Raw genomic sequence first — 57,671 nt, 5'->3', positions numbered from 1 at the left:
CAGGTAGGCTATGGCCAATAAAGAGGAACTCATTGAGTTCGAAGGCGTTGTCACCGAAACGCTTCCTAATACGATGTTCCGTGTACGTTTAGAAAACGGTCACGAAGTTATTGCACACATTTCTGGTAAAATGCGTAAACACTACATCCGTATTTTGACAGGTGACAGTGTTAAAGTTGAAATGACACCTTATGACTTAACTAAGGGTCGTATCACTTATCGTGCGCGCTAAGTCAGATTAGTGAATGCAAAAAAGCCACATGATTGTGGCTTTTTTTACGCTTATTCTTAAATTATTCGCTCAGACGTGTGGTTTTACACCCTACAGTTTGGCACTCGCGTAGGCGCTCTAATAGCCAATGGTTGCGTTCCTGAGTAGTGCTCAACCGACATTCCACATCAACGCTGTTTTGCTGCGAATCGGTACAACTTGCATCCCGATGACGTATCCAAGCCAGCTGCGACTTTTTTAGAATCTTTTGTTGCGTTTCATTGAGATGTTTGCGTAACTGCTGATAATTCTTATTTAAGTCAGCATCAGCACTGGCATAAATCTTATTAGTGCAGTAAATATCATCATAAGTATTACGCGCTTTATCACAATTATCTGCATAGCTTAATGTCGCAACGACATAACACAAAAGACCAAGCACTATCTTATGCATCAAATTTTCTCGATAACTTAATTATGCGACATATCTAATCACATTTTGTTATGCTTGAACATTACTCAGAAATAGACAAGTTTGTATATTTTTGTTTCCCGATTAGAATAGTGATCGATTATAATAAATTCAAAGATTTATTTTAGAAATAAAGGAATATTCATGCGGAATTATAAGTTTTATATATTATCTATAGCGCTCATTTTACAAGGCTGTGCAACCCCTGGCTGGCGCTCGGTTCAACTACAAGACTACTTACAACCTTATATCGGTCAATCAGCAGATAACATTCAGCAAAATCTTAATCTCAAGAGCCTAGGCTTCCAAACTCTAAAACAACCAACCCAAACTGACCAGCAGTTAGTTTTTACCGTACTTCGCCCAATTAATATTCCTATTCCAATGAATATGGGAACTTCAGATGGTTCTCGCCTTTCAACAGTTACGACATATAGCCAATCTTACGATGTCAATTTTTACTGCCATATTATTTTTGAGCTTGATCAGCAAAAAATTGCACGTTCTATTCGTTATGAAGGAAAAGCCTGCTAACAACAAATAAAAAATGCAGCACACGCTGCATTTTTTATAGATCAGATTTTTAGCCTAACACAGCAACAACAGCATCGCCCATTGCATCTGTACCGACTTTGCTCATTCCTTCTGACATAATATCTGCTGTACGCAAACCTTGGTCTAAAACTTGACCTACTGCATCTTCAATCGCTTTTGCCGCAGCTTCTTCACGGAAGGTATAACGCAACATCATCGCAACAGATAAAATCGTTGCAAGTGGGTTTGCAACATTTTTTCCAGCGATATCTGGTGCTGACCCATGGCAAGGTTCATACATACCTTTACCATTTTCATCTAAAGATGCTGAAGGCAACATGCCAATTGAACCCGTCAACATTGCTGCTTCGTCAGACAAGATATCACCAAATAAGTTACCTGTTACGATGACATCAAATTGTTTTGGTGCACGAACAAGTTGCATTGCTGCATTATCGACATACATATGTGAAAGCTGAATATTTGAATACTGTGCTTGTTGTAAGTCAGTCACTGTTTGCTTCCAAAGCTCAGTAACCTCCAATACATTTGCTTTATCAACAGAACAAACTTTTCCACCACGCAAGCCAGCTAATTCAAAAGCAACTTTGGCGATACGTTTAATTTCACTTTCTGAATAAACGTCAGTGTTATAACCTTGTTTTTCACCGTTTTCTAATTCTCGGATACCACGTGGTTGACCAAAGTAAATACCACCTGTTAATTCACGAACAATCAGAATATCTAAACCAGCAACAACTTCTGGTTTTAAGCTCGAAGCATCTGCCAATTGAGGATAAAGAATTGCTGGACGTAAATTTGCGAATAAATTTAATTCACTACGGATTTTCAACAATCCACGTTCTGGACGAATTGAACGTTCAATCGTGTCCCATTTAGGTCCGCCTACAGCACCCAATAAAATCGCATCTGCTTTTTGAGCTTGTGCACTTGTCACTGCTGGATATGGTTCACCATGGGCATCAATTGCTGAGCCACCCAGTAAACCATGTTCCCATGTCAAACCTAAATTAAATTTATCATTGACCTTTGTCAGTACTTTCTCAGCAGCACCAACAATTTCAGGACCAATCCCATCACCCGCTAAAATTAAAATATGTTTTGACATCTACTTTTCCAATTTCATCCACACAGCATTCAAGCTGCTATTTGATTAAATCTTTTTTTCAACAAATTCGCCCAAACCTGTCTTTACATCATACGGACGGCAGAATCGACGAATCATGCGCTCTTCTTGCAATAGATCAACACACAAAGGATCTGGAGCTGATGCATTAAGCAAGTTTTCTACACGATTTGCTCTATCTCGGTACATTTTAAAGGTATAGCGCGTATGCGGTTTAAACGCATGGATGATATGAAAAGTTTCAGCACGATCTGGGGAAATTGGATAATAGCGAATAACCACTTCATATTGCTTAGCAGGTACACTCAAGTAAACCTGTTGATTTCGGCTTAAAATCGAACCATGTAACCGAACAATGCCTTTTTCTATGGCCTGTTGGCTTACACGATGCGATTTAGCATCAATCACACCAATATCATTAATTCTTTCGAATTCACAATTATCCACGCCTGAACAATATAAAGTCGCATTGTTCGCTTTGTCTTCTAATGTATTTTGTGCAATACGAACTTGGTCAACCACAGTCGTTGTGTTTTGACACGCAGTTAACGTTGTACCCACACTTAAACACAGCAAAATACTGCGAGCGAATTTTGTTTTCATTATTCAAGCCCAGTCCTCATATCATGCAAACATGCAAGCAAATCTTCTTCGCTAGCATGTTAACAAGAGTTCAATCTCTGCGCTACGGCTATGTTTAAAATGTCCCTCGACATTTAGTCATGTTTACATTTAAAAAATGTAAGTGAGACTTAAGCTTTGATATCCTTAAATACCCAAGGACGTGCTTGTTTTGCTTTTTCCTCAAAAGCACGGATGTCATCCGCAGCTTGCAATGTCAAACCAATATCATCCAAACCATTGAGTAAACAATGTTTACGGAATGGATCAATTTCAAATTTAAATGCTTCGCCTTTCGGTGTACGTACTTCTTGTGCATCTAAATCAATCGTAAGCTGATAACCTTCTTGTTCACACTCTTTAAATAACTGATCAACGATCTCCTCTGACAAGATCACAGGTAACATGCCATTCTTAAAGCAGTTATTAAAGAAAATATCAGCAAAGCTAGGTGCGATCACGGTACGGAAACCGTATTCATTGAGTGCCCAAGGTGCATGTTCACGACTTGAGCCACAACCGAAATTGGTACGAGCCAATAAAATAGTTGAGCCTTGAAAACGCGGTTTATTCAAAACAAAGTCAGGATTCTTTGGACGCTTACTAATATCTTGTCCTAAATAACCCTCATCTAAATAACGTAACTCATCAAATAAGTTATCGCCAAATCCCGTACGTTTGATCGATTTCAAAAACTGCTTCGGAATAATTAAATCCGTATCTACATTGGCACGGTCTAAAGGCGCAACAATACCTTGTTCTACAGTATATTTTTCCATGACTTTGCTCCCTTAGAATGAACGAACATCAACAAAATGACCTGCAATCGCCGCCGCTGCCGCCATCGCTGGACTTACTAAATGTGTACGCCCACCATTACCCTGACGACCTTCAAAGTTACGATTTGAAGTCGATGCACAATGCTCACCTGGTTGTAATTTATCTGCATTCATCGCCAAACACATTGAACAACCTGGTTCACGCCATTCAAAACCTGCCTCTAAGAAGATTTGGTCTAAACCTTCATTCTCAGCTTGTTGTTTCACTAAACCTGAACCCGGCACGATCATCGCTTGTTTAATACTTGACGCGACTTTACGACCTTTCACAACTTCAGCCGCAGCACGAATGTCTTCAATACGAGAATTGGTACATGAACCAATAAACACGCGGTCTAATTGGATATCTGCCAATGCCTGACCTGCAGTTAAGCCCATGTATTGGTAAGCACGCGTCCAATCATTACGCTGCACATCATCTTTTGCTTGTTCTAAGGTCGGAACAGCTTGAGAAACAGGAATCACCATTTCTGGAGACGTTCCCCAAGACACTTGAGGTTCGATCTCTGCACCATTCAACACAACAACTGCATCAAATACGGCATCTTCGTCTGAATGCAACGTGTTCCAATACTCGACTGCTTGATTCCACTCTTCGCCTTGTGGCGCATAGTTGCGGTCTTTGACATAAGCAATCGTTTTATCATCTACAGCTACCATGCCCACACGTGCACCCGCTTCGATTGCCATGTTACATACTGTCATACGCCCTTCAATCGACATATCACGGAAAACTTGACCACCGAACTCAATCGCATAACCAGTACCCCCCGCTGTACCAATCTTGCCAATGATTGCCAAAACAACATCTTTTGACGTGACGCCTGTACCCAATACACCATCAACACGCACTAACATGTTCTTAGATTTCTTTTGTACTAAGCATTGTGTTGCCAATACATGCTCAACTTCAGATGTACCGATACCATGTGCTAAACAACCAAAAGCGCCATGTGTTGCTGTATGTGAATCACCACAAACAACGGTCATACCAGGTAAGGTCAAACCTTGCTCTGGCCCAACTACATGCGCAATCCCTTGACGAATATCGTTGATACCAAACTCAGTGATATTAAAAGTTTTACAGTTATCATCTAAGGTTTGAACTTGGATACGTGAGGTATCATCTTCAATCCCTGCAATACCTTGTTCACGTTCCTTTTTAGAGGTCGGTACATTGTGGTCAGGTGTTGCGACATTGGCACTTAAACGCCATGGTTTACGTCCTGCAAGCTGTAAACCTTCAAATGCTTGTGGACTAGTCACTTCATGTAATAAATGACGATCAATGTAAATTAAACACGATCCATCATCACGCTCAGTGACTAAATGATCATCCCATAATTTGTCATATAATGTTTTGCCTGCCATGTCTTCGCTCTCCGTAGTGCTTGCCATAGGACTAGGTATTTGTAATCTTAGCTTGATTATAACAACTGTTTCACATAAATCTAATTTATCATTTTTATTAATTAAAAAACTTTTAGGAATGATTTAATTCCATCACTATCTTAATATCTGATGATGCTCTAAAACTTAAATTATTACTTGCCTCGAAGTTCAAGTTTAAATAAGTCTACAACCCCAATAGCATTTCTGTACCGCCATTTTTTATTAAAAATCTTAGATTCTAGGTTTTCAGGCAAGTCGTAAAACTTTAAAATTTTTCGACGCATCTCTTTTCTCCATTTAATCTCCTTATTCAACTTTTGATATCCAGAGAAACAACAGCTAAAAGTCAATACTGTAAAACCAAGAATAGAAACTCCAACAAAAGTGCTATCCTCACGCATAGAGTGAGACAAAACAAAAAATAAAGTTAGTAAAATGTGCCAAAATTCGATGGTGAAAGCATGGTTAGGATTCGCTGCACGGTCATGTAAGTATGGATTTAAATATATAAGTTGATTTTGTTTAACTGCTACAACCAAGTGTTTTCCGCAATCAAGCTCTTTAAAAGCAATGACATCCACATTTCCAACAGAATTTAACAATGCTTGGCTGATCACAAATCGAATTGGCTTATTATCCAAATTTGCTTGATAATCTATGACCTGAATACGTTTAATAATTCTTAGTTTGTTATCAAACCAATTAATTGTCCCCTCTTCCGTTTTTCTAATTGAATTTATTTTTCCAGATATAAGTTCTAGCTGCTTTGACATACGAATTTCTTTTTATAAACTTTTATAATCTATCAAAATGATACAGCAAACATCATAATTTTTTAAATAAAATTATAGATATAAAAACATCCACCAAAATTCATGAATAACCAAACAGATGAAATTAGATACCGACAAATACTAAAATCTGCAAATCCAATCATCATCAATTGAAATTTCTTTTTTACTTCTTAAATGATAATGATTATTATTTATATAAATAAGATTTAAGATGGTGACAGCAATGGCAAATATTCAGCAATTCGTGATTAACAATCAACGAACTTTAAAAAAAACGTTAAGTTACTACTTCATGCATATCACAGTAGCAATGCTGGTTGCCTATGTTGTAACAGGAAATCTGATCATGGCAGTGACTTTGAGCTTGCTTGAGCCCACAGTACAAGCCTTTGCATTCTTCTTCCATGAAAAAATTTGGAATAGAACTGAGCAAAAAGTCTAACTTTTAATTATACATATACAGCTTAAACTATATTTGTTCAGCGCTTTTACCTAAAATAGTCAGCTATATATGTCTCAGAACAAACATCTAAATTTTAATGATTTTCGAGTCTAAACTATGAATCTTGCCGCTTTTGAAGCATTTGTTAAAGTGATGGAAACGGGTTCAATTTCGATTGCTGCCGAACAACTATTCATTACTCAGCCAGCGGTAACGAAACGGATTCATAGCCTAGAAGATTATTTTGGTGTGAAATTATTTGAATCCGCAGGCCGCGGTATTCAACCAACTCATGCAGCGCATTCTTTACTTCCAAAAGTAAAAACTTGGCTCAATGAGCTCGGTGAAATCCACCACACACTAAGTCATGAACAAGCACAGGTACAAGGTCGTTTAAAGATTGGTACAAGTCATCATATCGGTTTGCACCATCTCGCAGAGCCACTAAAAGCTTTCGTACAGCTCTTTCCTCAAGTCACTTTAGATGTACATTTTGTTGATTCAGAACAAGCACATGAACAGGTACTTGCAGGTGAATTAGAACTCGCTTTCCTGACGCTTCCACCGACGGGAGATGATCGACTTAATTATTTAACTATTTGGAATGATCCTTTAGTTTTTGTTGCATCACCATTTCATCCACTCTCGCAACAAAGCAACCTTACATTAGAAGACTTAATTGCTTATCCGAGTTTATTGCCATCAGCGCACACCTATACCAGTCAAATCACCTTAGCTGAGTTTGAAAAAAAAGGGCTAAAGCCTAAAATCACGATGAGTAACAATCCCTTAGAATCAATTCGCATGTTGGTTTCGATTGGTCTGGGATGGTCAGTTCTACCAAAGACGTTACTCAATCAGGATTTGAAACAGCTCGATTTACAATTAAATATGAATCGCCAACTGGGTATGGTTTGGCATCCTGCACGTATTCAATCTAAAGCAGCAGAAGAACTCATTCAAATGATGCAAAAAGATTAATCGCCTCCGCAACTGCTGCAACTACTTCCACAACTTGAAGAAGACTGAGCTTGCTGGTATTTAGAATAGTCTTTGCTCATTTCATCCAAGTCAAAGTATTGACCATCAACCCAACCTAAGGCTTGATCTATCACGAACAAACGAGGTATGACAGCACTATGCTTGGGTTCGAATCCATGTAATTTACAGCTTATTTTCCATGATTCGAATAACTGTTTTTGTTGTTCAGATTCAGTGATGGAATGATATGGTTTGTGATTGAGGACTCGGCCAAGTGTTACGCGACATAATTGCTGATACTGCTGAGGAAACTCCAACATCACATGCCAAAGTGCATCAACCGCATTTGATGGCATTGCATAAGCTTGCTTTTGCATAACATGCAGCGCCAAATAATCCTTAAAACCCACTTCTATTAATTGTCGTTGTTTCAAAGTCAGCTCAGGATGAGACTGGCGAAGTTTATTCCAAAAAATCGGCTCTATTTTTAGTTGTTCAATCGTCTGTAATCGAGCGCGTTGAGATCGGGTAAGCAATGAAATATTGATAACAAGCACACACCAAAGTATTGGAATAATCACCCAAGCTGTCCAAAATTGCTGCTGCCACGCATACATCAATCCGAATATGATAAAAGGTAAAATGATCCAACGTGTTTTTATAATCGGCTGTTGTCTTTTTAATCTCAGCAATTCGCTGAGTTGATTGGAAGTTTGTGCTTCTTGATTTATTTTTATTTTCATACTGACATCTTAAAATTTAAAAGTGACATTTATATGACAAAAAAACCTCCCTGACGAAAGGGAGGTTTTAATAATTCATTCAAATTATGCTGACTCAGTTAGATTGACCAATCTTGAATTTCCCAGCCCTGTTCTTGCGCGAGTTTTTCCAAACGGTCATCTGGGTTCACCGCAATCGCATGGGTCGCGTATTCAAGTAAAAAGCGATCATTGATTGAATCTGAATAAGCCCAAGACTCCTCAACGGTACGACCAGCTAGCCATTGATCTAAGCGCGTCAATTTACCTTGTTGATAGCAAGGAACACCTGTGACTTTCCCCGTGTATTGTCCATCAATGACTTCTGCACTGGTCGCAATAATTTCAGTAATCCCAAACTCACGGAAAATAGGTGCGGTAATAAAATCACTCGTCGCAGTAATCCCGACAATCGCATGGCCTAAGTCTTGATGTTTTTTAATTGCATCAAAACCTTTAGGTCTCATTTTCGGGCGGATGACTTTCTGCATAAACAATTGATGTAACTCAGTTAAATACTGATTATCGTGTTTAGTTAAAAACTCAAAAACAAATTCATTATACGCAATCGGGTCAAGCTGACCCGCTTTATAATCTTCATAAAACTTGTCATTCATTTGACGATGATGAACTGGATCAACCAAACCCTCATTGACCAAAAATTCACCCCATGAATGGTCAGAGTCAGTATTTAACAGCGTATGATCTAAATCAAACAAAGCCAATTGCATAGAATTTCTCGTTTAAACTGAAAATTAAGAAAAAAAATGTAAATCTATCTCCGCTAGTCGATAGAAATTCGTTAAGATCATAGCAATTTTAAACATTTTACTTTGACCTTTTTCGAGTTGGACGTGAAGAGTGACTGTCCCCGAGATCAAAGTCAACGATATAGACAAAATTTAGGTAGCCAAATGATCGACTCAGAAGGTTTCCGACCCAACGTCGGGATCATTTTGGCAAACGATGACGGACAAGTCTTATGGGCAAAGCGCATTGGTCACAATGCTTGGCAATTTCCACAAGGAGGTATCCAGTTTGGAGAAACCCCTGAACAGGCACTTTATCGTGAACTGAGAGAAGAAGTCGGCTTATTGCCCGAACACGTCCAAATTATAGCGCAAACAAAAGGTTGGCTGCGTTATCGTTTGCCACATCGGTACATTCGGTCAGATTCAGATCCGGTATGTATTGGACAAAAGCAAAAGTGGTTTTTACTGAAGTTAACGGCATCGCCTCATCATATTCAGTTAAACTTATCAGACCCACCCGAATTCGATGAATGGCAATGGGTGAGTTATTGGTACCCATTGGGTCAAGTGGTCAACTTCAAACGAGATGTTTACCGCAAAGCCATGATGGAGTTGTGTTTACAATTACCTCAGCGTTAATTGTCGTAGAATCATCATTTTAAGCAATGATTTTTGACATTAGAGCTGTTATAACTAGGCCTATAACGATTCAATAAATTGGAGTAAACATCCATGTCAAACATGCAACTCGACACGCTTAGACGCATCGTACAAGAAATTAATGCGTCCGTCAGTTTGCATGAATCTTTGGACATTATGGTCAATCATGTGGCTGAAGCAATGCATGTTGATGTCTGCTCTATTTATTTATTGGATGAACGAAATCGCCGCTATGTGCTTATGGCTTCGAAAGGTTTAAAACCAGAAGCGGTCGGCAATGTCTCCTTAAATGTTGGTGAAGGTCTGGTTGGTTTAGTCGGTCAACGAGAAGAAATTGTCAACTTAGACAATGCGCCAAAGCATGAACGCTTTGCTTATTTACCCGAGACAGGTGAAGAACTATATAACTCATTCCTTGGCGTTCCTGTGATGTATCGCCGTAAAGTAATGGGCGTTTTAGTCGTTCAAAATAAAGAGTCACAAGACTTTAGCGAAGCCGCGGAATCATTTCTTGTTACCCTTTGCGCACAACTATCTGGTGTGATCGCACATGCTCATGCAGTCGGGAATATTGATGTATTTCGTAAACCGAGTAATGGATCAACCTATAAAACATTCCAAGGGGTTTCGGGTGCTGGCGGTATCGCGCTAGGTCGAGCAATTGTGCTATATCCCCCAGCCGATCTAACTGCAATTCCTGATCGTGAAGCTGAAGATATCAGCGATGAATTAGAACTTTTGGATCAAGCGATCGCTTCTGTTCGTCTTGAAATTCAATCTTTAGATGAAAAAATGCAAGACTCTCTCATGTCAGAAGAACGTGCATTGTTTAGCGTGTTCTTACGAATGTTAGATGAAAATGTCTTGCCGAGTGAAATCAAGGAACATATTCGAGCAGGAAGCTGGGCGCAAGGTGCTGTACGTAAAGTCATCGATAAACATATTGCGCTATTTGCGCAAATGGAAGATGACTATTTACGTGAGCGTGTTTCCGACTTAAAAGACCTTGGTCGTCGCATTCTCGCATGTTTGCAAGAAGCCGATTCTAGTCACCGAGAACTGAGTCCAGATAGTATCCTGATCGGCGAAGAAATCAGTACTGCTGCGTTGGTCGAGCTTCCTGTCGATAATATTGCTGCAATTGTAACTTCTGAAGGTGCTGCCAATTCACATATGGTGATCGTGGCGCGCGCTCTCGGTATTCCAACGGTTGTTGGTGTGACTGAGCTCCCAATCACGACGCTTGATGATATTGAAATGATTGTGGATGCGTATCAAGGACGTGTCTTTGTCAATCCACCACGTCGTTTACGTCAACGTTATAAAGAAGTTCAAAAAGAAGAAGAACAAATTGCAAAAGATTTAAAGCAGTACGAAACTAAAGATGCTGTAACGCCTGATGGTGTTGCTATTCCGTTATTCGTCAATACGGGTTTAATGATCGATGTTGTGCGCGGCGTACAACGTGGTGCAAAAGGTGTTGGTTTATATCGTAGTGAAATTCCATTTATGCTACGTGAACGCTTCCCTGGTGAAGAAGAACAACGCGCCATTTACCGCCAACAGCTCAGCCATTTTGCCAATAAACCTGTGATTATGCGTACACTGGATATTGGTGCGGACAAAGACCTTCCTTATTTCAGCATTGAAGAGGAAAACTCTGCTTTAGGTTGGCGTGGTTTGCGTTTTACTTTAGATCACCCTGAGATTTTTTCTGCACAGATTCGCGCGATGCTCAAAGCCAGTATTGGATTAAATAATTTACATATTCTTCTTCCGATGGTGACTAGTGTCAGCGAAGTAGAAGAAGTGTTGTATTTACTTGAGCGTGACTGGATTGCGGTCCAAGAAGAAGAGCAAGTCAAAATCACACGTCCTAAAATCGGGATTATGGTTGAAGTACCAAGCGTACTATTACAAGTTGGTGAGTTTGCCGAACTGGTTGATTTCTTCTCGGTGGGTTCAAATGATTTGACACAATATTTACTTGCCGTAGATCGTAATAATCCGCATGTTGCTAACGTATATTCGCACTTCCACCCTTCGGTATTACGTGCCTTAAAACGTTTAGTTGAAGAATGTCATATTCATGAAAAGCCTGTAAGCGTCTGCGGTGAAATGGCTGGTGATCCATTATCAGCAATTTTATTAATGGCGATGGGCTTTAATACACTCTCTATGAGTTCGAGTAATATTCTGCGTGTGCGCAAAGCAATTTGTCATGTGCCTATGACAGATGCTCAAAGATTATTAGATGATGTTCTACAAATGAATAACCCTCTGGTCGTGAAAAGTTGGTTAGAGCATTACTTTAAGACACATGGGCTTGGCGATATGGTTAAATCCAATCGTTTAGTCGGTGCCTAACGCATTTTTAAAAATAAAGAAAAAGAGCGATTATTCTTAGAATATCGCTCTTTTTTATATAAGTATTTAAATTTTACTTAGTTTCACGTAAGTAAATTTGCTGCGTATTCCCATTCAATGTCACTCGTGGAAACTTACGATCATAATCAATCACAATTGCATCTTTACCTGAGAGATTCTTCATATCAGACTCCCATGTCACGTAATAAGTAACTTCCGCATCACTTCTTACTGGTGGTCGAATCAACTTCAGATGATCCGTAGGTAAGCTCAATTCAACACGAAAAGGGACTTGTGATACTTGAACTTTCTTTTGTTGAATCAGGGTTGCTGGGACATCCGCCATACGGCTTTCGACAGCATATAGACTTACTGTGCCCTGTTGTGGTTGAACGCTGTAATTTCCTTGCCCAACAAATTCTACCGTTACGGCGCTAGAGTGATTTGCTTTGATATGATCTGTTTGTGGCATAGAGCTACAACCCGTTAAAGCTGTCAAAGATAGACCAAGACTCAGTGCTATTTTTTTCATTTTTGAAATCTCTTAATTAATCAAACAAAAATACCATAACCAACTCCAAAAACTGCTCCACTTACACATCTTCAACTCAAAGCATCATCAACAATTAAAATATCAACTCAGCAGACTATTTGTAACGAATCACTTGAAATAATGGAATTAAGTTCCTTGCCCGATGAAAATAGCTGACTTTTACATAACTGCAACAGATGGGAGCCATTATTATTTTAAAAAAACAAATATTTTTAAAGCATTCTCGGCTTAGCTTCGACGGATACTCGACGAAAGTAAAATAATTCAATAATTCTTTATTTTTCATTATGTTTTATCTTTTTTTAACAATTTATACATCCACAACAACACAGTTCATGTTTAAGATTTATGCAACTTCAATCGAATAAAGCATTTAAGACATCAACTTTAATCCATTGGAAAAAAAGGTTTCATAAACCTAGAGTAAAAGTACAAAGAATGTGAACTGATTCATGTGAAACCAAACTTAGGCATCTCTTAACTCGATACCCAATTTGCAGGATGAATCACTAAAACATTCATAATTTTGAACGGTAAATAGTTGAAGTGACTTCGCTCACAAGTCATTTTGATGGAGAAAGATCATGAGCCAAGACGATAAAGTACAAGCAAATACAACGTCCTCAGGACAATGCCCTGTTCTCCACGGCGGCAATACGGAAATGAGCGGTGGCCCAATGGCATGGTGGCCGAATGCTTTAAACCTCGACATTTTACATCAACACGATAAAAAAACTGATCCAATGGATCCAGATTTTGACTATGCCAAAGCATTTGCTGAGCTTGACTTAGAAGCGGTTAAACAAGACCTACGTGAATTGATCAATACTAGCCAAGATTGGTGGCCAGCGGATTGGGGCAGTTATGTCGGGATGATGGTTCGTACCGCATGGCACCTTGCAGGAAGCTATCGTAAACAAGATGGTCGCGGTGGTGCAAATACAGGTAATCAACGTTTCGCGCCATTAAACAGCTGGCCTGATAACGTCAATACAGATAAAGGCCGCCGTTTGTTATGGCCAATCAAGAGAAAATACGGCAACAAAATCTCATGGGGCGATTTAATCGTACTCGCAGGTACAGTGGCATATGACGTTGCTGGATTAAAAACCTTTGGTTTCGCAGGCGGCCGTGTCGATATTTGGGCACCTGAAAAAGATGTGTACTGGGGCAGTGAGAAAAAATGGTTAGATGCAACTAAAAACCGTTATGACAACGATCAAGATCGTGCATCCCTTGAAAATCCACTCGCAGCAGTACAAATGGGTCTAATTTATGTCAACCCAGAAGGTGTAGATGGTGTACCTGATCCATTGCGTACTGCACAAGATATGCGGACCACATTTGACCGTATGGGGATGGATGACGAAGAAACGGTTGCTTTAACTGCGGGTGGTCATACTGTTGGTAAGGCACATGGTAATGGTAAAGCAGAAAACTTAGGCGCTGATGTGGAAGGTGCTGATGTTGAATTCCAAGGCTTAGGTTGGCATAACTCAGAAGGCACAGGCAATGCTGGTAATACCATGGTCAGTGGTATCGAAGGTGCTTGGACGACTCATCCAACCAAATGGGATAATGAATTCTTCTACTTACTTTTCACTTATGATTGGGAATTGCGTAAAAGCCCTGCGGGTGCGCATCAATGGGAACCGATCAATATCAAAGAAGAAGATAAACCAGTTGATGCCCACAATCCGAATGTTCGCCGCAATCCAATCATGACTGATGCCGATATGGCACTTAAGATTGATCCAGAATACCGTAAGATTTCTGAACGCTTCTATCGTGACCCAGCCTATCTTGCAGAAGTTTTCTCTCGCGCTTGGTTCAAACTGACGCATCGTGATATGGGGCCAAAAAGTCGTTATTTAGGTGCGGATGTACCAGCAGAAGATTTAATTTGGCAAGATCCTATTCCAACCGTGGATTACACCTTAACTGATGGTGAAGTCGCAGAACTCAAAGCGAAGTTACTTGCAAGTGGTCTATCTGCTGCTGACCTCATCACAACCGCTTGGGATAGTGCACGCACTTACCGTGGTTCGGATTTCCGTGGTGGTGCAAATGGTGCACGTATCCGCTTAGCACCACAGAAAGACTGGGTTGGTAACGAACCTGAACGCTTACAAAAAGTCTTGGCAGTGTTGGAGTCAATCCAAGCAAGCCTAAGCAAGAAAGTAAGTATTGCTGATCTCATCGTACTTGGTGGTACAGCGGCTGTTGAACAAGCAGCACATAAAGCTGGTGTTCAAATTACCGTGCCATTTGCAGCAGGTCGTGGCGATGCAACTGCCGAACAAACAGATGTTTATTCATTTGAACCATTAGAACCGTTACATGATGGTTTCCGCAACTGGCAGAAACAACACTATACAACGACACCAGAAGAGTTATTGCTAGACCAAGCTCAACTTTTGGGACTCACTGCACCTGAAATGACTGTTTTAGTTGGTGGCTTACGTGTACTTGGTGCGAACTATGGCGACAACCCTCAAGGTGTACTCACAGATCGTATTGGTGTGCTCAGCAACGATTTCTTCGTAAACTTGACGGACATGCAGTACAACTGGAAACCAACAGGCCGTAACAACTACAACATCGTTGAGCGTGACAGCGGTACAGTAAAATGGACAGCAAGTCGTGTGGACTTAGTATTTGGTTCAAACTCCATTCTACGTGCTTATGCTGAAGTCTATGCACAAGATGACAACAAAGAGAAATTCGTAAAAGACTTTGTTAAAGCTTGGGTCAAAGTGATGAATGCAGATCGTTTTGATCTCGCCTAATCCATGTGATATTTTAAATGAAAGAAAATAAAGAACCCTCGTGGTTCTTTATTTTTATATAAAACGCAAAATATTAGTAGAAAAATAATCATGCCAAATCAAATCCAACAATTGATTCAAGAACACAACATGATCCTATTCGATGCGCAGTGTGTGCTCTGCTCCGCTTGGGCTGACTTCATGATCAAACATGACCATCAAACTCAATTCAAATTAGTCTCTGTTCAGTCTCAACTAGGACAACAAATTCTTAGAAAATATCAATTTCCAACTGACCATTTTGAAACCATGATTTTGCTAGAAAAAGGTCAGCTTTATACCGAATCAACTGCTTTTTTGCGGATCATGCAGCGTCTCGATTTCCCTTATTCCAGTTTAAAATACGGCAAACTGCTTCCAAAAAAGTTACGCGACTTTGCCTATCGTCGCATCGCATTAAATCGTTATCGGCTATTTGGCAAAACTGAGCACTGCTATGTTGTTGGTTCAGATGTGGAATCGCACTTTTTATTAGATGAGAAATTAAAATGAAGAATGCTGAAATGGCGCTTCATCGTATCTTAAAATTTTGTCAGTTGATGATTGCGCTACTTTGGATTTATCAAGGGTTATTTCCCAAATTCATCTTTCAAGTCGCTGATGAAAAGGTATTATGGCAGTTCATACATATCCCGACATCCTATATCACCGATATGATTGTTTTATCAGGGATTGCAGAAATTATTTTTGGAAGTCTATTCTTATTTATCAAACATCAGTATTTACATTATCTGAATTTATTGGGTTTGACCCTCTTATTGCTCTGCGTTCTATTGATTTATCCAGACAGGATTTATCAAGCATTCAATCCTGTCGTTATGAATTTGGGGTTAGGTAGTCTCTCAGTCATCGCACTTTGGTGCATTGATGCTCAAAAAATTAAGCCCGAATAAAATGACCTTCACGAATACAATAAAAAGGATTAACCAATTTTGAAGAAGACTTCATCGCTTGCTGTAGTTCATGCTCTGGCGCATCGCGCTTTTCATCCGTAAGCTGAAAAGTTCGATAATGAATCGCCAAGGAACGATGTGCGTGTAAATCCAAATGTGCATGGAACGCATCTTGCGGGTTCATATGTACATAACGCATCAATTTTCGTGGCTCATACGCCCCGATTGGTAGTAGCGCAACTCGTGCATCTCCATAACGCTCATGGATCTGTTTAAAGTGGCCTGCATAACCTGTATCACCTGCAAAGAAACAGTGTCCAGTTTTTGCCAATAACGAAAATCCCCCCCAAAGTGCTCTATTTTGATCTCGGATTCCACGTCCTGAGGCATGTTGCGCTGGTGTGTATGCAATCTTCAACTCATCATGGAACGGAATTTCTTGCCACCAATCCATTTCAATCACATGCAAATGTTTGGGCATATAGTGACTATTGCCTAAGCCTGTGTAGATTGGCATCTCGAATTTTTCATGCAACCATTCTAAAGTCGCAAGATCCATATGATCGTAGTGATTGTGGCTCAATAGTACGCCATGAATCGTAGGTAAATGCTCAAGTGCGATTCCAGCAGGACAAGCACGCTGCGGCCCTTGCCCTTGTTTAGGACTCACATATTCACACCAAACTGGATCAGTCAAAAAGTTATATGGTCCAATTTGAATCAAGACTGTGGCATGACCAACAAACCAGATTTGCCAGTTATTGAGGTCTGCTTCGGGTCGATTTTGCGGAAGCTCCAACATATGGTTACGCATGTTCCATTCATGCGAACGGTCAACATTCCACGTATAAGATTTACGTGTCGCAAGCCAAGTCAGTAATCCTTTTCGATCAAAAGGCGTTAGACGCTTTTCCAAATTATAAAAGCGATCAACCCCACAATGATCAGATGTTTCATGTGGAAATGGAGGTTTCCCAAAAGTATGGCTCAAGCAAGATTGGGTCGGCAATTGATAGGTTAATGTCGGCTTATCTTTCATGTACTTCTTCTATAATGAAATCTGATCATCTTTAGCATCAATGAATAAGCTTAAAATGATAACGGACTATCACTCTAACTTTTTTCAAATCAATCTATTGTATGAGTTTTGAGAGGGTTTGATTACAGTCAAACGATCAAATTTGATCCTAACATAACGTTTTTAGTTATGCTGATTTTCTTTACTTGAGTCAATACAAATTTAAGTTATTGCTAAGCTTCATCATCTAGATTACTCCTATCGAATGCTTAATTTTTTAATACATTTTTTATATTTTAAAATGAAGCATATTGTATAAAAAAGCAGCTACTATATAATCCGCCACACAGAACGACTTTCGAATACCCATACTTTTAAAAATAACAGTAAGACATACTTGGATCAGTCTTATGGAATTACGACATTTACGCTATTTCATCACCGTTGCAGAAGAACTTAGTTTTAGCAAAGCTGCAATCAAACTTCACACCGCTCAACCATCTTTGAGCCAGCAAATCAAAGATCTGGAAGATGATGTTGGTGTGCAGTTGTTTCATCGTACCAAACGCAAAGTAGAGCTGACCGAAGAGGGTCATGTATTTTTGGAACAAGCTCGCTTAACCTTAAATCAAGCAGATAAAGCGGTAACAATGGCTCGCCAAGTCGCAGCGGCAAAAGTACAGTTTCTTCGCATCGGTTTTGTGCCATCGGCTGAAATACGGATTTTTCCTTATATTATCCCACGCTTGAGAGTCAAAATTCCTAAGCTTCAAATCCGAACACTTAACTTAAAAGAAAGCGATCAAATTAATGAATTAAAGAAAGGCGATTTAGACATTATTTTTATAAATCAAGACTTTCAAAATGATACCTTTGCAAGTCAGCTTGTCCTGAAAGAGCCTTTGATTTTTATGCTCCCCAAACGACATCCTCTAGCGAATGTAGATGAAATCACAACGGATCAACTCAACGGCTTAGACCTTACGATTCTTTCACACAAACTATCTCAGCCACTCGCAAAAACGATTTTGCAGTTTATCGATCAGCATCAAATTAAGTTCAAAACTATCCATGAAGCCAACGGTATTGCGGAAAGCATCGAAGCCGTGGATTCAGGGCAAAGTTGTGCTATTTTGCCATCATATATGCAAGCATTGGCAACCGAGAAGGTCGTAGTGAAAGCCTTAAATCATGCATTGCCTTGCTTAGATGTATTTATGAGCTTCAATAAGATCTCATCGAACGAAACGACTGAACAATTCTTAGAAGAAATTCGGCTGGTTTTTGATTTGGATCAATTTCCACTTTATGCAAGTTAAAAAAAGCCGACTTAGTCGGCTTTTGACTGATGATCACTTAAACATTGCTAAAAACCGCAGCAAACTTTTGGAAACCTGGTCGTTTGGAAATGTTTTCTAAATAACGTTCAATCGCTGGATGTGATTGCACTTCATTCATTTTTAATTGCCAAAATAGCATTGCCGCTACCGAAACATCTGCTGCGGTAAATTGCTCACCGCATAAATAAGGACTCGCCTCACCCAGTCCCTGTACAAAAGCATTATAGGCATCTTCATAGTCACCATAACCGACAGACATTTTTTGCTCTGCTTTCACATCAATGCCCAGCATTTTATTGGTAGATGCGGCCTCCCAAGGACCAGAGATAAAGAATAACCAACGATAATACAGCCCACGTTTTGGATCATTTAATGCTGGAGCTAAGCTTTTTTCTGCAAATTTATCTGCTAAATAAGCGCAAATTGCATCAAGCTCATACACCACCACATCGCCATCGACCAAAACAGGGACTTTGCCAAATGGATTGATTTTTAGATATTCAGGTGATTTCATTTCTGTCTGATAAGCCACCTCAATGCGTTCACACTCAACACCTAATTCAATGAGTAACCAGTCTACAACTACACCGCGAGACATATTATTGGTATAAAGTTTAAGTGCCATTTTGATATTTCCTTGTTTGTTGGTTTTATCTAAATTTAATGGCTGTGATTGTCAGTTTTTGTCAGTAGTCGCACGACAAACTTCTTGTGTCCACCATTGTTGAAATAATTGTTGTTTAAATTGTGGGTAAAGTTCTTGGCTGAGGCTCAATTGCTGGATGCGATCAATTCGAAAGTGCCTAAAACCATCACGCAGTTCACACCATGCTGCAAGGACGATGCGATCATTAAAATAACCTAGAGCAAAAGGCCACAAAACTCTAGAGCTGATTCTTTGCTGTTCATCAGCGTAATCCACGGTGATTTTAACTTGTTGTCGAATCGCTAAGCGAACTTGTTCCACCAGCATTTCATTGACAGGTAGCCATGCTGTAATTGATCTCAATGTGGTTTGCTCTAATAAATGCTGGCAGTGTTCAGGCAGAACTGCATTTAACTTCGCAAGAACAGCTTTGGAAGCAGATTTGAAAGCTTGATCAGGAATATCATTTAGCCAATTTAACGCTAGAAAAATGGCCTCAATCTCAGTTTCATTCAAGGTCATTGGCGGCAACAGAAAATCCTCTTTAAGCTGAAAGCCTAAACCCGCCGCCGCATCAATATTCACACCTTGATCACGTAAGGTCTCAATATCTCGATACACACTACGCTGACTGATCTGCAATCGCTCTGCTAACACCTGTGCTGTGACTGGATAACGATATTCTCTTAAAAGTTGCAGTAGATTGAGCAAGCGAATTGAGCGTGACATGAAATTCCTATTGTTATTATTCAAAAGCTGAAAATGGAAGTTCCTCTCCATCGTTATTATTTTTAGGCTTGTTCCATCATGAATGACTTATAAAAATGATGAAACAAGCCTCATATCGAATATATTAGGCTTCAGTTAATACTGTAGCTTGTATAGTCATTTGTAAATAACGATGTAACTCAGAGACAGAGTTTGCAATCGTTAATGGCTGATACTGCTCTAAGGTTGCAATGCTATGCACACCATAGCTCACGCCAATACGTGGCATATTTAGATTTTGTGCCATTTCGAGGTCATAACTGGTATCCCCCACCATAATCGCACGATCAACAACCACATCTAATTCAGTTAAGATTTGCTCTAACATCAATGGATCAGGTTTCGACTTGGTTTCACTCGCAGCACGAGTAATGTCAAAAATGTCATGGCTCTCCGTTTGACTTAACACTCGATCTAAACCTTTACGACTTTTTCCAGTAGCAACCGCAAGCTTTAAACCCTGCTGCTTAAGCTCAGTCAGTAATTCAGCCACACCTGCAAACCAAGCATCGCCTTTAGAATTGGCAACATAATGATCGGCATAGCATTGCAAAATCTCTTGCTGCAAATGTGGTACTTGCGGAAATAATGTTTGCATTACTTCAGGTAAACCTAGACCAATAATACTTTTAGCTGCTTCATCCGTAAGTGGTTGTTGAAATTGTTGTGCTGCATATTGCAGACTTGCCACAATTTGCCCAACCGAATCGAATAAGGTTCCGTCCCAATCGAAAATCACCAGTTCGATTTTTTGACTCATTTCTGCTTTCTCAACTCATCGACCACTTGCTGCATATCATCAGGCATTGGTGCTTCAATCACAGGATAATTAGGGATTTCTAAACGCAATGCATGTAAGCATAAACGTCTTGCTTCTAGCCCTGTATAGGCACTGTTATGTCCATATTTATCGTCACCCACCAGTGGATGACCAATACTTAAACCATGCACACGAATTTGATGTGTACGTCCTGATAATGGTGAAGCATGTACTAAGGTTGCTGCCTTATAACGTTCAATGACCTTCCATTCCGTTTTACTTGGCTTACCGTCTTTGCTGACACGCACACGACGTTCGCCATTGGCCAGCTCATAACGCAACAGAGGTGCATCAATCAACTGCTGATCTAAGCTGACCTGACCTTTAACAATTGCAGCATAGATTTTCTTAATTTTATGTTCACGAAGTAAATCTTGCAGTAATTTCAGCGTACTACGCTTTTTACTGATCATCACCAAACCAGAAGTATCACGGTCAATACGATGGATCAGTTCTAAATACTTTTTCCCTGTCGCAGCGCGTAAAGCTTCAATCAAACCGTAAGCCACACCACTACCACCATGCACAGCAATGCCTGAAGGCTTGTTCACGACTAAAAGACCTTCATCCTCATACACGACTCGGCTGAGTAGGCTTTGTGCCACACTATCACTCACTGGTGCAGCTGTTTCGTCTTTTTGTTCATAACGGATCGGTGCGACACGGATCTGGTCACCAATACTTAAACGAGTCTCTGCTTTTATTCTTTTTTTATTAACGCGTACTTGTCCTTCACGAATCAAACGATAGATTCGACTTTTTGGAACACCTTTTAATCGGGTAAATAAAAAGTTATCTATTCGCTGCCCGTCTTGATGCTCATCCACGTCAAACCAAGTGACACTTTGCCATTGTTGTGTAGAATTCATACGCTCGATTAATCCAAGATTTGCTAAATATGATTAAAAAATGATCATTTAGCTAAGTTATTTCACAAGAAACCTAAACTTAGCCCATAGGCAGATGCTGCAAGGTTTGGTATATTCAGCGCACGGATACCACCGTAAGTGAGCATCAAATCGGAAATTTTATTTTAGATAAAATTTTAAATCGAAGAGATATTCACCAACAACTCGGATAGGTCCTAAAGAATTATGCCGACGCCGAAGGCTTATTATATCGGCAAAATGGCAAACTGTTGCGTTTAATTGTGCATCTGCACATACAGTTTGTTCAGAAAAAATATGTCGCCAGCAATTTGCTGGTTATTAAACGTAAACTGATCCACATCAGACAATTTGCTCCCTGATGTCGCATTCAGGCTAAAGCGTTGATGCATTGGAACTGCCAGGCAGAGATACGATGATCATTCCGTATCGAGACTTCCAGATGGATCGACTTCAATGCTTAATGACAGTGAAAGTCACCATCCAATGCACCGCTCACCCGCCAGTGAAGCGTACAGGAAACTTTGGTTATGTCGGGTTGAGTGATATTTCACAGATGCAAAACATGGATGAAATATCAATTACCCTAAGATTGAAGCAATATTACTAACATCGAAATAACGGTATCAAAGCCCAAACTGGATACTAACAGTCAGTGGTTTCAGAGCATCGTACATAAAGTTGCTTCTGAGTCTTGATCGCGCCAATTTGATGTTTGTTCAAACGTAATGAGCCCGTTGTTTGTGTGCATCACTATTAGGTGTCACACCCATGAAACGTATGTTGATTAATGCAACTCACGCCGAAGAAGTTCGCGTTGCACTTATCACTGGTAATCGTCTTTACGATTTCGATTTAGAGAATCGTACTCGTGAACAAAAAAAATCAAATATCTATAAAGGCCATGTCACTCGCGTTGAACCATCTTTAGAAGCGGTTTTCGTTGAGTACGGCGCACAGCGTCAAGGCTTTTTATCAATGCGAGAAATCGCAAACTCATATTTCAAAGCTGATCCTCGTCAAACATCAAACATTCGTGAATTGATCACTGAAGGGACTGAGCTACTGGTTCAAGTTGAAAAAGAAGAACGTGGCAACAAAGGTGCTGCGCTTTCGACGTTCATTTCACTTGCTGGTCGTTATCTCGTTTTGATGCCAAACAATCCGAAAGGTGGCGGTATCAGCCGTCAAATTTCAGGTTCAGTACGCGAAGAGTTAAAAGAAATTTTAGCATCACTCAATGTTCCTCGTGGCATGAGTGTGATCGTTCGTACTGCTGGTATCGGTCGTACACAAGAAGAGTTACAACTCGACTTACAACATTTGTTAGACCTTTGGGCTCAAATTCAAAGTTCTGCAAGTTCTGGCCCTTCTCCGATGTTGGTTCATCAAGAAGCAGGTGTAGTGACACGTGCTATTCGTGATTACTTACGTGATGACGTTGCAGAAATTTTAATTGACAGCGAGCAAGCCTATAACGAAGCTTATAACTTTGTAAAAGCAGTGATGCCTCGTCAGCTCGACAAATTAAAAACTTATACCTTGAATGAGCCTTTATTTGCTCATTTTGGCATCGAAAGTCAAATTCAGACGGCTTATGAACGTGAAGTAAAACTGCCTTCTGGTGGTTCAATCGTGATTGACCAAACCGAAGCATTGGTATCTATCGACATTAACTCTGCAAAATCAACACGCGGACACGATGTTGAAGAGACTGCATTAAATACCAACTTAGAAGCAGCCGAAGAAATCGCACGTCAACTTCGTTTACGTGATATTGGCGGTTTAGTCGTAATCGATTTCATCGATATGACCAAAGATCGTAACCAGCGTATGGTTGAAGCGAAACTTCGTGAAGCAACACAAAGTGATCGTGCACGTATCCAGTTTGGTCAACTTTCACGTTTTGGTCTCATGGAAATGAGTCGTCAACGTTTGCGTCCATCTTTGGAGGAAGCAACAGGTTATGTATGTCCACGCTGCCATGGCACAGGCATGGTTCGTGACTTACGTTCGTTGTCACTTTCAATTATGCGTAAAGTGGAAGAAATCGCATTACGTGAGCGTCAAGGTGAAGTGCAAGTTGAAGTGCCTGTAGAGATTGCTGCATTCTTATTGAATGAAAAGCGTCACAGCCTTGTTTACTTAGAACAAACTTCTAATGTTCGAGTAACGGTACTCCCTCATCCGCATTTAGAAACGCCACACTACGAAATTCAATACAACCCAGCAGGCTTTGCACCATCTAGCTATGAACGTACTGAAGCGACTCGTTCAAGCGAAAAAGAATTGGGGTATGAATCTTCTGAATGGCATTTAGAAGATGCTGAGCATAACCACCCTGCACCTGCTCAAAACAATGCAGCACCACAAAAGAAAGCTGCTCAGCAACAGCAAACAGCTCAGCCTAAACAAAACCAAGCGGCAGCTCAAAAATCAGCTAGCCCTTGTGCATGGTTAGAGAATTTGTTTGTTCAAAAACAAGCTCAAACGACTGACCAATCACGTTCTGCGCAAAATGCAGCAGCAGCGATTGAGCAAATGATCAACAACGGCGCAGTAAGCCGTGGTCAATTTGGTCAAGTCAACACACCTGCAACAGTAGAAACTACTGCTCAAGCAGGTAACAACAATGCTTACATGTCTCAAGCACCAGCGAAACAAGAAACACGTGAGCAATTTGAAAAGGATGAAAAACCGCATCGTCCAAATCAAAACCAGAAAAAACGTAAGCACAAAGAGCAACGTGAACAGCATTCACAAGCACATGAACAACAAAATCAAGTTCATGAAGAAGTTGTTCAGCTTTCACGCCAAGAACAGCGTCAAGAGCAACGTGAATTAAAACGTCAGCAAAAACGCCAACAGCAGCACGAACCGCAAAACCAGCAACAGCATCATGATGCTGCAAACGGTAATGATGCTGCGCCAGTGCCACGTCGTGATCGCAATAATCAGCAACGACCAAATCGTCCAAACCGTCATCGCGATCAAAGTGTCTTAAATGAAACGCCTACTCAAGCAGAATCAACAAACAATCCTCAACAAGTAAAAGTTGATGTTGTTGATGCGCCACGCGCAGAGTCAATGAACACTGCCTTGATCGTCAATATTGACCAAGGTCAAAGTGAAATTGTGGCAATTAACCCACAACAACCAGCTGTTGAAAAAGCTGCACCAAAAGCTGAGTCCGTTGCTCCTGCCGTAGTCGAGACCGTTGAGACTGCACCTGTTCAAGAAGAACAAGTTGTCGTTGAAACAACGCCTGCTATAGAAGAAGCACAAGCGCCTGCAAAACGTGCAAGTAATGATCCTCGCTCTCGTCGCCGTCAACGTGGCGCTCAAACTGAGCAAAAAGCCGCTGTGAAAGTTGCACCGTCGCAAATTCCTACGCTGGGTCAATACACACTTGGTAGCTTGATTCGTCATGTCTATGGTGAAGATTGCACAATTTTGATTGAGCAATTTGGTCTTGTTACAACCTTCAACCGTGCTTTACAAAAGTTCTCTGAACAATATGCAAGTACGCTAGTTGCTGAAACAACAGTAGCTGAAGAAAAACGTCCTGTAACTCGTGATGCTGAGCTTCCTAGTCAAAAACCGACTGAGGACGTTGAACCTGCACCAGTGCTTGCATTAACACCACCTGAAGCTCCAGCTGCTCGTGTTGCGAATGATCCACGCGAACGTCGTCGTTTGGCAAAACTCGCTGCGGAACAAGCCAAAGAAGCTCATATAGCTTCAAATGCTACACCTGCAACAGTCGAAAGCACTGAGGCTAAGGAAGAAGCACCTGCGCCTGTAGTAGCTGAAACTGAAGTAGTTGCAGAGCCAGCAGCACCAGAGCAACAACCTCTAGAGTTAGCAACAACTGATGTAGAAAAAGCACCAGAAACTGAAGTTGCAGCAACGAAAGAAGAGACAGCTAAAGAAGAGGTTGTCGTCGAAGAAACTGTGGTTGTAGAAGCAGCACCCAAAAAAGTAAAAGCTGAAGAGAAATCTGAAGCCGTTACTGAAAAGGTGGATGCTGAAGACGAAGCCGCTCAAATCGAGAAAGAAAAATCGAGCCGCCCTCGCCGCCCGCGTGGTCGTCCACCGAAAAAGAGTACTGCTAGCAATGAATAATTTGCTAAATTGCACTCAATAAGCAAAAGCCTAGTCATTTCGATGACTAGGCTTTTTTGTTATTTTGTCAAATTAGGTTGATTGCTCTAGGGACTTACCATTAAAAACAGCATCAACAACAATGATGTTAAATGGTTGTGTTCTATACAGATAGCCATTTTTGGATTGATCGAAAAATAAATAGGATTGATATGAGCCAAACTACGCAGACCGATATTATTACTCTTGGTGATGTCGCAACTCGACTTCCAAACTTCATCACTAAAGTACCTCATATCCTGAATGGTCTTAAACAAGCATACTTGCGAACACCAACTTCTCCAGCGGGTTTGGGGATTGCCTTTGAAAAAGCTGTAAAACGTAATCCACAAGGTATCGCACTGTTATTTGAAGATCAAAGCTACAGCTATCAAGCATTAAATGAATGGGCAAACCAAATTGCACATTATTATTTATCTCTTGGTGCTAAAAAAGGTGATGTCGTTGCAGTGATGGTTGAAAACCGTCCTGAGCTAATTGCATCAATCGTGGCTTTAGCCAAAATCGGTGTGACCATCGCATTAGTCAACACATCACAAGTTGGCAAAGTACTCGCTCACAGCATTAACTTGGTTAATCCAATTGCAGTTATTGCAGGTGAAGAAGTTCGGGCAGCAATTGATGAAACTCGTGCAGACTTAAATGTTGCTCAGGATCGTTTTCATTGGTTTGCAGATCAAGAAACCCGTAAAAATGCGGGTACAGCACCTCAGGGCTATATCAACCTTGCTCAACAAATTGATCAATTTCCAAAGTTCAATCCATCAACCACGCGTACGGTTACGGGTAAAGATGGCTTATTCTATATTTACACCTCTGGTACGACAGGCTTACCAAAAGCAGTGATCTTTACGCACAGCCGTTGGACATTGGCATATGGAACTTATGGCCATATCTTGAACCTTGGTAAAGATGATGTAATGTATGTAACGCTACCGCTTTATCATGCAACAGGTGTTGTTGTGTGCTGGTGTGGTGTAATTGCGGGCAGTGCAACACTTGCTGTACGTCGTAAATACTCGACTAGCGCATTCTGGAAAGATGTTCAAAAATTCAATGCTTCTGCAATTGGTTATGTAGGCGAACTTTGCCGTTACTTGATTGATGCACCAGAAACAGAATTAGATCGTGCTCACCGTGTAACCAAAATGATTGGTAACGGTATGCGTCCAAATATCTGGGGCAAATTCAAAGATCGTTTTGGTGTTCAAGAAGTCCTCGAACTTTATGCATCAAGCGAAGGTAACGTTGGCTTCAGTAATATTTTCAACTTTGATAATACTGTAGGTTTTTCTCCAACCCCTTATGCAATCGTTGAATTTGATAAAGAGAAAAATGAACTTGTACGTGACAAAAAAGGTTACTGCAAGAAAGTAAAAACAGGCGAAGTTGGTTTACTTATCGGTAAGATCACTAGCCGTTCTCCTTTTGATGGCTATACAGACCCTGAGAAAAACAAATCTGTGATTTTGAAAGATGTATTCACCAAAGGTGACTCATATTTCAATACAGGTGATTTAGTTCGCGATATCGGTTTCCGTCATGCACAATTTGTAGACCGTCTTGGCGACACTTTCCGTTGGAAAGGTGAAAACGTTTCTACAACCGAAGTTGAAAACATGGTTTGCGAATATGACAAGATCGCTGAGGCTGTCGTATACGGTGTAGAAATCCCAAATACCAATGGTCGTGCTGGTATGGCAGCAATCACGCTTGTTGACGGCGTAGAGCTCAATGAAACAGATTTAGCAGAGATGGTGAACGTATTTAAAAAATGCTTACCGTCATACGCAATTCCTGTTTTCTTACGCATACAAGCAAAAGTTGAAACGACAGGTACATTCAAATACCAAAAGAATAAACTCAAAGAAGAAGCATTTAATCCAAGCAAAACTTCTGAACGTTTATTGGTTTTATTACCGAGTGCAACAAGTTATTGTGATGTAAGTACTGAGATTTTTGACAATATTCAAAGTTATCAATACCGTTTCTAGTTTATTTTTTAGCTAAACAAGAGGAAATCGTGCTTTTTATAAACAATCATGCACATGTTTTTAAATTTCCTCTTGTGTTAGTTGAATAAGTTGCTAGAATACGCAACATCAAAACGAGATGGGTCGTTAGCTCAGTTGGTAGAGCAGCGGACTTTTAATCCGTTGGTCCCGCGTTCGAGTCGCGGACGACCCACCATTTAATGTTTTGTTAGTTTGTAAAATGTATTTTACAAATGCCTGTAAGAGGTTTAACGTCATAGAAAATCATAGATTTTCCTTTATGACAAAGTAAAAAATATTTTACTTATCCTCGTTCAGGGTCGTTAGCTCAGTTGGTAGAGCAGCGGACTTTTAATCCGTTGGTCCCGCGTTCGAGTCGCGGACGACCCACCATATTCTAAAAAGCCTCATCATAAATGATGAGGCTTTTTATTTTGTCTAAACTATTTTTCCAAATGATGACAAATAAATTTAAATTGCTTTAAGCATCCTTGCTCAAAGCATTCATATCATTACATTATAAAAATGCTTCTAAGACCGAGTTTAAGAATATATGCCCTTGAGCTGTGCAAGCTAAGATAGCAGAGTCTTCAAGCAATAATTTTTTGTCACGTAATTGCGTTAAAACATCATCCAAATCACTCAACGCTAAGCCTGTACGTTGTTCATAAAGTTCAGCTGACACACCGTCATTTAAGCGTAGTGCATTCATCATAAACTCAAAGGGTAATTCGTCTGCTTCAATTCGTTTCATTTGCACATGATCAGCAGGAACTTTTGCTAAGTAATCTTTGGGCAAGCGTGTCTTCTGAAAGCGGTAAATCCCATCAGGACGCGTCACTTTACCATGTGCCCCAGCCCCAATCGCCAAATAGTCTCCAAACTGCCAATAATTTAGATTGTGTGTAGATGGCTTTTCCTTTCGCCATGCAGAGACTTCATAATTTACGTAGCCATTTGCAATAAGATAGGCCTCACCTTTCTCCTGAATATGCTCTAAAACTTCATCTTGTGGCAATATAGGCTGAGTTCTAAAGAAAACAGTATTTGGCTCAATGGTTAACTGATACCAGCTAATATGCGTCGCTCCATGCGTTACAGCTAACTTTAGATCTGTGAGCGCTTGTTCTTCTGTCTGCTCTGGTAAACCATGCATTAAATCGACATTGACACGCTCGAAGCCTGCCTGACGCGCCTGCTGAATTGCATCCAAAGCATTATCTGCTGAATGAATCCGCCCTAAGCGCTGTAAATGATCAGCATCAAAACTTTGTACACCGAGCGATAAACGATTAATTCCAGTCGCAAGATAATCTGCAAAAGGATCATGCTCAACTGTTCCCGGATTAGCTTCCAGTGTAATCTCACAATCGGCTTCAAAATCCAATCGAGTTTTAAGTTGATCGAATAACCACTGATAGCCTTGTGCTGAGATTAAAGACGGCGTTCCACCACCAATAAACACACTATGAATTGCACGACCTTGAGCCATTTCTATCTGTGTTTCAAAATCAGCCACCAAAGCCGCAAGATATTGTTGCTCCAAATCCATAGATAACTGCCCATCAGGAACAGCATGCGAATTGAAATCACAATAAGGACATTTACGCACACACCAAGGCATATGGATATACAGAGAAAGTGGAATATTTGCTGGATTTAAATGACTCAAAGTAAAAGCTCAATAACAGAACTTTTCTATTTTAACATGACTCTCTCAATCAGCTTATTATCATCACTTCACGATTCAGTTAGACTGTGATTACAAAGAACAATTAGATTGATAATATGATGAAAATCTCTAGCCAATTGCTATTTATTCTCCCCCTTGCGTTAGGTGTTGGAATTGCAATGGCATTTCAAACAGCAATCAATGCTCAATTCCGAGAACATTTACATTCTCCGCTTCAGGCCGCATTTCTTTCATTTCTTGTTGGCACAGTTATTTTGGCTTTTTTAGTCTATTTTCAGGATGTATCTAAACCAAATTTAAGTGAACTTTCAAATATTCCGTGGTATTTATGGATCGGCGGTTGCCTTGGGGTTTATGCCATTAGTATGAGCATTTATACTGCGCCTAAGCTCGGTTTTTTGACTTTTTCTGGTTTAGTCATTTTTGGGCAATTGGTGATTTCAATGTTACTTGATCATTTTGGCTGGATAGGTACGGACAAAACGCCTATAAATTGGCAACGTTTGCTTGGCGGTATTATCATTTTTATCGGTGTGTTACTCACCTTACAGCGTTAGGGCCGTAGCCCCTAACTCTCCTTTATTTTTATAAGAGTATTTTTTGTGTCTCACACTTCCACGACGCGCTATGAATTGAAGCAATTATTCCATTTGATGCTTCCTATTCTGATTACTCAATTTGCTCAAGCTGGTTTAGGCCTGATTGATACCATTATGGCAGGGCATCTTTCCGCTGCTGACCTTGCAGCGATTGCTGTTGGTGTCGGCTTATGGATTCCTGTTATGTTGTTGTTTGCAGGAATTATGATTGCTGCTACGCCGCTCGTTGCGGAAGCGCGTGGTGCCAAGACACCTGAAAAAATTCCAACGATTGCTCGCCAATCTTTGTGGGTCGCTTTCATCCTCGGTATTTTGGCAATGCTGATCTTGCAAGCAATGCCAATGCTACTGCCACTTTTCGGCGTACCAGAAGCCTTATTACCTAAAGCGAGCTTATTCTTGCATGCGATTGGCTTTGGTATGCCCGCGGTAATGATGTATGCAGCATTACGCAGTTACTCCGAGGCCTTAGGCCATCCACGTCCTGTTACGGCAATTAGCCTAATCGCGTTACTTGTCCTCATCCCGCTGAACTTTATCTTTATGTATGGATTTGGGCCAATTCCTGCATTGGGGAGTGCTGGATGCGGTTTTGCTACAGCAATTCTACAATGGTTAATGTTCATCACTTTGGCGATCTACATCTCTAAAGCAAAAGCATATAAACAAGCACCTATTTTCACTCAATGGGAAAAAATTGATCCGTATTGGGTCAAAAGAATTCTCAAGCTTGGTTTTCCAATTGGACTCGCAGTTTTCTTCGAAGTTAGTATTTTCAGTACAGGCGCATTGGTCCTCAGCCCATTAGGCGAAAATGCAATTGCTGCACATCAAATTGCCATTTCCGTGACTTCTCAATTGTTCATGATTCCATTGTCTCTAGCCATTGCACTCACCATTCGTGTGGGAATGTATTATGGTGAAAAGAACTGGCTTGCCATGCGACAAGTACAAAAAGTCGGGCTATTAAGTGCAACATTCTTTGCAGCCTGTACGATGACATTGATCGCGGTTGCACGCCCATACATCGTGGCAATTTACACAGATGACCTTCAAGTGATTCCTGTTGCTATGTATTTACTTTGGTTTGCCATGGCATATCAACTCATGGATGCTTGGCAAGTCAGTGCCGCAGGGTGCTTACGTGGTATGCAAGATACACAAGCACCGATGTGGATTACGTTGATGGCGTATTGGGTGATCGCCTTTCCAATCGGGCTGTATTTAGCACGCTATACCGTTTGGGGTGTCGCAGGTGTTTGGTTAGGATTGATTATTGGTTTAACCATCGCATGTGTATTACTTATTGGGCGATTGTATTTAAACAATAAACGCTTAGCCAACCTCCTTTAGATATTTTTTCTAGTGAAGCTGTGAGTCTCACCACAGCTCTCAAGAGAATTAAAATATCAAGAAGAATAAAAATAAAATGTACTCAACAACCTAAAATCACCTTAGATGCTCAAGCACTCCCCTCTTTTAAAGATAATTTAGGGGAGATTTTTAAATTACATCACTTAACATTTTGTTATAGGCAATTTAAGTTTTGTCGCCTATGATCAAAGTATCAATTTAAAACTGGATCGTATGAGGTCAAGCGAAATGGCGAAGCATGCAAGTTCACCCAGTAAACGTTTTCTAAAACTCGCTGGTATGACCGCAAGTATTGCGACCAAAAGCGTCGCCAACTCCATTCGCAATCTCAATGCAGACGAAGAACAAAAAAATGCAGCACGAAGCCAACTCTTTCAAGATATCGGATTACAAATTGCTGATACCTTAGGTGAAATGAAAGGCGCGGTAATGAAAGTCGGTCAAATCGCCTCACAGTACAAAGATATTTTCCCACCCGAAGTCGCTAAAGCAATTGCCAAACTACAACGCCAAGCACCAGCAATGCCTTTCGCTGCAATTAAACAGCAAGTTGAAAAAGAGCTAGGTAAACCATTAAATGAAGTATTTAGCTCTTTTGAAGCAGAGCCTTTTGCTGCTGCATCGATTGGACAAGTACATCGTGCAGTGCTACCGAATGGTCAATCAGTTGTGGTCAAAGTGCAATATCCAGGGGTCGACGATGCATGTGAAAGTGATTTAAAACAAGTCCGTCTTGCACTTCGTCTCATGGGTGTTTTAAAAATTGATAAAAAATTACAAGACCAACTTTTTAAAGAAATTCAAGATAGTTTATCTGCTGAACTTAATTATGAAATTGAGGCACAAAACCTCGAAGTCTTTAAAACATTTCATGAAAAACTCGATGACCAAGTCATTATACCGACGGTCTATAAAGAATATTCTTCTCGTCGCGTTCTTACACTCAGCTTAGAGCAAGGCGAATCTATTGAAACGGCGAGTACATGGTCAGTCGAAACACGCAATCAAATTGGTCGACGTTTAATTCGTGCTTTGGGTCAAGAAATGTTTTTCTTAAAACGTTTTCACTGTGACCCCCATCCAGGGAATTTTGCATTCCGAGAAGATGGCAGTATCATCATTTATGACTACGGCAGTGTAAAAACCCTTTCACCTGAAATCATTCAGCATTTTAAAGCATTGGTGAATGCAGCTCGTCAAGAAGATATTAATCAGGTTGAAAATCTACTGGTTGAGCTACATTCGATCGCTGAAAAGCAAAAATTTCCAAGCGAGCTTTATGTCCAGTGGATCGAAATCCTACTGCGTCCATTAAGTACACATTACGATTTTGCTGAAAATTCATCTCATCACGATGGCATGAGACTGGTGAAGAAATCATTAAAATATTGGGATGTCTTTAAACCATCACCTGATACGCTGATGGTGAATCGAACGATTTCAGGACATTACTGGAATCTCATTCATCTGAAGGTGCATGACAATTTGAATGATCTTTTTGAAGAACTGGTACCGAATTATTAAACCCATCCTACTTTTCATCGGCGAATTTAAAAGAAGCTGTATTATTTAAATGTGTAAATAATACAGCTTGAAGTTTCATGAATTGACTCCATGTATTGTTATGTTATAACATTTCTATATAAATTAGGAGTATTTGAAAATGCGTAAAAATATCCACCCTACATACCAACAAGTTCTATTTCATGACACCAATGCGGATGCTTATTTCTTAATTGGGAGTACGCTTCAAACCAAGCAAACGAAAGAATATCAAGGTAAAGTTTATCCATACGTTACGCTGGATATTTCAAGTGCATCACACCCGTTTTATACAGGTGAGCAACGTCAGGCGAGCAATGAAGGTCGTGTTGCAAGCTTTAATAAACGCTTTGGTCGTTTTAACCGCAAGGGTTAATCTTATTTTAAGTTTCACCCATTAGGCTGTAATTATTCGAAGTCTAAGGCAATCTCCTCCGCTTAGACTTCTTTTTTTATGCCTAAAATTCAAATCTCGTTTTCAGATTGTCCAACGAAACCAAACTCAATAGGTGCTTTGACATAAAACAAAGAGATTTCTTTGCTATTCAAATAATCTAACAATTCCTTTGCTTGATCCTCTGTCACAGCAAACTGAACTTGTACTGGGCGATCCGCAAGTTCAAAGAAATGTCCAGAATGCAATTGACCGTGATGGTCTAAACCTTCGACAGCACTTAACATTGTTGCACCTCTTAGATTCATTTGCTTCGCGACACTAAACAACCACTCATTCATGGACTGCCCCTGATAAGTTCGATTTTGGGCAGTATAAAAAGTAATTAAAAATCCATTCATTTTGACTATTCCCCCAACTAAGCCGCGCTTAACCACTGATGTAAACTCATTCCTAAAATCGTAAATAACAATGAGCCTAAAACATGAATCGCAATTGCGGCACATGCATAACCCAATTTACCACTTTGTAATAAGGTCACGATCTCAGCTGAAAAGGTTGAAAATGTTGTAAGCGCACCACAAAAGCCTGTAATCACAAAAAGTTTATAATTGGGACTGAGTGAACTTTGAGAAAAATATGAAATTGCAAATCCAATGATAAAACCACCAACAAAATTTACGGCGACTGTTCCCAGTGGAATATTAGGAAAAATTGGATTGAGTTTGAGTCCAATAAACCAGCGCAACCAAGCACCGAATATTGAACCTAATGCGATTGAAATTAAAGGATAATACATGATTCACTCCAAACACAGATTTGGAGCTAAATAAACATTCAGCATGGGTTTATTTTTCTGAGGACTGATCATCTGCGAACTCCAAATTAAAGAACAGAGCACGCACAAACCTACGCCCCTGTTCAGGGAAACGTAGGCATCATTAGCTCTCATCTAGTAAAAAATGGAGCGGTTTGTGATAGGAGGAATGCCATCTCCTTTGCTCTAAAATAACATAATTTTTAGACAACTCAACACTGTGTATAAACATAAAGTTATCCACAATTTAGTTCGTTTTTTCTAAGAACCGCTCACCGAGTACATGAAAATCTAAAGCAGGGACAACAAATGCAAAAGCATCTGTGTCACTTTCCACGCCAAATTTCTTTAATAATGCAGGCGCGTTAAGGGACAAGATTTGAGCAGCTCGTATATCTTCATACTGAACAGGCATCTCAATATCACCCTGCGAAATGCATTCAGGTCGATCAACCCATTCTGCCCAAGCGTGATCTTGATCCACCAAAAATTGTACCGCCTCATCCCATGAATCAAACATCTGTTGCCATGTTGGGGGAAGTATTTTTTCCTGTGTCATTTTTACATCACTGTTAAATGAATAGTCTGTATCAACAAAAACATCTGTCTGAATACTTTGCTGCTGTGGATTAAACTGATGCTGAAATACAGGCGCATACTGTGCAGGCATCACATCACTGGCTAAGCGTCCACCAACCACATACAGATACTGATCTAAAAGCACTTGCTCAAAAACCACAGTCTTCGGATAAGTATGATCTAGATAAAATCGCCAATTACTTTGCTGTGGCGACGGCATCCATTGACGTAACCCACCTAAAAAACGAAAACCGAAATGCTGATGTTGATAGGTTAAAATCGTAAAAATTGTTTTACCTTGCTTCTCCCAAAGTGGTACATCAGAAGGATAATGCTGACGTACCTGCTCCACATCTACCAACCAAGATAAATAGACAATATCTTTGACTTGACTCTCTAAACGCATAAATGGAATACAACGCATCAACAGTCGGCGAAACTGCAAAATCAAACGACAACTCAAAAATTTGGCAAGCAATTGAAAAAGTGTATTTTGTTTAGGTGGCTTAAAACGATGTCTATTCATTGTTGTCATATCACTCATCATTGCGATGAGCATAATCATCTTCAATCAATACGTCCAGTTTGGTCACATCGACTCATCAATTTCAGCCATTCAATGCTATGATTCTTGCATTCAGTGAAGTGAACATGGAATTTAAAATGGCTCAAAGCTTATTGGCACAACTTAAAGATGGTTCTGCAAAGTTTGCAGATGTATTGGCATTTATTGAAGCACGTTACCAACATACCCCTACGGCTTTTCAGAATGGTGCACAATTCAATGCAGCAACCGAGAATCAAGGCAGTGCTAAAGTACTCACTTTTGCAAAGCTAGAAGGTTTAAATCAACAAGATACGCTGAGCTTATTTGCAGAACATTATGCATCTGTTCTCGCGACGCCAGAAGCAACAGACCATCAAAACATTCGTCAGTTTATGCAAAATGGCTGGGAAGGTGTAAAGTTTGAAGGCGAAGCTTTAACTGCAAAATAATGATCTTATTGGCTCAAGATAGCCATGACGCTAGGGGGCGAACGCTGTTCGCCTGCTCTGCTTTGATGCTCCCTTGAGCATTTATATTGTCGACTGCATAATTTTAAAAATAATCTGAGAAAAATAATGCTAATCAATCAAAATCATATATTACAACAACTCAGGAACATCACTTTAGCAGCACAAGGCCTTCATCAAAAATCAGCCTTTGGAACAGGTAAGGCAGCCGTCATTCAAACACTGACACAATTGGGTTATGTGCAAATTGATACCTTATCCATGGTGGCAAGAGCACATCATCACACTTTTTGGACACGTATTCCTGACTATCAACCGCAATGGCTCGACCAATTGGTTGCAGAGGGTCAGATTTTTGAATATTGGTTTCATGCAGCATCTTATTTGCCGATACAAGATTTTAGATACGCGCTGCCCAAAATGCACAGCATCAAAAATCGAGAATCACGTTATTATCAAGCGGACGCACAAGTCATGCGTCATGTTTATGATCGAATCCGCATTGAAGGCGCTCAAAAAGCGAGAGACTTTGAAAGCTTAAGCAAAAAGCAAGGCAGCTGGTGGAATTGGAAACCAACCAAAATGGCGCTTGAGCAGCTTTTTATGCAAGGTGATTTGATGATTAGTGCTCGAAACGGCATCGAGAAAGTCTATGATTTGAGCGAAAGAGTGTTGCCCAATCATATTAATACTACATGTCCAGACCCGCTTGAATATGCTGAATACTTGGTTAAGACCTATTTACGCGCTTATGGCTTTACGACGATCAAACAAATCACCCATTTAAAAACCGAGCCGACCCTGCGGAAAAATATTGTATTGGTTTTACAACACATGCTTGAAGAAGGTGTAATCCAAAAATTAAATATTGCTGAATTTCCTACAATCTACGTCGTGACTGGTTTGCAAGATCAAATCGAAAATACACCACATAACAATCTGTCACTGCTCTCGCCTTTTGACAATGCCATTATTCATCGTGAACGAATCAAAACCCATTTTGACTTTGATTTTCGTCTTGAGTGCTACGTACCACAAGCCAAACGTAAGTATGGATATTTTTGTTTGCCGATCTTATTTGGCGATATTTTTATTGGTCGAGTAGATTGCAAAGCACATCGTAAAAATGGTCGATTTGAACTTATTCATTTGCATATCGAAAATACACAGATTGACATGTCATCTTGGTTGCCGTCATTTTTTGATACCTTACAACGCTTTGCTCAGTTTAATCAGTGCCAATCTATTGAAATCACGCAGATTAGCCCGCCAGCATTATCCAGTGTAGTTCGTCAATTTCTGAAAATTGGCTGGGAAGAAATAAGCTTTAAAGGTGATGCTTTAACTGCAAAATAATCATTAAGCAGGGATTTTTTCCTACTTTATTAACTCTGAAATTGAGTTTTACGGTCTAGATAACTTACGCAATTCATTGGTTAAGCTATAAAAATCCCCACCCATTTTCCCAACACTGTGTAAATTCTGTTGATCGATCATTGTGCCATCCCAAAGATGATCAGCCACATAAATTGCCTTTACATCTAACAATGCAACTGTACCACCAGAAGCTAAACTACTCAGTTGTAAAACTTCTCGTAATTGGCATTCATATCGAATCGGTGCATCTTTTACAGCCAATGGCTGAACAGAATGACTCTCACAAGATTCAATCTTAGCAAATTCAAATTCACTCTGCTCTGGTGGCAACAGTGCACAGGATAAATTCATCTTTTCCAATAATTCAGTATTGGCAATATGAATCACACATTGCTTCGTTGCGATTAAATTTCTCAATGTATCTTTATCTTGACCACTTTGTGGATTAACTTGTGAATACCACAGAATCGGAGGATTACAGCTTGCAACATTGAAAAAAGAATAAGGGGCAATATTGGCTACACCCTCAGTAGATAAGGTACTAATCCACGCAATGGGTCTTGGTGTGATGCCTCCAACCAATAACCGATAAACTTCTGTTGGCGAAAGTGATGCCGTATCAAAAATCATATTTATACCCAAAACAAGGACCAAGAAATCAAATACATTGCCAAATCATCAAAAAGCAATGCTTGCTTTATGGGCGCTCCTCAAACTGAGGTAAATCATCTGCAATACAGTCCCATTCTGCTTTAGAGCCAACAAAAATATGCATCTGAGGCTTTTGCTGCAAAGGTGTATCCAAGGTCCCTATTCTTAAACGATATAACTCAGGTTGTGCATCTCGAGAACTAATCAAGGGTGAACCACACTCACTACAGAACCAACGATATACACCTGATGTTGCAAATTTTTTAACTAAATTTTCGCCTTGAGTAATTTTAAATGCTGTGCTGCTGATCGGTGCATTGGTCGCAAAAGCTGTGCCATTAGCTTTACGACAGCGCTGACAATGGCACTGTATAACATCACCGATCTCCCCGTGGATTTCATAATGAATACCACCACACAAACAGCTTCCTTGAAAAATCGGCGCAGCTAAAGACATAGTTATTATCCCAATCAAAGTTTTCTAAAAATTAGCATTAATAAAATAGAAATAACAAGCAAATGGTAAAAACAAAAGTATTGAAAATTTGAATGCTATGCTTAGAACTTTGAAAAGCATTACGTTTTAAATTAATTTACTAATGCTGCAAATAAACCACCAATCGTAATGTAGAAAACGACAGGCATGCCCAAGAACCAAAACTTAGCCCAAGCATTGGTGTTAAAAACCTGTGTCGCTCCACGATAACTTACCCAACATGAAAGCAATAAAAATGGAATTGTTATCACAGCTAAAAACGTCGAATTATTATAGGCATCGACATAATTTTTATAGAGAAATGTTTGAATCAAAGTCACAACAATGATCGGCAATACATAAACTAATGCCTGCAGAACAAACACATGTCGAGCAAGTTGTGGGTCAGCATTCTGAACACCAGAAAATTGCAGACGCTTTTTATACCACCAGCCTTGTATGACCCAAGCCAATGCAGCCGACAAAATGCCCATTCCCAGCACCCAAAGCCAGTAGGCGAACCATGTCTCTGTCAGGGAATCTGTAAAAGATGAAGATTGACCAAGCTCAGAACTTAACAGCTTCTGATCAATGCGATCCATTACAGCGACAACACCAATCAAATAAGCCATCAGCATAATACTTTTATGGTGATAGTGATTCGACTGAGAAAAAAATGTCTTCGGTTTAAAAAATAAATTGAATAAATTTTTTGGATGAAATGGTTGAATAATTTCTATGTTTTGCTCTTCTAAAGTGTGTTCAGTATTCATATCGGCTCGTCATAAATTAGAATATTTTTAATCAAAATAATATCGGATATAGCGTAAAAAAGTGAGCTGTTTCAGTCACTCAAAAGTTGATGAACACCTTGTCCTACTGCTCGCCCCGTTGCAAAACAAGCTGTCAGCAAATAGCCACCTGTGGGTGCATCCCAATCCAACATTTCACCACAACAAAAGACATAAGGATTAGATTGCAATTGTAACTGTGAAGACAATGCCATTTGCTTCACACCACCTGCACAACTAATGGCTTCTTGAATAGGACGAAAACCATCCAAAGCAATGCAGAGTTGTTTAATATGTCGTGCTATTTGCTTGGCATCAGACCATTGCGCTTTAGCAACGACTTCACGAATTAAATTGATTTTGACTTGATCTAAGCCCGCTTTACGCCAAATATTGGTTAAAGACTGCTTTTTATTGCCTTGTAACTTATTTTCTAACTGCGCCAGACTGACATCAGGCAGCAAATCCAAATAAAGTTGTAAGACTTGATGGTTCGCATTTAAGGCTCTTAAATCACGCCCTAACTTATAGATCACACCACTTTCCAAACCATAGTGTGTAATCACAATATCACCATGCGTTTTGTTTTCTGCATTCACCCATGCATCAACGCGTTTCAGAGGTTGCCCAAAACAATCTTGTATGAATGGCGACCATGTTTTCAGTACTCCAACATTGCTGGGTTGAAAAGTTTCAATTTCGTCCTGTGCTAACCAATCTTGCCATAAGCCATCACTGCCCAACTGTGCCCAAGACACCGCACCACATGCCAAAACTATCGCATCATAACTTGCCGTAAAACGCTGAGTCTGATTTTCAATCGTGAGTTCATTTTTAGATAATTCTACACAGCGATGGCGATAGTGAAATTTTACCTTCGCTGTCATCAAACGTTTTAGCCAAGCGCGAAGTAAAGGCGCTGCTTTCATTTCAACGGGGAAAACTCGTCCAGAGCTGCCAATATAGGATTCGATGCCTAAACCATGCATCCAATTTTGAATCCACGCCGCATCCCACTGTTTGATCCAAGGCGCAAGCCATTCCGCTTGATCATAGCGTTGAATAAAATCCGTGACAGGCTCATTATGGGAAATATTCAGTCCTGTTTTACCTGCCATCAAAAACTTACGTGCAGCAGAAGGTTTTTGTTCAAACACATCAATCGTATAGTCATATTGACTGAGTACTTCGGCTGCCATCAAACCTGCTGGGCCAGCGCCAATAATGGCAATGCGCTTATTCGGCATCACTGCTCTCAGACATGATCTGCCCTTGTAATGGCATGAAATCATCAAAACGCGTGACATATTCCTGAGGCTTAGTGATCAGCAATTGCTGGCATAATTCACCGCGTTCTAAGTACTTAATTTCAAAATGTGTACGTGCCGAATCACTAGCAATTTTTTGTTTTTCATATGGCAGCTTCCACAATTCAATCAGTTGCTGTTCCGCTTCATCAATATATTCGGGAATGTTACTGGCAAGTGTAATCGTGCCATTCGGCTTTAAGCGCGAAATTAGAAACTCAAAAAAAGGCATATTTAACCAGCGTTGTGCTGGATTATGAGGTTCTGGGTTGGGATAGAGAATAAAGAAATGTTCAACTTGTGCTGGAAATAAAGCATGGACGATCCACGGTAATGCATCCGCATGAATCGGGTTTAAATATTCACGCACTTCAAGTTGATGCTGTTTTTGCATCGCCAAAAATTTTTCTTTAGTACGCTCAATTGCATATAACGTGGTTTGAGGATTTTGTCCTGTAAAAAGTAAGGCATGCTTACCTTTACCAGCACCAATTTCAACGCAAATTGGTGTATTTGGAATTTGCTGAAAATCTCGTGGAGCTTGCATTCTATGCGCTTGAAATTGACGAATCGACATAATCACATCAAACTATCTATAAATCGGGCATAAGTCTAACAAGTCACTTTGCTTTTGCCTAATGTATTTAGTTTTGCTGTAGGAATTTTCTATGCCTCGTACATTTCCATGTCCACGTTGTGGTGAAGCTAGCACTTGGGAAGGCAATGAATATCGCCCATTTTGTTCTGAGCGCTGCAAATTAATCGATCTAGGTGCTTGGGCAAGTGAAGAATATAAATTGCCTACTCAAGATGCACCTCAAGCAGGCTTACAGCGTCACGAAGATGACTATGAGGATTAGCCCGCTTTGCTCGCAACAAACGGGTTAAATTGCTTTTCATAACCGATGGTACTGATTGGGCCATGACCTGAAATAAACTGCGTTTCATCAGGCAAGCTAAAGCACTCACGTTGAATCGAATCAAGTAACTGTTGATGATTGCCTTTCGGAAAGTCTGTACGTCCAATCGAACCCTTAAACAGTACATCTCCTGTCCAAAGCAAACCATGTTGAGCGTTATAGAACATCACATGACCAGGAGTATGCCCTGGTGCAAAGCGAACCTCAAATTCATCATCACCCAGTTTAAGGACTTCTCCACCCTCCAACCACTGATCAACTTTGACAGGTTGAGGAATCGGAAAACCATAACGTGCCGACACTTCTTGGATCATGTCTAACCAAAACTGATCTTCTTTATGCGGCCCAATCACAGGGATTTTCCATGTCTCAGCCAGCTCACCCACCGCACCTGCATGATCAAGATGCCCATGTGTTAGCCAAAGTGCCTTGACCTTTAAACCTAATGCTTCCACCTCTTTTTTGAGTACCGCTGCATCACCACCCGCATCAATCAAAACAGCTTCTTTACTCTCGCTATCCCAAACAATGGAACAGTTTTGAGCAAATGCAGTTACGGGCACAATTTTGACTTGCAGCATAAAAACCTCTGGCGGAATAAGCGTCGATTTAACGATGGGCTAAGGTATGAGTAAGAGCATCAAGATTAGCTTGAACTAGACTCGCAAGCAAATCTATATGCGACTGTTGCGCATTCAATGCAGGAATGTAGGCATATTCTCCACCGCCTGCATGTTGAAAAGTTTCTTTATTCTGCATAGCTAGTTCTTCAAGTGTTTCCAAACAATCTGCTGAGAATGCTGGACTAAGTACCTGTACAGATTTTACTTTTTGCTCACCCCATTGTTGCAGCAATTGATCAGTATAAGGTTTTACCCACTCTTGCTTACCAAATCGCGATTGAAAGCTAATCGCCCACTCATCATCATTTAAATGCAACGCTTCAGCGACTAAACGTGCTGTAGTTCGACAACGATCCGCATACGGGTCGCCTTTATCAGCATAAGGCTGAGGAATACCATGAAAAGACATGAGTAGTTTCTGTGCTTTGCCATGATGCGTTTGATATTCAAGAACACTTTCAGCAAGTGCCTGAATAAATAGTGGATGCTGATAATAATCTTTAATCAACGTCAAACCAGGTAAATGGCGTTGATTAGGAATCCATTTTGCAAAAGCATCATAAAGTGGTGCTGTCGACGTTGCTGAATATTGCGGAAATAATGGTAATAAAATGACATGTTCTTGTGGGTCTTTTTCTAATTGATCCAGTACGTCATAAATACTCGGTTGACCATAAGTCATGGCAGGTACAACCGTTAAATCAAACTGATGATTTTCATCTTGTAAGCGTTGTTTGACTAACTGCGCTTGCTCAAGCACAATTTCCCGCATCGGTGAATCTTTTGACCATACTGAGGCATAGGCTTCAGCCACTCGCTTTGGGCGAAACGTCAGAACGAATAAATGTAAGATCACCCACCAAATTGGTTTGGGAATTTCGATCACTCGCGTATCAGATAAGAATTGTTTTAAGAAACGACGCACTGCTGGCACAGTGGCTTCATCTGGCGTACCTAAATTAGCCAAAACCACAGTGACTTTTGGTTTTTGTATCGCTGACATTAACCGCTTCCGCTATAAGTAAATTTCTTTCATTACTTTAGCAGTTTTAGGATTTTTTTTTAAATTGGTTTAATGCATGGTCTTAAACTGAAAAACCCGATTACTATCCAACATATTACTTTCCAATAGCTTCTGACCTTTATGCGTCAACTGCCATAACATCCGTTGACGATCATCACGCCCAGCAGGAAGAATCCACTCATTTTGTCGCATCTGCAATTTGATTTCATGCAAAGCACGGATATTAATCTGTGCACGAGATACAGCATGCGCTCGTGGCATCTCTTTACGTGCATCCTCTAGACCAGTTTCATTTAAATATTCATTCATACGCTTTGAAAAATATTCTTCTGGTGTTGGAATAATAAATGATGCACCTAAGACATTAAGTAATTGTGCCCAAGTTATTTTACGAAAGGTTTTTATTTCTTTGAAATTGCCATCTTGGTAAGCATGCATACGATATTCAAATGAATACAGTTCATGCATAGAAACTTTTGGTACGGAAGCAATTGGATCAGCTTCACGCCCACCAACTTCTGCTTCGAGTTGTTTGACTTTGGCACGTAATGCATCAATTTCGTCTTGTAAGACTTGAGTATTTTGAGGACGAACCCAACCCACAACCGGATAGCGCTCCAACATTTGTGGCATGCTCGAACGCACAGCAAGCTCTAAATCTCTCAATGTCCGATAACAGAAAACTTGATCAACCTCATGCTGAAGTTGTTTTCTAAACTCTTTAAATTTTTCTTTCAGTTCAGGTTTATTATCATGCAAACTAGTTTCACGTGAATCAGGATCTTCATGCATGAAAACAATCACTGGTTTTTGTTTGGTCATTGCGTAGATATATTCTAGATGCATATAGCCAACACCTGATACTGACTGCTCACCGTACTGACTACCCAGCAGGATCACGACATAATCACAGTCATCAATCTGACGACGTGCAATCGAGGTACTTAAAGGTGTGCGCTGTTCCAAGCCCCACGAAAAGAACCCCATTCCAACCAAAGTTTGAGTTAATACTGCCCGCTCTGGTTGCATTTCATTGCCAGACGTAGAAATAAAAACTTGATAACGAGTATCTTGCATAGGCTGAGCCTCATTTTACTTATCTATAAACCCAAGCCCTTGAGCCTGTAATTTATGAACAGATAACCCCATAAAATCTTAATTATGGTTAGAAATTCAGAATCCAAAAACTAAACTTCAACCAGATCTTGAATCGTCCATGTCAGTTGTTCTGGTATCAAGTGTTGGAGTACTGGCTCCAACTCAACCGCATTTTGACCGCTAACAAAACATTCAATACGTGTAATATTATGACTTATTTTGTCACATAATAACCTATTTTTTATCAAAATATATGCTGTTTGTCGCGCAACTGCCTGCCCCGAATCAATTAATTTAAGCTTTTCAGCAAAAATTTGATGAATAGCATCTTTCAAGAATGGATAGTGCGTACAACCAAGTACGAGAAAATCTGCGCCTTGATCTACAACAGGTTGTAATATCTGTCGTAATACGCTTAGACAAGCATCACTCATCTGCTGCCCAGCTTCTACAAACGGAACAAGCTCCAAACTGGTCACGGTTAACACCTTTACTCCCGCAGGTTCAGCAAACTTCATCATCACATCTTTGATCAATCGACCACGAAACGTTGCAGGGGTTGCTAACACAGCGACAACCTTAGATTGTGTTTGCAGCACAGCTGGCTTTAGCGCTGGTACTAATCCAACAATAGGAAAATTTTCCCCATAATGTTCGCGCAAATAATCCAAACTAAACGCAGATGCAGTATTACAAGCAACTACAGCAATCTTACAGCCTTGCCGATATAACCATTCAATTGCATGTGCCGTTAATTCACGAATTTCTTGGTCAGAACGTGCACCATAAGGAACGTGCGCCGTATCTGCATAATAAATGATGCGCTCATTTGGCAGATGTCGTGCAATTTCCTGTGCTATCGAAAGCCCTCCTATTCCTGAATCAAAAACCCCAATTGGTGCATCTGATGATGCATGTGGCATAGGATGAAGTACTTCAGTAATAGGTTGAACGGCAGCCATACAGATATATTGACACAATGATTAATTCACTCTTTTTAGCTTAAACCTCAGGTGCTCAAATGCAATACCAAATCACCACTTTTTAATGTTAAAACAGCTTCACCATTTTCAGTTTCTGACAGACAGCCATAATTCACGAGATGATAAAAACTTTGTCGTTGAATTAATGCATTTATACCAAAGCGTACATGCACATATGGACGCAATTCTCCCTGATATTCCCGCATAAAAATCGGATGTTCCTCATCTACGATCACGACATCTTGATTGGTTGTGGTCAACTGTAAATAAAGCTTACCCTCAATCTCAACTTGATCAGCCTGATTGATCAATAAAGGTTCATCCTCTACCTCAATTTCGATCTGCTCAACAGGAGTTTTTAAGTAGAATTTTCCATCTTCTTTCCAAAGCACTTTGCTAAACAGATCTAACAGTGCTTGGCGTTTGACCAATTGACCTTCGTGCCACCATTCTCCGTTGGCTTTTACGCGTAGATCCATTTTGCCACAATGCTTTGGATGCCATTGCTCTAAAGGTGGAATTGACCTTTTGTGACTTTGCTGTACATCTTTTAAGTATTGTGTAATGTTCATTAAGTTTTTATCATCAGACAACACGGTTTTTCCCTGATTTTCTAAAGAGTTTTGTGGAGAATCATTTTCATTTATCATAGTTTATGCCTTGCTGACGAGAAAATATGACCGCTCAGCCAATTGGCGAGATCAAGGTTTAAAACTATACTATCCCAAACGTTTGCAAGCGCAATAGCTAGTTTTTGTGCTTGGCAATTAAGAACACTCATGGCAGCACCGAATAGCAATGATTACGGTTGCCACCCTTAAAATATGAGGAGTCCTACATGGAACACATCGAACGCGAAGCGATGGAGTTTGACGTAGTGATCGTAGGCGCTGGACCTGCGGGTTTATCTGCTGCGATTAAAATTCGTCAATTAGCGATTGAAAACAACCTACCAGATCTTTCTGTTTGTGTGGTTGAAAAAGGCTCTGAAGTTGGTGCGCATATCCTTTCTGGTGCTGTACTTGAACCGCGTGCCATGAATGAATTGTTCCCGAACTGGAAAGAAGAAGGCGCTCCGCTGAATGTTCCTGTTACGGGCGACGAAACTTATTTCTTATTGTCTGATACTAAAGCACAAAAGATGCCGTATTGGATGGTTCCTAAATCAATGCACAACGAAGGGAACTATGTCATTTCTCTTGGTAATGTCGTGCGTTGGTTAGGTCAAAAAGCTGAAGAATTAGAAGTTTCTATCTTCCCGGGCTTTGCTGCTGCTGAAGTGCTTTATCATGAAGATGGTACCGTTAAAGGCATTCAAACAGGTGACATGGGTATTGGCAAAAATGGTGAGCCGACACACAACTTCACGCCGGGTTATGAACTTCACGCGAAATATACATTGTTCGCTGAAGGCTGCCGTGGTCACCTCGGTAAACGCCTGATTGCAAAATACAATCTTGATAAAGATGCTGATCCACAGCACTACGGTATCGGGATTAAAGAACTTTGGGAAATCGATCCTGCTAAACATAAACCAGGTTTAGTGATGCATGGTGCTGGCTGGCCATTATCTGAAACAGGTTCATCTGGTGGCTGGTGGTTATATCACGCTGAAAACAATCAGGTGACTTTGGGTATGATCGTGGATTTATCATATGAAAATCCGCACATGTATCCATTCATGGAAATGCAACGCTGGAAAACGCACCCAACCATCAAGCAATTCCTAGAAGGTGGTAAACGTATTTCTTACGGCGCACGTGCTGTTGTGAAAGGTGGCTTTAATGCTTTGCCTAAACTGACTTTCCCAGGCGGTTGCTTGATTGGTGATGATGCTGGCTTCTTGAACTTCTCAAAAATCAAAGGCTCACACACTGCAATGAAGTCAGGTATGTTGTGTGGTGAGGCAGTATTCGAAGCGATTGCTGCGGGTGTTGCAAAAGGTGGTGATCTTGCGATTGCTCGTGTTCTTGAAGGCGACGACCACTTCGACAAAGAATTAACGGCTTATACTGACAAATATAACAACTCTTGGTTAAAAAAAGAGTTATATAACTCACGCAACTTTGGCCCTGCAATGCACAAGTTTGGTCAGTGGATTGGTGGTGCGTTTAACTTTATCGATCAAAACATCCTTAAAGTGCCATTTACTTTGCATGACCTTAAACAAGATTTTGCTGCACTGAAAACTGTGGATGCGTCAACGTTTAAGCCAAACTATCCAAAACCAGATGGCAAGTTGACTTTTGACCGTTTATCTTCTGTATTCGTATCGAATACCGTACATGAAGAAAATCAGCCAGCACACTTAAAGTTGACTGATCCATCTATTCCAGTAGATGTGAACTTACCAAAATGGGATGAGCCTGCTCAACGCTACTGCCCTGCTGGTGTTTATGAAATCATGGAAAATGATGACGGTTCTAAACGTTTCCAAATCAATGCTGCAAACTGTGTTCACTGTAAGACATGTGACATTAAAGATCCGTCACAAAATATCACTTGGGTAACGCCTGAAGGCGGTGGTGGTCCTAACTATCCGAATATGTAATATTCGGATAGTTCTTGCGAAGCTTTAGTCGCTTCTCATACCCGAACATGTAATTTTTAGATAATGTGGTCACGCCGAATGCCTACCATATAATTAAATAAAAAGCCTCAATTCATTGAGGCTTTTTATTTTAGTCTTTCTGCTCTTCATCAAATCGCTTATATGCTTTAGACAATACACTCAGCGTTTTCATTTGCTTACCAAAACGTCGACATGAACGACACATCATCAAATGAAATTGTAAACCACTCTGTTCTTTCAACAACAGTTGTCGATCTTGTTGTTCAGAAAGTAACTGCGTTGCTTGTCGACAGGTCAACATGAGCAATCCTCCTGAAGTAACCATTTATTTTCCAAACACTCACGTAATCGTGCTCGGCTGCGATACATTAAAACATTGAGATTAGAAACCGTAAGTTCCAGCTTTTCACATATTTCATCAGAGCTGAGTTCTATCATTTCCCGCAACATAAAAACTTGTGCATACTTTGCAGGTAAATGATTCAAACATGCATCGAAAATCATCCAAAAATCCTGTTGCTCCATCATTTCTTCAGGATTTCGCCATGCTTTTGGCATCTCTGATTTTTGCCAATGTCCAGCAGCATCAAACAGCGCATCCACGCTTAACTCGCTGTCATCATCATGAAATAGCTCACTCATGCTAACCAGACGTGTTTTTTGTCGAATCGAATCAACGATCTTATTTTTCAAAATCGCAAACACCCACGTTTTAAATGCTGCACGCCCTGAAAATGATTCGACATGCTGCAAAGCACTCACTAAAGCCTCTTGCACCACATCTTCGGCTTGATGAAATGAGGAGAGTTGCAATACTGCAAACTTCATCATTTGCTGCCTTAAATCATGCAAAAAAACAGGATTTTGTAGTTGTTGAATGAACTCGTCATTGTTGGTAGCAGCCTGAGCCATCTCCTGACCTCATCCTATTGTTCTGGGATATACAATAAATCTAACTCAGTTAATCGTTCAGATAATAGCTTCAGTTGTTGCTCTACTTCTGGTGCAGATAAGTCTGGCAACGTCGTGTCTATCAACTGCTTAAGCTCTAGTTTAGTCAAGGCTTTCTGATTGAGTTGTTCAATCAAACAAGCGAATAATGGAAATAATGTTTCAACACAAACCTGATCATGATGATTTCGCCAAACCATCACTGCGCTCGGTGAATACTCAAAGTCCTGATGTTCCATCGTCCAAAGATAAACAGGATATTGATACACCAAAATCCAAATGTGTGTATTCAATTGCCAAGCGGAAGTCTGTGAAAATGTCTTTTCTTCGATTTCAACCGTATCTAAATAGAGTTCCAGCCATTCAAATTGTAATAACTCTGCTAACCACGGATATTCTTGTAAGATTGGATGTTGTTGCTCATCCAGATATTCTCTGAATTGCAACGAAATATCATTATAAAATGGTGATTGATTTTGAGCATTTTGAAAGAAATCTTGCAGCAAAGACTGCCATTTCGTCTCAGATAATAGCGTTCGGGCAATCGGATACACCAAGTTAATAAATGAACTGACATTATTGAACAATAAGGTTCGATAAACCTGCATTCGCTCTGTTACAAATTCTGCTGGAAGATCTGATCGAGGGTCACGAATCCACGCACAAAATGCCTGCTGAGTTTGCTGCAAAGGACGTTCATTCATCTTCATACTTTTACCTCATTTATAATATTTAAGGTATTGGTATGAAGTGATTGAGGATAGCTAAATTGGTTTTGTAGATCTTTGATTATATTTAGCTCATGCTGAAGTTGTTGCCACGTCGGAATATTGAAATCACGTTCTAACAACGTCGGCTTTACACCACAGGTTTGGTAGGTATATGTCAACAATTCCCACACAGGATCACAGACATTTTCCCCATGCGTATCAATCAACAAATCATCGCTCACTTGTTCATGACCAGCAATATGTAGATATCGAATCCGATCTTTCGGCATCGCATCAATAAAAGCATATGCATCTGTTTGATGGTTCTTACTATTCACATAGACATTATTTACATCGAGCAAGAGTTCACAGTCTGCGCGTGTAATCACCTCATGAACAAAATCATTTTCGCTCATTTCTGCATTCGGCATGAGATACGTTGAAACATTCTCCAGAACTAAACGTTGCCCTAAAACATCTTGTACACGCAAAATCCGCTCTACGACGTAGTCCACTGCTTCCTCTGTCATGGGAATCGGCAATAGATCATATAAATAACCACCATCATTGGTATAACTCAAATGTTCCGAATAAGTCAGTACCTGATGTTGTTTTAAAAAATCTCGTACTTGGTGCACAAACTCAAGATTAAGTGGATGCGGCCCACCGATAGATAAGGAAAGCCCATGACAAACTAATGACGACTTTTCCAAACATTGCGCCAATAACTTTGCATGTCGCCCACCAAAACCCATCCAGTTCTCAGGTGCAACTTCTATAAAATCAGGATGTTGGTCTGCTTGTAAAAACGTATCAATAAAATCACGTCTTAAACCCAGTCCAGCACCATTGAAAGCAACCATTTGCATTCCTTTTCAATGATGACAACAACCTTATAAAGTTGTTGTCATCACCGATAATTTAATTGATTAGTGTGCGCCGCATTTTGCATCAGCCATTTTTTTATCTGCGCCGCATTTCGCATCAGCCATTTTTTTGTCAGCACCACATTTCGCATCAGCCGCTTTTTTGTCAGCGCCACATTTTGCTTCAGTTGTTTTATGCTGTTGTTTGGCTTTATTTGCACCACATTTTGCTTCACCACATTTACCATCAGCAGCTTTGGTCACATGAGTTTCAGTTGTCGTTGAAGCCGCAGAGACATGTGTTGTTGCACCAACCATAGACAGTGCAACTAAAGCAGCGACTGATGTCATCGAATTTAACTTATTCATTTTGAAGTTCCTTTTAAATCAATTTGGGGTTTTGTACTTAGGTACATGTTATTAGACGAGCGACCACTCAATTTATTACAGTTAAAAAATAATTTTTTTCTTGTAAGAAACTAAATCCTCAACCGACTAATAACTATTCAATACGAGTCAGTGTGAAATCCTCATGAATAAATTTATTTATCCTTTATTGTTACGCTATCAGAATTTTTGTTCGCATTTAAAACATTTCGACGGAATTGCAGCACTTTCGTTAAGGTTGTTTCTTGTCCCAGTGTTTTGGATGGCAGGTTCGAATAAGCTTGCTCATTTTGCAGATACCGTTGAATGGTTTGGTAACCCCGATTGGGGCTTAGGCTTACCCTTTCCAACACTGATGGCAACACTAGCAACTTCTGCTGAGCTAGGTGGTGCTATTTTACTTGCACTGGGTTTAGCAACTCGATGGATCAGTATTCCGTTGATGATCACAATGCTCGTCGCGATATTTACTGTGCATCTACCGAATGGTTGGCAAGCGATTGCCGACCCACAAGCACCTTTTGCCAATATGCAAGTGATGGAGTCCGCTGAAAAATTAGAGAAAGCAAGAGAGATTTTAATGACTTATGGCAATTATGACTGGCTCACATCGAGCGGCTCATTTGTTATTTTAAATAATGGTATCGAGTTTGCAGCAACTTATTTTGTGATGTTACTTGCGTTAATTGTGCTGGGTGGCGGTCGTTATGTGAGTGTGGATTATTGGTTAAATCACTGGATTGAAAAGTTTCATAGTGAAAAATAACCGCTGTTTATAATATGATTTTGCATATACCTCCCAATACGGGAGGTAAGTAATATTAAAAAAAAGAATTAGCCTTTTTGCACCAAATAACGATATTCAGTATTGCTATTTTCATCAAGGCTCTCTTCTTTGAGCAAAAGCTCATGCCCTAAATGCATACAAAATTTTGGAATATCCCAAGATGTAGAAGGGTCAGTTGCCAATACTTCAACAATGTCACCCGCTTTGGCTTTTCGGATTGCTTGATGCAACATCATAACAGGCTCAGGACAACGTAAACCTCTGGTATTTAGCTGAACACTAGGAACTTTTGCTGCTTCAGACATCATTAAACTCAAATATTCTAATTTTCATATTTTAACATAAAGTGACTATATAAAAATCACCAACAATATTTTGAAAAACTGTACGTTTTTTGCATCGTTTTATTGATGCATATCCGCTTTATCTTCGGTATGATGAAAATCATCTAATTGATATAGAGAGTCTTTAGGAAAGATCATGGTCGAGGAATCCAGTCCGTCGTGGGGTATGCGTGGCTTAAGAAAATGGTTAGGTACCGCACCTGAAACCCGCGATGAATTACTCAAGTTAGTTCAAAATTCGCGTCGCTTTTTAGAGCCAGATACTGTTGCTATGCTTGAGGGTGTTCTAGATCTACCAGCAACAAAAATTCGAGAAGTGATGACCCCGCGTACAGCAATTATTAGCTTACAAGAGGATGATCAACTCTTTGATATTTTAGATGTCTTAATTGAATCAGCACATTCACGCTTCCCTGTGTTTTCGGCTGATCAAAGTGACAATGTGGTTGGTATTCTACTAGCAAAAGACCTTTTACCATTTCTCACTGAACGTACTGTCAATGTTGATATTCGTGCATTGATGCGCCAACCTGTTTTCGTACCCGAGAGCGCGCGTTCGGATCAAGTACTGCGTATGCTTAAAAATACGCAAACACATATCGCAATCGTCATTGATGAATATGGGTCAACCTCTGGTTTAGTCACACTTGAAGATATTCTTGAAGAAATCGTCGGTGAAATCGAGGATGAACATGATATTGCAGATGAAGAAGCGCTCTATATTGTTCCAGACAATGACCCAACAACTGCAAATACGTGGATTGTTCAAGCACTTACACCAATCGAACATTTCAACACTATTTTAGATGCAGATTTTTCTGACGATGAAGTTGAAACTATGGGCGGTCTGCTTCTACAAGAAATTGGTCTCGTCAGCGATCTACAAGGACAAACGATTGAACTTGGCGATTGGCAATTCACCATTATCGAAGCAGATGCACGCACTATTCATCTGATTCGAGCTGTACGTCAATGAGAAGCTATTTTGAAAAGCTGTTAAATCCATCCCAATCACAAAAACAGCTCCCTTTTATTTTTCCACTTTTGATTGCACTCATTTCGGGTGCAATCTTTAGCTTGGCGCTCGCACCTTATTATTTTTGGTGGCTTGCGATTTTATCACCAGCATTATTGTATACGGTTTTACGCCAGCGAGGACCTAGACAAGCCTTTGTTTTAGGTTGGGCTTATGGCTTTGGTTTATGGTTTGTCGGCGCGTTTTGGCTCTATACCTCCATTCATACCTACGGTGATACCAATGCGTTCTTAAGCATTTTGATGATTGTCTTTATGGCAACAGCAATGGGCTTATTTACAGCGTTTCAAACATGGCTCTATCGTCGGTTCTTTCCAGAAACACCTTTGACCTTTGCGCCACTTTGGGTACTCTTTGAATGGGCGAAGACATGGGTATTTACTGGTTTCCCTTGGTTATTTGCAGGTTATGCATTTACTGAGCGATTACTCGATGGCTATGCACCTTTATTTGGGGTGTATGCAGTTTCCTTCGTTGTGATCGTACTTGCATGTGCTTTAGTTGAAATCTTAAATAAACGTTTCTTCTGGGCTATTCCCTCTGCTCTACTAGTTTTAGGTGCTTGGGGATCTGGATTTATTCAATTCGTGCAGCCCAAAGCAGCAAAACCACTGAGTGTTTCGTTAATTCAGGGCAATATTCCTCAAGACCTTAAATGGTTAACGGAATATCAAGTTAAGACTTTAGAGATTTATGCCGGATTGAGTCGAGCTGAATGGGGACGTGATCTGATTGTATGGCCAGAATCGTCTATTCCACTCTTCCAAACTGATATTCCAGAGTTTTTAAAAGCAATGGATGTTCAAGCGAAAAAATCAGATACGGCTTGGGTGACAGGTATTCCCTATTGGGATATGGCAAAATCGCAACAAGTTGGCGAACCACTGTATTACAACAGTATCATGGCATCAGGCAGTGATTCCTATGGTTTATATAAAAAGCAACGCTTAGTTCCATTTGGTGAGTACATTCCATTGTCAGGTTTACTGAAATGGGTGCTTCCAGCAATGCAAAATGACGTGAGTATGAGTGGTTTTTCACGCGGTGAAGCCAATCAAAAACCGTTAATGGTTAAAGGACACGCCTTGGCAGCCGCGATTTGCTATGAAGTTGCTTATCCTAATTTAACTCGTCGTAATGCATCAGACAGTGATTTCTTGATCACTGTATCCAATGATGCTTGGTTTACAGGAACAGCTGGACCTTGGCAGCATCTACAGATGGTACAAATGCGTGCGAAAGAGAATGGTCGCTGGTTTATTCGTGCCACCAACACAGGTGTGACTGCATTTATTGATCAGAGTGGTCATATCGTCAAACAAGCACCGATGGATGAAGAGTTTGTATTACGTGGTGATTTACCTGCAATGCAAGGGCAAACACTTTACAACCGACTCAGTGATTATCCGATTTTAATCTTCTCACTGTTATTACTGATGATGGGTTGGATTTATCGCCCGAAGAAAGTAGATATTTCTTTCAAATCTCGTCGATAAAATAAAAAGAGCGTTTTTAAATAAAACGCTCTTTTTTGATGAATAAAAATTTTTTGTTGTTTAGACTATAAAGCAAGTGATAATTGAACTGATAAATAAGCCACTAAACTTGATAAAAACAGCATTGGCACATAACCATAAGCTTTAAATAATATTTGCTCATATTTTGAGATCATTTCCTCGTTATGCCAAACACTTGTTTTTAAAGCACTCAAGAAACAAAGTACAAACCATGCACTTAACATCGTCAACGCGAAGAACCCTATCATAATCTGACTACTGCCTTCAGCCGCTTGCCATAAACTTAATGCAGCTTGACTCATTGGTAATAAACTGAGAATAAGGGCGACAGATTTGAGCATTGCCCAATGAAACTGATTCAGTTCATTCAACACAAAAAATGCTTTCATCCGACTCCCCCATACCTGATTTAAATGGTCTGAATTTATTATGCAAAGCTTTGATATAAAGAGAAAGTCTATTTTTCTTCTTATTTTCTGTTTCTTGTAACTATTAAATATGGGAATAATTCTTATTATAAATCTCACATATCAACTATTATGATAAATATATATTTTTTAAGGTCTTAAATACATTTATCGAATCAAGAAACATTATCACTTCACTCTCAATTTATTTAATTAAAAATGAAGTGATTGTTTTAATCAAATATTAGGGTTGATAATAAATATCAGCGTCATTCCCTTCGCCACCTTCTTTACCATCAGCGCCAAAAGAATATAAATCAAATGAGCGCCCATCTCGACCTGGGATAACATACTGTAAATCATTTTCCCAACTATCTTTAGGATAACCACCTTTAACATAACCACCCGGCAACCAATTCTTTGCAGAAGCAGGTTGATTGACCAATGCATCCAAACCACCATCTTGCATCGATGGGTAACGCCCATTATCTAATTTATATTGATCTAATGCGCCAGCAACACCTTTTAAAGTAATGCTTGTGGTATCTACTTTTGCTTTTTCACCACGTCCCATTACATTCGGTACGATCAGTGCAGCTAAAACGCCTAAAATCACAATCACCACCATCACCTCGATTAGGGTGAATCCTGAGACCCGAGAAAACCGAGTATTACTCGATCGGGTCGCAAGACGAGCAACTGTGTTGTGAGTGCGAGGATCATCAACGCAAGATGAGAAGCTATGCTTCGAGTGGCAAGATACCGCCAGGCGAGAAGCTATGCTTCGAGTGGCAGGATTAAAATTATTCTCAGCATGCTGTTCATGGATTGAATTCTTCATTTTCATCTCAAACATCAAATTTCCTAGATCATATTGTTCATATTAATAATTGGCAACATTACCGCAATCACAATCACCAACACAATCGCAGCCATAAAAATCAGCATCAAAGGTTCTAGCAACGCCAACAATGTCGAAATAAAAGCTGTGACTTCGCGATCTTGCATCGTCGATGCTCGGTCTAGCATCCGATCTAGCTCACCCGATGCCTCACCGCTTCGAATCATTTGTACCATCATTGGGGGGAAATAACCGCAACGTTCTAACTGTGTTGCCAAATTACCACCTTCTGTTACACGCTCCATGGCAACTTCGATGGAATCCCGAATTACCCAGTTATTACTTACCTCTGCACCGATTCGTAATGCTTCAACTAAAGGAACACCTGAACGCGTCAAAATAGAGAGCGTACTAGCAAAACGTGCAGCGTTTATACCACGCGAAAGTTTACCAAATAGTGGCAATTTGAGTGTTAATCGGTCAAATGCGTAATGTCCTGCTGTTGTTCTCAAAAATCGCGTAAATACAATCATCGCAATCACAGCAAGAATCAGCATCGCAATCCATGTCTGTCGAATAAATGCACTTGCTTTCATTAAAACCACAGTGATCCACGGCAATGCTTCCTTGCTTTGCTCAAAAGTTTTGACGATCTCAGGGACAACATAAGTCATCAATCCCATCACAATTCCAAATGACATGAGCATTAAGATAATCGGATAGATCATTGCACCTTGGATCTTCTTCTGCATGGCAAAACGGTTTTCAGTATAGTCAGAAAGTTGGTCTAGAATTAGATCCAAATGCCCCGAACGTTCGCCTGCTGCCACCGTTGCAATATACAGCTCAGGGAAGCGACCTGACTGTTGCATACTTTGTGCCAGTGAATGACCTTCCAGTACCTTCGAACGCACAGCAATGAGAAGATTTTGAACATGGGATTTTTCACTTTGCTTGCTCACTGCTCTGAGTGCTTCTTCCAGTGGAATACCTGCTGCGACAAGCACTGAAAGCTGACGAGTCATCAAAGCAAGATCATAGGCACTAAAACTCTTTCTAAACCAAGCACGTTGTTGTTGCTTATCTTTTTGCTCAACGGCGTCAACTGAAATGGGTGTCCATTCTTTATCACGCAACTGTTGACGAATCTGGCGTGCAGAATCCCCTTCGAGTACGCCTTTATGTTGCTTTCCAGAAGCATCTAATGCAGTAAATTGATAAGCAGGCATGGTTCTGTTCTAATTGTCCCAAAATAGTTGTTGTTACCGTTGTATCCGCATTGCGGATGAGGAACGAGAGTTCCACAAGAAATTCATCGACATAACCAGCAGCACTTTAGCATAATTCTATGACATGAAGTCATGCGATTTTAAACATGAATGAAGCCTATATGCCTACCGAAAATTCTAACGCGACGCTCTACCGTATTCGAGTTGCAATACCCGTATATGTCTATGACACCTTTGACTATACAGTCAACGCGGAGCAATATGCCCAAGCGCAAATCGGCGCACGTGTAGCTATCTCTTTCGGAAGACAAAATCTAGTTGGCATCATTACCGAAAAGGTCGATCCCGACGAAGCTTTTACAGGACAGTTCAAGTTAAAAGCAATCACTGAATTACTCGATAAGGAAGCCATCTTAGACCAACAAGTTTTAACTTTATTGACATGGTCTGCACAGTATTATCAATTTCCAATTGGCGAAGTCATGCAAAGTGCATTACCCAGTTTACTGAGGCAAGGTCGCGCACTGGATATTTTATTTCATCAATGGCAAATTCTGCCCCACGATGACCCGAATGCTTTATTGAAACGCTCTCAAAAACAATATGATGCTTATCAAGTCTTAAAATTACACCCACATGGTACAACCGAAAATGTACTCAACCTGAGTGGTGTTGAAACTGCCACACTCAAAGCATTAGAAAAGAAGCAACTGATTGAATGTCGTTTAGAACCACATGATTTTACACCGATGCCTGTGCAACTCGCGCAAATGCCGTTGACACCAAATGAAGATCAGAAAAAAGCGATCCAACAGATCGTGAAAGCACAGCATCATTACCAAGCCTTTTTACTCGATGGTTTGACGGGAAGTGGAAAAA

At 40.2% G+C, this 57,671-nt stretch carries 62 protein-coding genes, 2 tRNA genes and 1 riboswitch (1 of these 65 cut by a window edge); of the genes, 27 read left to right on the top strand and 37 right to left on the bottom strand.

Going from position 1 to position 57,671, the window contains the following annotated elements; all coding sequences use genetic code 11:
* Positions 1-10: 10 nt before the first annotated feature.
* Positions 11-232, top strand: a complete 222-nt coding sequence (gene infA, locus F959_RS01250; RefSeq protein WP_001284370.1) for a translation initiation factor IF-1 — start codon at positions 11-13, stop codon at positions 230-232.
* A 61-nt stretch (positions 233-293) separates the two neighbouring features.
* Here the strand turns inward: infA and F959_RS01245 are convergent, their stop codons facing one another.
* Positions 294-665 carry a lysozyme inhibitor LprI family protein gene (locus F959_RS01245; RefSeq protein ID WP_004876666.1) on the bottom strand — a complete coding sequence of 124 codons (372 nt, stop codon included), beginning with the start codon at positions 663-665 and terminating at the stop codon, positions 294-296.
* Between the two features lie 162 nt (positions 666-827).
* Here F959_RS01245 and F959_RS01240 point away from each other — a divergent pair, with 162 nt between their 5' ends.
* Positions 828-1,217 (top strand): hypothetical protein, encoded by a 390-nt coding sequence (locus F959_RS01240; RefSeq protein WP_004876665.1) that lies wholly within the window; start codon positions 828-830, stop codon positions 1,215-1,217.
* 49 nt (positions 1,218-1,266) lie between these two features.
* Here the strand turns inward: F959_RS01240 and leuB are convergent, their stop codons facing one another.
* The 5 genes from leuB to F959_RS01215 all read right to left on the bottom strand — a co-directional run bounded on the left by leuB (position 1,267) and on the right by F959_RS01215 (position 5,989).
* Complete coding sequence (gene leuB, locus F959_RS01235) at positions 1,267-2,346, bottom strand: 3-isopropylmalate dehydrogenase (protein WP_004876664.1); 1,080 nt, start codon at positions 2,344-2,346, stop codon at positions 1,267-1,269.
* Between the two features lie 45 nt (positions 2,347-2,391).
* Entirely contained in the window at positions 2,392-2,967 is a 576-nt protein-coding gene (locus tag F959_RS01230; RefSeq protein WP_004876663.1) for a hypothetical protein, read from the bottom strand.
* A gap of 149 nt (positions 2,968-3,116) precedes the next feature.
* Positions 3,117-3,764, bottom strand: a complete 648-nt coding sequence (leuD, locus tag F959_RS01225) for a 3-isopropylmalate dehydratase small subunit (RefSeq protein WP_004876662.1) — start codon at positions 3,762-3,764, stop codon at positions 3,117-3,119.
* A 12-nt stretch (positions 3,765-3,776) separates the two neighbouring features.
* Positions 3,777-5,195, bottom strand: coding sequence for a 3-isopropylmalate dehydratase large subunit (gene leuC, locus F959_RS01220; protein WP_004876661.1), 1,419 nt, complete (start codon positions 5,193-5,195; stop codon positions 3,777-3,779).
* A gap of 173 nt (positions 5,196-5,368) precedes the next feature.
* Positions 5,369-5,989 carry a hypothetical protein gene (locus F959_RS01215; protein ID WP_004876660.1) on the bottom strand — a complete coding sequence of 207 codons (621 nt, stop codon included), beginning with the start codon at positions 5,987-5,989 and terminating at the stop codon, positions 5,369-5,371.
* A 244-nt stretch (positions 5,990-6,233) separates the two neighbouring features.
* On the opposite strand from F959_RS01215, the gene F959_RS01210 reads away from it, so the two are divergent.
* Both F959_RS01210 and F959_RS01205 read left to right on the top strand, forming a co-directional pair.
* Positions 6,234-6,452, top strand: a complete 219-nt coding sequence (locus tag F959_RS01210; RefSeq protein WP_029424871.1) for a DUF2061 domain-containing protein — start codon at positions 6,234-6,236, stop codon at positions 6,450-6,452.
* Between the two features lie 117 nt (positions 6,453-6,569).
* Positions 6,570-7,433, top strand: coding sequence for a LysR family transcriptional regulator (locus F959_RS01205; protein WP_004876657.1), 864 nt, complete (start codon positions 6,570-6,572; stop codon positions 7,431-7,433).
* Here the strand turns inward: F959_RS01205 and F959_RS01200 are convergent.
* Positions 7,430-8,176 (bottom strand): glycine-rich domain-containing protein, encoded by a 747-nt coding sequence (locus tag F959_RS01200; protein ID WP_004876656.1) that lies wholly within the window; start codon positions 8,174-8,176, stop codon positions 7,430-7,432. The genes F959_RS01205 and F959_RS01200 overlap by 4 nt on opposite strands.
* Positions 8,177-8,274: 98 nt before the next feature.
* Entirely contained in the window at positions 8,275-8,925 is a 651-nt protein-coding gene (locus F959_RS01195) for an HAD family hydrolase (protein WP_004876649.1), read from the bottom strand.
* A gap of 183 nt (positions 8,926-9,108) precedes the next feature.
* Here F959_RS01195 and F959_RS01190 point away from each other — a divergent pair, with 183 nt between their 5' ends.
* Together F959_RS01190 and ptsP are read left to right on the top strand one after the other, a co-directional pair.
* On the top strand, positions 9,109-9,585 hold the full coding sequence (locus F959_RS01190; protein WP_004876647.1) for an RNA pyrophosphohydrolase: 477 nt from the start codon (positions 9,109-9,111) through the stop codon (positions 9,583-9,585).
* Between the two features lie 93 nt (positions 9,586-9,678).
* The gene (gene ptsP / locus F959_RS01185; RefSeq protein WP_004876644.1) at positions 9,679-11,973 is read left to right on the top strand and encodes a phosphoenolpyruvate--protein phosphotransferase; all 2,295 of its coding nucleotides are present in this window, start codon (positions 9,679-9,681) and stop codon (positions 11,971-11,973) included.
* Between the two features lie 73 nt (positions 11,974-12,046).
* Here ptsP and F959_RS01180 read toward each other — a convergent pair whose 3' ends face one another.
* On the bottom strand, positions 12,047-12,505 hold the full coding sequence (locus tag F959_RS01180; RefSeq protein ID WP_004876643.1) for a hypothetical protein: 459 nt from the start codon (positions 12,503-12,505) through the stop codon (positions 12,047-12,049).
* A gap of 605 nt (positions 12,506-13,110) precedes the next feature.
* Between F959_RS01180 and katG the strand changes: the two genes are divergently transcribed.
* From katG to F959_RS01165, 3 genes are all read left to right on the top strand, one after another.
* The gene (gene katG / locus F959_RS01175) at positions 13,111-15,315 is read left to right on the top strand and encodes a catalase/peroxidase HPI (protein WP_004876641.1); all 2,205 of its coding nucleotides are present in this window, start codon (positions 13,111-13,113) and stop codon (positions 15,313-15,315) included.
* 90 nt (positions 15,316-15,405) lie between these two features.
* On the top strand, positions 15,406-15,846 hold the full coding sequence (locus F959_RS01170; RefSeq protein WP_004876639.1) for a thiol-disulfide oxidoreductase DCC family protein: 441 nt from the start codon (positions 15,406-15,408) through the stop codon (positions 15,844-15,846).
* Positions 15,843-16,247 (top strand): DoxX-like family protein, encoded by a 405-nt coding sequence (locus F959_RS01165; protein ID WP_004876638.1) that lies wholly within the window; start codon positions 15,843-15,845, stop codon positions 16,245-16,247. Before F959_RS01170 ends, F959_RS01165 begins: the two co-directional genes overlap by 4 nt.
* On the opposite strand, the gene F959_RS01160 is transcribed toward F959_RS01165, so the two are convergent.
* Positions 16,234-17,286, bottom strand: a complete 1,053-nt coding sequence (locus F959_RS01160) for an MBL fold metallo-hydrolase (protein WP_004876636.1) — start codon at positions 17,284-17,286, stop codon at positions 16,234-16,236. The genes F959_RS01165 and F959_RS01160 overlap by 14 nt on opposite strands.
* Before the next feature lie 389 nt (positions 17,287-17,675).
* Between F959_RS01160 and F959_RS01155 the strand changes: the two genes are divergently transcribed.
* Positions 17,676-18,584 carry a LysR substrate-binding domain-containing protein gene (locus F959_RS01155; protein WP_004876635.1) on the top strand — a complete coding sequence of 303 codons (909 nt, stop codon included), beginning with the start codon at positions 17,676-17,678 and terminating at the stop codon, positions 18,582-18,584.
* A 37-nt stretch (positions 18,585-18,621) separates the two neighbouring features.
* On the opposite strand, the gene F959_RS01150 is transcribed toward F959_RS01155, so the two are convergent.
* The 4 genes from F959_RS01150 to F959_RS01135 form a co-directional block, all read right to left on the bottom strand.
* The gene (locus F959_RS01150; RefSeq protein WP_004876633.1) at positions 18,622-19,230 is read right to left on the bottom strand and encodes a glutathione S-transferase family protein; all 609 of its coding nucleotides are present in this window, start codon (positions 19,228-19,230) and stop codon (positions 18,622-18,624) included.
* Between the two features lie 51 nt (positions 19,231-19,281).
* Positions 19,282-19,980 carry a helix-turn-helix transcriptional regulator gene (locus tag F959_RS01145; RefSeq protein ID WP_004876630.1) on the bottom strand — a complete coding sequence of 233 codons (699 nt, stop codon included), beginning with the start codon at positions 19,978-19,980 and terminating at the stop codon, positions 19,282-19,284.
* Between the two features lie 124 nt (positions 19,981-20,104).
* A complete protein-coding gene (locus F959_RS01140) occupies positions 20,105-20,779 on the bottom strand; it encodes an HAD-IA family hydrolase (protein ID WP_004876628.1) in 675 nt (224 codons plus the stop codon).
* Positions 20,776-21,708: an RluA family pseudouridine synthase gene (locus tag F959_RS01135; RefSeq protein WP_004876627.1), complete on the bottom strand. Its 933-nt coding sequence runs from the start codon at positions 21,706-21,708 to the stop codon at positions 20,776-20,778. Before F959_RS01135 ends, F959_RS01140 begins: the two co-directional genes overlap by 4 nt.
* Positions 21,709-22,168: 460 nt before the next feature.
* On the opposite strand from F959_RS01135, the gene F959_RS16395 reads away from it, so the two are divergent.
* The 5 genes from F959_RS16395 to F959_RS01115 all read left to right on the top strand — a co-directional run bounded on the left by F959_RS16395 (position 22,169) and on the right by F959_RS01115 (position 28,277).
* Positions 22,169-22,336, top strand: coding sequence for a hypothetical protein (locus tag F959_RS16395; protein WP_227499181.1), 168 nt, complete (start codon positions 22,169-22,171; stop codon positions 22,334-22,336).
* 161 nt (positions 22,337-22,497) lie between these two features.
* Positions 22,498-25,851 carry an Rne/Rng family ribonuclease gene (locus F959_RS01130; RefSeq protein WP_004876624.1) on the top strand — a complete coding sequence of 1,118 codons (3,354 nt, stop codon included), beginning with the start codon at positions 22,498-22,500 and terminating at the stop codon, positions 25,849-25,851.
* A 191-nt stretch (positions 25,852-26,042) separates the two neighbouring features.
* Positions 26,043-27,884 (top strand): long-chain-acyl-CoA synthetase, encoded by a 1,842-nt coding sequence (locus tag F959_RS01125; protein WP_004876623.1) that lies wholly within the window; start codon positions 26,043-26,045, stop codon positions 27,882-27,884.
* Positions 27,885-28,004: 120 nt separating this feature from the next.
* Positions 28,005-28,080 (top strand) — tRNA-Lys (locus tag F959_RS01120).
* A gap of 121 nt (positions 28,081-28,201) precedes the next feature.
* Positions 28,202-28,277 (top strand) — tRNA-Lys (locus tag F959_RS01115).
* A 124-nt stretch (positions 28,278-28,401) separates the two neighbouring features.
* On the opposite strand, the gene hemW is transcribed toward F959_RS01115, so the two are convergent.
* Positions 28,402-29,556, bottom strand: coding sequence for a radical SAM family heme chaperone HemW (gene hemW, locus F959_RS01110; protein ID WP_004876620.1), 1,155 nt, complete (start codon positions 29,554-29,556; stop codon positions 28,402-28,404).
* Between the two features lie 116 nt (positions 29,557-29,672).
* On the opposite strand from hemW, the gene F959_RS01105 reads away from it, so the two are divergent.
* From F959_RS01105 to F959_RS01090, 4 genes are all read left to right on the top strand, one after another.
* Entirely contained in the window at positions 29,673-30,134 is a 462-nt protein-coding gene (locus F959_RS01105; protein ID WP_004876619.1) for a DMT family transporter, read from the top strand.
* A 45-nt stretch (positions 30,135-30,179) separates the two neighbouring features.
* Positions 30,180-31,529, top strand: a complete 1,350-nt coding sequence (locus F959_RS01100) for an MATE family efflux transporter (protein WP_004876616.1) — start codon at positions 30,180-30,182, stop codon at positions 31,527-31,529.
* 249 nt (positions 31,530-31,778) lie between these two features.
* On the top strand, positions 31,779-33,074 hold the full coding sequence (locus tag F959_RS01095; RefSeq protein ID WP_004876614.1) for an ABC1 kinase family protein: 1,296 nt from the start codon (positions 31,779-31,781) through the stop codon (positions 33,072-33,074).
* Between the two features lie 139 nt (positions 33,075-33,213).
* Positions 33,214-33,468: a type B 50S ribosomal protein L31 gene (locus tag F959_RS01090; RefSeq protein WP_004876612.1), complete on the top strand. Its 255-nt coding sequence runs from the start codon at positions 33,214-33,216 to the stop codon at positions 33,466-33,468.
* A gap of 89 nt (positions 33,469-33,557) precedes the next feature.
* Here the strand turns inward: F959_RS01090 and F959_RS01085 are convergent, their stop codons facing one another.
* From F959_RS01085 to F959_RS01075, 3 genes are all read right to left on the bottom strand, one after another.
* The gene (locus F959_RS01085) at positions 33,558-33,887 is read right to left on the bottom strand and encodes a DUF190 domain-containing protein (RefSeq protein ID WP_004876610.1); all 330 of its coding nucleotides are present in this window, start codon (positions 33,885-33,887) and stop codon (positions 33,558-33,560) included.
* 17 nt (positions 33,888-33,904) lie between these two features.
* Complete coding sequence (crcB, locus tag F959_RS01080; RefSeq protein WP_004876608.1) at positions 33,905-34,285, bottom strand: fluoride efflux transporter CrcB; 381 nt, start codon at positions 34,283-34,285, stop codon at positions 33,905-33,907.
* A 126-nt stretch (positions 34,286-34,411) separates the two neighbouring features.
* Positions 34,412-34,492: riboswitch (Fluoride riboswitch) on the bottom strand.
* Between the two features lie 58 nt (positions 34,493-34,550).
* Complete coding sequence (locus F959_RS01075; RefSeq protein WP_029424870.1) at positions 34,551-35,408, bottom strand: DUF2071 domain-containing protein; 858 nt, start codon at positions 35,406-35,408, stop codon at positions 34,551-34,553.
* Between the two features lie 137 nt (positions 35,409-35,545).
* Here F959_RS01075 and F959_RS01070 point away from each other — a divergent pair, with 137 nt between their 5' ends.
* Positions 35,546-35,878 (top strand): HopJ type III effector protein, encoded by a 333-nt coding sequence (locus tag F959_RS01070; RefSeq protein WP_004876604.1) that lies wholly within the window; start codon positions 35,546-35,548, stop codon positions 35,876-35,878.
* Between the two features lie 126 nt (positions 35,879-36,004).
* On the top strand, positions 36,005-37,252 hold the full coding sequence (locus F959_RS01065; RefSeq protein ID WP_004876603.1) for a winged helix-turn-helix domain-containing protein: 1,248 nt from the start codon (positions 36,005-36,007) through the stop codon (positions 37,250-37,252).
* A gap of 48 nt (positions 37,253-37,300) precedes the next feature.
* Here the strand turns inward: F959_RS01065 and F959_RS01060 are convergent, their stop codons facing one another.
* From F959_RS01060 to F959_RS01040, 5 genes are all read right to left on the bottom strand, one after another.
* Positions 37,301-37,903 carry a flavin reductase family protein gene (locus F959_RS01060; RefSeq protein WP_004876600.1) on the bottom strand — a complete coding sequence of 201 codons (603 nt, stop codon included), beginning with the start codon at positions 37,901-37,903 and terminating at the stop codon, positions 37,301-37,303.
* 67 nt (positions 37,904-37,970) lie between these two features.
* On the bottom strand, positions 37,971-38,381 hold the full coding sequence (locus tag F959_RS01055) for a GFA family protein (protein WP_004876599.1): 411 nt from the start codon (positions 38,379-38,381) through the stop codon (positions 37,971-37,973).
* A 131-nt stretch (positions 38,382-38,512) separates the two neighbouring features.
* Positions 38,513-39,172 (bottom strand): hypothetical protein, encoded by a 660-nt coding sequence (locus F959_RS01050; protein ID WP_004876596.1) that lies wholly within the window; start codon positions 39,170-39,172, stop codon positions 38,513-38,515.
* A gap of 71 nt (positions 39,173-39,243) precedes the next feature.
* Positions 39,244-40,437, bottom strand: coding sequence for a TIGR03862 family flavoprotein (locus F959_RS01045; protein WP_004876595.1), 1,194 nt, complete (start codon positions 40,435-40,437; stop codon positions 39,244-39,246).
* Complete coding sequence (locus F959_RS01040; protein WP_171056585.1) at positions 40,427-41,080, bottom strand: class I SAM-dependent methyltransferase; 654 nt, start codon at positions 41,078-41,080, stop codon at positions 40,427-40,429. The genes F959_RS01045 and F959_RS01040 overlap by 11 nt, the downstream gene beginning before the upstream one ends.
* Positions 41,081-41,165: 85 nt before the next feature.
* On the opposite strand from F959_RS01040, the gene F959_RS01035 reads away from it, so the two are divergent.
* Positions 41,166-41,357, top strand: a complete 192-nt coding sequence (locus tag F959_RS01035; protein ID WP_004876593.1) for a DNA gyrase inhibitor YacG — start codon at positions 41,166-41,168, stop codon at positions 41,355-41,357.
* Here F959_RS01035 and F959_RS01030 read toward each other — a convergent pair.
* From F959_RS01030 to F959_RS01010, 5 genes are all read right to left on the bottom strand, one after another.
* Complete coding sequence (locus tag F959_RS01030; RefSeq protein ID WP_004876592.1) at positions 41,354-41,998, bottom strand: MBL fold metallo-hydrolase; 645 nt, start codon at positions 41,996-41,998, stop codon at positions 41,354-41,356. The two genes, F959_RS01035 and F959_RS01030, sit on opposite strands and share 4 nt — an antisense overlap.
* 28 nt (positions 41,999-42,026) lie before the next feature.
* Entirely contained in the window at positions 42,027-43,043 is a 1,017-nt protein-coding gene (gene hemH, locus F959_RS01025; protein ID WP_004876591.1) for a ferrochelatase, read from the bottom strand.
* Between the two features lie 69 nt (positions 43,044-43,112).
* Positions 43,113-44,141: a DUF4062 domain-containing protein gene (locus F959_RS01020; protein WP_004876590.1), complete on the bottom strand. Its 1,029-nt coding sequence runs from the start codon at positions 44,139-44,141 to the stop codon at positions 43,113-43,115.
* Between the two features lie 110 nt (positions 44,142-44,251).
* A complete protein-coding gene (gene murI / locus F959_RS01015) occupies positions 44,252-45,124 on the bottom strand; it encodes a glutamate racemase (RefSeq protein WP_004876587.1) in 873 nt (290 codons plus the stop codon).
* A 47-nt stretch (positions 45,125-45,171) separates the two neighbouring features.
* Positions 45,172-45,795, bottom strand: a complete 624-nt coding sequence (locus F959_RS01010; RefSeq protein ID WP_004876585.1) for a DUF1285 domain-containing protein — start codon at positions 45,793-45,795, stop codon at positions 45,172-45,174.
* Between the two features lie 188 nt (positions 45,796-45,983).
* Between F959_RS01010 and F959_RS01005 the strand changes: the two genes are divergently transcribed.
* Complete coding sequence (locus F959_RS01005; RefSeq protein WP_004876582.1) at positions 45,984-47,696, top strand: electron transfer flavoprotein-ubiquinone oxidoreductase; 1,713 nt, start codon at positions 45,984-45,986, stop codon at positions 47,694-47,696.
* A gap of 130 nt (positions 47,697-47,826) precedes the next feature.
* Here the strand turns inward: F959_RS01005 and F959_RS01000 are convergent, their stop codons facing one another.
* From F959_RS01000 to F959_RS00980, 5 genes are all read right to left on the bottom strand, one after another.
* Positions 47,827-48,018, bottom strand: coding sequence for a zf-HC2 domain-containing protein (locus tag F959_RS01000; RefSeq protein ID WP_004876580.1), 192 nt, complete (start codon positions 48,016-48,018; stop codon positions 47,827-47,829).
* Positions 48,012-48,629, bottom strand: a complete 618-nt coding sequence (locus F959_RS00995; RefSeq protein ID WP_004876578.1) for an RNA polymerase factor sigma-70 — start codon at positions 48,627-48,629, stop codon at positions 48,012-48,014. Before F959_RS00995 ends, F959_RS01000 begins: the two co-directional genes overlap by 7 nt.
* 14 nt (positions 48,630-48,643) lie before the next feature.
* Positions 48,644-49,378, bottom strand: coding sequence for an HvfC family RiPP maturation protein (locus F959_RS00990; RefSeq protein WP_004876576.1), 735 nt, complete (start codon positions 49,376-49,378; stop codon positions 48,644-48,646).
* Positions 49,375-50,241, bottom strand: coding sequence for an HvfB family MNIO-type RiPP peptide maturase (locus F959_RS00985; RefSeq protein WP_004876574.1), 867 nt, complete (start codon positions 50,239-50,241; stop codon positions 49,375-49,377). The genes F959_RS00990 and F959_RS00985 overlap by 4 nt, the downstream gene beginning before the upstream one ends.
* Positions 50,242-50,307: 66 nt before the next feature.
* Positions 50,308-50,613: an HvfA family oxazolone/thioamide-modified RiPP metallophore gene (locus tag F959_RS00980; protein ID WP_004876572.1), complete on the bottom strand. Its 306-nt coding sequence runs from the start codon at positions 50,611-50,613 to the stop codon at positions 50,308-50,310.
* Between the two features lie 163 nt (positions 50,614-50,776).
* Here F959_RS00980 and F959_RS00975 point away from each other — a divergent pair, with 163 nt between their 5' ends.
* Positions 50,777-51,397 (top strand): HvfX family Cu-binding RiPP maturation protein, encoded by a 621-nt coding sequence (locus F959_RS00975; protein WP_004876569.1) that lies wholly within the window; start codon positions 50,777-50,779, stop codon positions 51,395-51,397.
* Between the two features lie 68 nt (positions 51,398-51,465).
* Here F959_RS00975 and tusA read toward each other — a convergent pair whose 3' ends face one another.
* Positions 51,466-51,723 (bottom strand): sulfurtransferase TusA, encoded by a 258-nt coding sequence (tusA, locus tag F959_RS00970; protein ID WP_004876567.1) that lies wholly within the window; start codon positions 51,721-51,723, stop codon positions 51,466-51,468.
* A 175-nt stretch (positions 51,724-51,898) separates the two neighbouring features.
* Here tusA and F959_RS00965 point away from each other — a divergent pair, with 175 nt between their 5' ends.
* Entirely contained in the window at positions 51,899-52,738 is an 840-nt protein-coding gene (locus tag F959_RS00965; RefSeq protein ID WP_004876565.1) for an HlyC/CorC family transporter, read from the top strand.
* Positions 52,735-54,294: an apolipoprotein N-acyltransferase gene (lnt, locus tag F959_RS00960; RefSeq protein ID WP_004876563.1), complete on the top strand. Its 1,560-nt coding sequence runs from the start codon at positions 52,735-52,737 to the stop codon at positions 54,292-54,294. Before F959_RS00965 ends, lnt begins: the two co-directional genes overlap by 4 nt.
* Before the next feature lie 65 nt (positions 54,295-54,359).
* Here lnt and F959_RS00955 read toward each other — a convergent pair whose 3' ends face one another.
* The 3 genes from F959_RS00955 to gspF all read right to left on the bottom strand — a co-directional run bounded on the left by F959_RS00955 (position 54,360) and on the right by gspF (position 56,792).
* Entirely contained in the window at positions 54,360-54,704 is a 345-nt protein-coding gene (locus F959_RS00955; protein WP_004876561.1) for a hypothetical protein, read from the bottom strand.
* Between the two features lie 262 nt (positions 54,705-54,966).
* Positions 54,967-55,578, bottom strand: a complete 612-nt coding sequence (gene gspG / locus F959_RS00950; RefSeq protein ID WP_004876560.1) for a type II secretion system major pseudopilin GspG — start codon at positions 55,576-55,578, stop codon at positions 54,967-54,969.
* An 8-nt stretch (positions 55,579-55,586) separates the two neighbouring features.
* A complete protein-coding gene (gspF, locus tag F959_RS00945; RefSeq protein WP_004876557.1) occupies positions 55,587-56,792 on the bottom strand; it encodes a type II secretion system inner membrane protein GspF in 1,206 nt (401 codons plus the stop codon).
* A gap of 161 nt (positions 56,793-56,953) precedes the next feature.
* Here gspF and F959_RS00940 point away from each other — a divergent pair, with 161 nt between their 5' ends.
* Positions 56,954-57,671: the start of a primosomal protein N' gene (locus F959_RS00940; protein ID WP_373278705.1), read on the top strand. It continues 1,508 nt past the right edge of the window; the window shows 718 of its 2,226 coding nt (coding positions 1-718); its start codon is at positions 56,954-56,956; the stop codon falls past the right edge of the window.

Origin of the sequence: Acinetobacter venetianus RAG-1 = CIP 110063, from assembly GCF_000368585.1 — a bacterium.
Lineage (GTDB): Bacteria > Pseudomonadota > Gammaproteobacteria > Pseudomonadales > Moraxellaceae > Acinetobacter > Acinetobacter venetianus.
Note: the sequence above shows the minus strand (reverse complement) of the source record. Positions and strands in the feature narration are given on the sequence as shown.

Coding starts and splice junctions, on each gene's coding strand:
- infA (WP_001284370.1), top strand. CDS start 11: ATGGCCAATAAAGAGGAACTCATTGAGTTCGAAGGCGTTGTCACCGAA.
- F959_RS01245 (WP_004876666.1), bottom strand. CDS start 665: ATGCATAAGATAGTGCTTGGTCTTTTGTGTTATGTCGTTGCGACATTA.
- F959_RS01240 (WP_004876665.1), top strand. CDS start 828: ATGCGGAATTATAAGTTTTATATATTATCTATAGCGCTCATTTTACAA.
- leuB (WP_004876664.1), bottom strand. CDS start 2,346: ATGTCAAAACATATTTTAATTTTAGCGGGTGATGGGATTGGTCCTGAA.
- F959_RS01230 (WP_004876663.1), bottom strand. CDS start 2,967: ATGAAAACAAAATTCGCTCGCAGTATTTTGCTGTGTTTAAGTGTGGGT.
- leuD (WP_004876662.1), bottom strand. CDS start 3,764: ATGGAAAAATATACTGTAGAACAAGGTATTGTTGCGCCTTTAGACCGT.
- leuC (WP_004876661.1), bottom strand. CDS start 5,195: ATGGCAGGCAAAACATTATATGACAAATTATGGGATGATCATTTAGTC.
- F959_RS01215 (WP_004876660.1), bottom strand. CDS start 5,989: ATGTCAAAGCAGCTAGAACTTATATCTGGAAAAATAAATTCAATTAGA.
- F959_RS01210 (WP_029424871.1), top strand. CDS start 6,234: ATGGCAAATATTCAGCAATTCGTGATTAACAATCAACGAACTTTAAAA.
- F959_RS01205 (WP_004876657.1), top strand. CDS start 6,570: ATGAATCTTGCCGCTTTTGAAGCATTTGTTAAAGTGATGGAAACGGGT.
- F959_RS01200 (WP_004876656.1), bottom strand. CDS start 8,176: ATGAAAATAAAAATAAATCAAGAAGCACAAACTTCCAATCAACTCAGC.
- F959_RS01195 (WP_004876649.1), bottom strand. CDS start 8,925: ATGCAATTGGCTTTGTTTGATTTAGATCATACGCTGTTAAATACTGAC.
- F959_RS01190 (WP_004876647.1), top strand. CDS start 9,109: ATGATCGACTCAGAAGGTTTCCGACCCAACGTCGGGATCATTTTGGCA.
- ptsP (WP_004876644.1), top strand. CDS start 9,679: ATGTCAAACATGCAACTCGACACGCTTAGACGCATCGTACAAGAAATT.
- F959_RS01180 (WP_004876643.1), bottom strand. CDS start 12,505: ATGAAAAAAATAGCACTGAGTCTTGGTCTATCTTTGACAGCTTTAACG.
- katG (WP_004876641.1), top strand. CDS start 13,111: ATGAGCCAAGACGATAAAGTACAAGCAAATACAACGTCCTCAGGACAA.
- F959_RS01170 (WP_004876639.1), top strand. CDS start 15,406: ATGCCAAATCAAATCCAACAATTGATTCAAGAACACAACATGATCCTA.
- F959_RS01165 (WP_004876638.1), top strand. CDS start 15,843: ATGAAGAATGCTGAAATGGCGCTTCATCGTATCTTAAAATTTTGTCAG.
- F959_RS01160 (WP_004876636.1), bottom strand. CDS start 17,286: ATGAAAGATAAGCCGACATTAACCTATCAATTGCCGACCCAATCTTGC.
- F959_RS01155 (WP_004876635.1), top strand. CDS start 17,676: ATGGAATTACGACATTTACGCTATTTCATCACCGTTGCAGAAGAACTT.
- F959_RS01150 (WP_004876633.1), bottom strand. CDS start 19,230: ATGGCACTTAAACTTTATACCAATAATATGTCTCGCGGTGTAGTTGTA.
- F959_RS01145 (WP_004876630.1), bottom strand. CDS start 19,980: ATGTCACGCTCAATTCGCTTGCTCAATCTACTGCAACTTTTAAGAGAA.
- F959_RS01140 (WP_004876628.1), bottom strand. CDS start 20,779: ATGAGTCAAAAAATCGAACTGGTGATTTTCGATTGGGACGGAACCTTA.
- F959_RS01135 (WP_004876627.1), bottom strand. CDS start 21,708: ATGAATTCTACACAACAATGGCAAAGTGTCACTTGGTTTGACGTGGAT.
- F959_RS16395 (WP_227499181.1), top strand. CDS start 22,169: ATGGATCGACTTCAATGCTTAATGACAGTGAAAGTCACCATCCAATGC.
- F959_RS01130 (WP_004876624.1), top strand. CDS start 22,498: ATGAAACGTATGTTGATTAATGCAACTCACGCCGAAGAAGTTCGCGTT.
- F959_RS01125 (WP_004876623.1), top strand. CDS start 26,043: ATGAGCCAAACTACGCAGACCGATATTATTACTCTTGGTGATGTCGCA.
- F959_RS01105 (WP_004876619.1), top strand. CDS start 29,673: ATGATGAAAATCTCTAGCCAATTGCTATTTATTCTCCCCCTTGCGTTA.
- F959_RS01095 (WP_004876614.1), top strand. CDS start 31,779: ATGGCGAAGCATGCAAGTTCACCCAGTAAACGTTTTCTAAAACTCGCT.
- F959_RS01090 (WP_004876612.1), top strand. CDS start 33,214: ATGCGTAAAAATATCCACCCTACATACCAACAAGTTCTATTTCATGAC.
- F959_RS01085 (WP_004876610.1), bottom strand. CDS start 33,887: ATGAATGGATTTTTAATTACTTTTTATACTGCCCAAAATCGAACTTAT.
- crcB (WP_004876608.1), bottom strand. CDS start 34,285: ATGTATTATCCTTTAATTTCAATCGCATTAGGTTCAATATTCGGTGCT.
- F959_RS01075 (WP_029424870.1), bottom strand. CDS start 35,408: ATGAATAGACATCGTTTTAAGCCACCTAAACAAAATACACTTTTTCAA.
- F959_RS01070 (WP_004876604.1), top strand. CDS start 35,546: ATGGCTCAAAGCTTATTGGCACAACTTAAAGATGGTTCTGCAAAGTTT.
- F959_RS01065 (WP_004876603.1), top strand. CDS start 36,005: ATGCTAATCAATCAAAATCATATATTACAACAACTCAGGAACATCACT.
- F959_RS01060 (WP_004876600.1), bottom strand. CDS start 37,903: ATGATTTTTGATACGGCATCACTTTCGCCAACAGAAGTTTATCGGTTA.
- F959_RS01055 (WP_004876599.1), bottom strand. CDS start 38,381: ATGTCTTTAGCTGCGCCGATTTTTCAAGGAAGCTGTTTGTGTGGTGGT.
- F959_RS01050 (WP_004876596.1), bottom strand. CDS start 39,172: ATGAATACTGAACACACTTTAGAAGAGCAAAACATAGAAATTATTCAA.
- F959_RS01045 (WP_004876595.1), bottom strand. CDS start 40,437: ATGCCGAATAAGCGCATTGCCATTATTGGCGCTGGCCCAGCAGGTTTG.
- F959_RS01035 (WP_004876593.1), top strand. CDS start 41,166: ATGCCTCGTACATTTCCATGTCCACGTTGTGGTGAAGCTAGCACTTGG.
- F959_RS01030 (WP_004876592.1), bottom strand. CDS start 41,998: ATGCTGCAAGTCAAAATTGTGCCCGTAACTGCATTTGCTCAAAACTGT.
- hemH (WP_004876591.1), bottom strand. CDS start 43,043: ATGTCAGCGATACAAAAACCAAAAGTCACTGTGGTTTTGGCTAATTTA.
- F959_RS01020 (WP_004876590.1), bottom strand. CDS start 44,141: ATGCAAGATACTCGTTATCAAGTTTTTATTTCTACGTCTGGCAATGAA.
- murI (WP_004876587.1), bottom strand. CDS start 45,124: ATGGCTGCCGTTCAACCTATTACTGAAGTACTTCATCCTATGCCACAT.
- F959_RS01010 (WP_004876585.1), bottom strand. CDS start 45,795: ATGATAAATGAAAATGATTCTCCACAAAACTCTTTAGAAAATCAGGGA.
- F959_RS01005 (WP_004876582.1), top strand. CDS start 45,984: ATGGAACACATCGAACGCGAAGCGATGGAGTTTGACGTAGTGATCGTA.
- F959_RS01000 (WP_004876580.1), bottom strand. CDS start 48,018: ATGTTGACCTGTCGACAAGCAACGCAGTTACTTTCTGAACAACAAGAT.
- F959_RS00995 (WP_004876578.1), bottom strand. CDS start 48,629: ATGGCTCAGGCTGCTACCAACAATGACGAGTTCATTCAACAACTACAA.
- F959_RS00990 (WP_004876576.1), bottom strand. CDS start 49,378: ATGAAGATGAATGAACGTCCTTTGCAGCAAACTCAGCAGGCATTTTGT.
- F959_RS00985 (WP_004876574.1), bottom strand. CDS start 50,241: ATGGTTGCTTTCAATGGTGCTGGACTGGGTTTAAGACGTGATTTTATT.
- F959_RS00980 (WP_004876572.1), bottom strand. CDS start 50,613: ATGAATAAGTTAAATTCGATGACATCAGTCGCTGCTTTAGTTGCACTG.
- F959_RS00975 (WP_004876569.1), top strand. CDS start 50,777: ATGAATAAATTTATTTATCCTTTATTGTTACGCTATCAGAATTTTTGT.
- tusA (WP_004876567.1), bottom strand. CDS start 51,723: ATGTCTGAAGCAGCAAAAGTTCCTAGTGTTCAGCTAAATACCAGAGGT.
- F959_RS00965 (WP_004876565.1), top strand. CDS start 51,899: ATGGTCGAGGAATCCAGTCCGTCGTGGGGTATGCGTGGCTTAAGAAAA.
- lnt (WP_004876563.1), top strand. CDS start 52,735: ATGAGAAGCTATTTTGAAAAGCTGTTAAATCCATCCCAATCACAAAAA.
- F959_RS00955 (WP_004876561.1), bottom strand. CDS start 54,704: ATGAAAGCATTTTTTGTGTTGAATGAACTGAATCAGTTTCATTGGGCA.
- gspG (WP_004876560.1), bottom strand. CDS start 55,578: ATGTTTGAGATGAAAATGAAGAATTCAATCCATGAACAGCATGCTGAG.
- gspF (WP_004876557.1), bottom strand. CDS start 56,792: ATGCCTGCTTATCAATTTACTGCATTAGATGCTTCTGGAAAGCAACAT.